The sequence below is a fragment of the Nonomuraea sp. B208 genome (assembly GCF_057536035.1).
The window spans coordinates 224,994-266,659 of the sequence record NZ_BAAJOU010000034.1 but is presented as its reverse complement, the minus strand read 5'-3'; the positions used below and the strand labels follow the sequence as shown (position 1 = coordinate 266,659).

The window sequence follows — 41,666 nt, the reverse complement described above, 5'->3', positions numbered from 1 at the left end:
TGCTCGTCGATCACCCGGGAGTCGCGCCGCGCCAGCCCGCCCCGCACGTACGCGCCCATCCTGCCGAGCACCGGCCGGCACTCGCGCCGCGGCCGCGAGCCGAGATGCACCTGGAGGTACGCCTGCCGCAACCCCTCACGCGCCCGGTAGGCGAGGGCGGCCACGCCGTTGGCCGACAGGCCGAGCAGCGGCGCGACCGCGGCGGGCCGGCACCGTTCGACCTCGACGTGCCAGAGCACGGCCCGCCACCGCTCGGGCAGCGACAGGTAGGCGCGGGCGACGATCGACCTCTCCAGCCCGACGAGCGCGGGATCGACGAAGGGCACGCCGGGGTCGTAGTCCTCGATCTCGCCACCGGCGAGCCCGCCGCTCTCGACGCGGGAGCGGTCGTGGACGGTGCGGCGTACGACGGTCAGTAAGTAGGTGCGGAAGCTCCACTCGGGGCCTCGGCCCCGGCCCACGAGGTCGAGGACCTTGGTGAACGCCTCGGCGACGACGTCCTCGGCCTCCGTGCCGCGGACGAGCTGGCGGGCCAGCGCCCTGGCCGCGGCCGCGTGCCGCCGGTAGAGCAGACCGTAGGCGGCGGCGTCGCCCTGTGCGGACGCCCGCAGGAGATCCGCGTCGCTGCGCGGCGGTTCGACACTCATGGTGACCTCGCGGTTACGTGGCGTTGCCTCGCGCATACATTCCGCAGTCCCCCTCTTGGCTAAACCGGGAGAACCGCTTTGGGCGCGAAGCCGTACCGGCGGGGTCCGGCCTGATCAGGACCCTAAGCTTGGAGGCATGACAGACCGCGACAATCTGCTGGCCGAGATCAAGAAGAAGGCCGTCGTCCACGGCAAGGTCACGCTCTCCTCGGGCATCGAGGCCGACTGGTATCTCGACCTGCGGCGGATCACGCTCGACGGCGTGGCCGCGCCCCTCGTCGGCAAGGTGATGCTCGACCTGACCGACGACCTCGGCTACGACGCCGTGGGCGGCCTCACCCTCGGGGCCGATCCGGTGGCGGCCGCCATGCTGCACGCGGCGGCGGCGCGCGGGCGCGCGCTCGACTCGTTCGTGGTGCGCAAAGCCACCAAGCAGCACGGGCTCCAGCGGCGCATCGAGGGGCCCGACGTGGCCGGGCGGCGGGTGCTGGCCGTGGAGGACACCTCGACCACCGGCGGGTCGGTGCTGACCGCCGTGGAGGCGCTGCGCGAGGCCGGGGCCGAGGTGGTGGCCGTGGCCACGATCGTCGACCGGGGGGCGCGCGAGCGGATCGTCGGCGAGGGGCTGGACTATCGCACCGCGTACACGCTGGACGACCTGGGGCTCTGACCGGCGCTCAGCCGGAGGCGCGCACCGTGAACGCCTGCCTGGCGCCCGGCTCGCCCTGCGGGCGGGGCAGGCCGTTCTCGGTGACGCGGACGGTGCCGCCGTCGCTCACCACGACGTCCAGCTCGTCCTCGAAGTAGTTGACCTCTTCGCCCCTGCTCATCTCGCGGTGCTGGAGCACGTCGCCGCCCGGCACGCGTACGGTGACGGTGGGGCACGTCTCCGCCAGGCACTCGATGCGCACGGTCGGCACCCGCGCGTCCGGCTCGCCCACGGGGGTGGCCGGCGCGGAGACCCGCTCGCGCTCGGCCTGTGACGGCGCGCTGAGCGTGCCGATCAGCGCCCGCGCGCCGATGACCAGGAGTGTCACCAGGGCGCCCGCCGCGACAACGGCCAGCGCCATGCGGGCGAGACCCATCGGATCCGACCTGTGGCGTCCCACACAGGGAGCGTAGCGCGTGGTGTGCGGCTCTTCCGGATCTTCTCCTGCTCAGGATCTCAGAAAGGGTCGCCGACGCGGTGGTGCTTGCCGTTGGGGGCGGGCAGCCGCTTGGCCTCGCGGCGCTTCTTGACCACCTCGACGAAGATCGGGATGAGCGAGATCAGGACGATGACGAACACGCCCGGCAGGATGTACTTGTCGATCTGCTTCGGGTCGACCTGGCCGCCGAGGAAGTGGCCGAGCAGGAGCAGGCTCTCGACCCAGACGACGCCGCCGATGACGTTCCAGACGAAGAAACGCCGGGGGTGCATCTCCAGGACGCCCGCGACGGGATTCATGAACGTACGGACGATCGGCACGAACCTGGCCAGGACGACCGCCTTGGCCGGACCGAACTTCTCGAAGAACTCCTCGGCCCGGAGCACGTGCTCCCTCTTGAACAACCGCGAATCGGGTTTGTCGAACATCCTCCGCCCGAAACGCGCCCCCAGGAAATGCCCGAGCTGGGCCCCGGCGACGGCGCACAGCGGGGTGCCGACCACCAGGAGGGGGAAGGAGAGCGGCTCGATGCCCATGCCCGCCGCGACGGACGCGGAGCTGAAAATCCCCGCGGCCACCAGCAACGAGTCTCCGGGCAGGAAGAACCCGAGCAGCAGACCCGTCTCTGCGAAGATGATGGCCAGCACGCCGATCGTGGCGAAAGTGCCGAGAATGGTCAGCCACCACGTCGGGTCGAGGAGATTCAAAAGCCAGTCCACGGGCAGAGCCTACCGTCAGCGGGCATGCGTGACGTGTTCCCCGCACGGGCGTTGTCTCTACCACGCCGGGTAGTGAGCCGGAATACTGGGCCCTGGCGCACAGCCGTTACTTCTCAGGGAGATGAATCATGCCTATCGCGACTCCAGAGGTCTACGCTGAGATGCTCGACCGGGCCAAGGCCGGCGGATTCGCCTACCCGGCGATCAACGTGACCTCATCGCAGACGTTGAACGCCGCCCTGCGGGGGTTCGCCGAGGCGGAGAGCGACGGCATCGTCCAGGTCTCCACGGGCGGCGCGGAGTTCCTGTCCGGCACGACGGTCAAGGACATGGTCACGGGCGCGACCGCGCTGGCCGAGTACGCCCGCGTCGTCGCCGACAAATACCCGGTCACCGTGGCCCTGCACACCGACCACTGCCCGAAGAACAAGCTCGACGGCTTCATGCGGCCGCTGATCGACATCTCGCTGGAGCGGGTGTCGAAGGGCCTCGACCCGCTCTTCCAGTCGCACATGTGGGACGGCTCCGCCGTGCCGCTGGAGGAGAACCTGGAGATCGCCCAGGAGCTCCTCGACAAGTGCGCGCGGGCCCGGATCATCATGGAGATGGAGATCGGGGTCGTCGGCGGCGAGGAGGACGGCGTCGTCGGCGAGATCAACGAGAAGCTCTACACCACCAGTGAGGACGCGCTCGCCACCGCCGAGGCGGTCGGCGTGGGCGACCGCGGCCGCTACATGCTGGCCGCGACCTTCGGCAACGTGCACGGCGTCTACAAGCCGGGCCACGTCAAGCTGCGTCCGGGCGTGCTGAAGGAGATCCAGGAGGCGGTCGGCGCCAAGTACGGCAAGGACAAGCCCTTCGACCTGGTCTTCCACGGCGGCTCCGGCTCGACCCTGGAGGAGATCCAGGAGGCCATCTCCTACGGCGTGGTGAAGATGAACATCGACACCGACACGCAATACGCCTTCACCCGCCCGATCGCCGACCACATGTTCCGCAACTACGACGGCGTGCTCAAGGTGGACGGCGAGGTCGGCAACAAGAAGACCTACGACCCGCGCTCGTACGGCAAGGCCGCCGAGACCGGCATGGCCGCCCGCGTCGTCGAGGCGTGCCAGCACCTCAAGAGCGCTGGGACGAAGATCTCGTAGCCACGCGCCTGGCCCGGCGGGTATGACTTGTCCTATGGATAACCTTCTCGCCGGGCCGCCCCCGACTCATCTGCCGGACCTGCCCGAGGCCAGGGAAGCGCTGGAGTCCGGCGCCAAGGCCTCCGACGTGGCCGCCCGCTACCCCGCCCACCCGGCGGCGTGGGCCGCGCTGGCGGAGGAGTACTTCGCCCAGGGGCACGCGGTCACCTCCTACGCCTTCGCGCGCACCGGCTACCACCGCGGCCTCGACCAGCTCCGCCGCAACGGCTGGAAGGGACACGGGCCCATCCCCTGGGAGCACGAGCCCAACCGCGGCTTCCTCCGCTGCCTGTACGCCCTGTCGAGGGCCGCCCAGGCGATCGGCGAGAAGGACGAGGCCGAGCGCTGCCTGCAGTTCCTCAAGGACAGCACGGAAACCGGCTACGAAGCCCTGGCGAAGGGGTAGCAGCGCACAGCCCCCTTGGGACGAAAGGACACGTTCGGGTAGTCTCTCTACGCAAGAGCCCCTGTCGCGCTTGCGCCAGGGGTTTCGTTTTGTGCTCGGGAGACTGAACCATGCCGGCTGCCGTTCTCGTTGGTGCCCAGTGGGGCGATGAGGGCAAGGGCAAGGCCACCGACTTGCTCGGTGGCGACGTCGATTACGTCGTCCGCTATCAGGGGGGCAACAACGCGGGCCACACGGTCGTCATCGGCGACCAGAAGTACGCGCTGCACCTGCTGCCGACGGGCATCCTGTCGCCGGAGGTCGTCCCCGTCATCGGCAACGGCGTGGTGATCGACCCCGGCGTGCTGCTCAGCGAGATCGACGGTCTCGCCGCGCGCGGGATCTCCGCCGAGCGGCTGCTGATCTCGGCGAACGCCCACCTGATCATGCCGCACCACAAGGCCCTGGACAAGGTCACCGAGCGCTACCTCGGCAAGGCCAAGATCGGGACGACCGGGCGCGGCATCGGGCCGGCGTACGGCGACAAGATCGCCCGGATGGGCGTGCGCGTGCAGGACCTGCTCGACCCCGGCATCCTGGCCAAGAAGATCGAGGTCGCGCTGACCGAGAAGAACCAGGTGCTCACCAAGGTCTACAACCGGCGCGGCATCGAGCCGCAGGCGGTGCTGGAGGAGTACCTCGGCTACGCCGAGCGGCTCAAGCCGCACATCGCCGACACCTCGCTGGTGCTGTCGAAGGCGCTGGACGAGGACAAGTTCGTGCTGCTGGAGGGCGGGCAGGGCACGCTGCTCGACATCGACCACGGCACGTACCCGTTCGTGACGTCGTCCTCGCCGACCTCGGGCGGCGCGTGCGCGGGGGCGGGCATCCCGCCGAACCGGCTCACGAAGATCATCGGCATTCTCAAGGCGTACACCACCCGCGTCGGCTCCGGCCCGTTCCCCACGGAGCTGACCGACGAGATGGGCGACTGGCTGCGCACGACCGGCGGCGAGTACGGCGTGACCACGGGCCGCAACCGCCGCTGCGGCTGGTTCGACGCGGTCATCGCCCGCTACGCCACCCGGATCAACGGCGTCACCGACTACTTCCTCACCAAGCTGGACGTGCTGTCCGGCCTGGAGCGCATCCCGGTCTGCGTGGCCTACGAGGTGGACGGCGTCCGCCACGACGAGATCCCGATGACGCAGACCGACTTCCACCATGCCAAGCCCATTTACGAGGAGTTCCCGGGCTGGCAGGAGGACATCACCGGCGCCAAGACCTTCGCCGACCTGCCGCCGAACGCGCAGGCGTACGTGCGGACGCTGGAGGAGATGAGCGGCGCCCCGATCAGCGCCATCGGCGTGGGCCCCGGCCGCGACCAGACCTTGGTGGTCCGCCCCCTGGTCTGACCCGTTCAGTCGGTGAGGACGGCGGCCGTCATCGGGGTGTGGAGGGTCCAGCCCAGGGTTTCGTAGAGGGCCTGGCCCTCGGCGGTGGCGACGAGGACGCCGGCGCGCGCTCCGCGGCGGGCGGCGTGGGTCGCGAGCGTGCGCATGACGGTGGAGCCGAGGCCGCGGCGGCGATGGTCCGGCGCGGTCTCCACCTGGTCCACGACGGCCGTCCCGCCGGCCACGGCGAACTGGCCGCGGGCGGCGACCTCCCCGGCCGGGGTCAGCAGGCGGGCGGCCGTGACGCCGGCCCGGGTGGTGACCGCCAGGGCGTAGCCGGCCGGGGGCTCGGGCGCCGCCACGCGGGCCAGGCCGGTCAGGCGGGCGGTCATCATGTACTCGTGGTCCTTGACCAGCCAGGGTCGCGGCAGCAGCGGGGCCATCGTGTCGGCGGGGGCGCAGAGCTTGAGCCAGGTGCCCGGCGTGGTGAGGGCGGCGGTCAGGTGGCGCACGGTCTCCGGCGTGGGGTCGGCGACGATGTGGCGGGCGACGTGGCCGGGGAGTCCGACGTCCACGCGCAGGCCCCACGGTACGCGTACCGGCTCCGGGGCGTTGCGGGAGATGACCCAGCCATCAACCCATGCCCGAACTATTGGGAAATGGGCAGGTTTAAGAACCTTTGCCATAGAGAACAGCCTATTGTCCCTTGAGCAGCACCCGACCGGGCGTAGCAGGATAAAAAGGACACGGCGTGGCACTGCCTCTGGACCCCCCGCTCCAGATAGGGTCCCGGTGTGCGCGTTGAGATTCATGGTCACCGGGGCGCCCGGGGCCTGTGGCCGGAGAACACCCTGCCGGGTATGAGCCGCACGATGGAGCTCGGCGTTCACGCGCTGGAGCTCGACGTGGCGCTCACCGCCGACCGGCGTCTCGTGCTCACGCACGACCTGACGGTCTCCGCGGTGACGAGCGCCGACCGGCGCCCGCTGCGCGACGGCGACCCGCTCCACCCCTACGTCGGCAAGCCGGTCAACGCCCTCACGCTGGCCCAGCTCCACACGCTCGACGTGGGCGTACGGCTGCCGAAGCACCCCGGCGACCCGTTCGCGCTCACCCAGGTCGCCATGCCGGAGACCAGGATGCCGACGCTCGGCGCGGTGCTCGGGCTGGTCAACGCCTACGACGCCGAGAGCGTGCGGCTGCACGTCGAGCTGAAGTCCGACCCCACGAGGCCGGAGCTGACGGCCGACCCCGGGATGTTCACCGAGCTCGTGGTGGACGAGCTCGACCGGCACGGCCGGCTCGGCAACGCCGCCGTGCTCAGCTTCGACTGGCGGATCATCCGGCACGCCGCGCGCCTCGCGCCCGGAGTGCGGCGCTTCGCGCTCATCGAGCCCGACACCCTGCACTGGCACGACGACCTCGGCTCCGACGTGCCCGCCGCGGCCCGCGCGGCCGGGGCCACCACGCTCTCGCCCGAGCACGTCATGGTGGACGAGAAGCTGATGGCGCAGGCCGCCGCCGCCGAGCTCGACGTCGCCGTGTGGACGGTCAACGACGTCGCGCTCGGGGCCAGGATGCTCGACCTCGGCGTGTCGGGCATCGTGACCGACTACCCCGACCGGATGCGCGAGCTGTGGCGCGAGCGTGGGCTGGAGCTGCCGCGGCCCGTCGCCCCGCTCAAGCCGGTCGGCGTCTGAGCTTCGACGACCCTGGTCAGAGCCAGCCGTTGCGGCGGAAGCCGCGGTGCAGCAGCACGCAGGCGGTGATCATCACGGCCAGCACCGCCGGATAGCCCCACACCTGCTTGGTCTCCGGCATGAAGTCGAAGTTCATCCCGTAGATGCCCGCGATCATGGTAGGCACCGCCAGGATGGCCACCCACGAGGAGATCTTGCGCATGTCCTCGTTGGCGAGGGCGTTCGAACGCGCGAGCGCGGCCTGCAATATCGAGCTGCACAGCTCGTTGGAGGACTCCACCTGCTCGCAGACCCTCGACAGGTGGTCGCCGACGTCGCGGAAGTACTCGCGCATCTCGGCCGGGATCACCCGCCGCTGCGGCAGCGCGGACAGCGGCGCCTGCAACGGCGTGACCCCCCGCTTCATCTCCAGCATCTCCCGCTTGAGCTGGTAGATCCGGTTGATGTCGCGGGAGCTGACGTCGGCGAAGACGGTGGCCTCGACCTCTTCGAGTTCGAGCTGCATGAGGTCGGCCACCTGGAGGTACTGGTCGACGACGTGGTCGGCGATGGCGTGCAGCACGCCGGCCGGGCCGCGGTTCATCAGCTTGGGCTTGTCCTCAAGGCGCTCGCGCACGATCGTGAGCGGGCAGTGCTCGCCGTGCCGCACCGTGATCACGAAGTCGGCGCCGAGGAAGACCATGATCTCGCCGGTGGCGATGATCTCGGTGTTGTCGCTCGACTGGTCGTGGTCGAGGTAGGCGATGGTCTTGAGGACCATGAACAACGAGTCGCCGTACCGCTCGACCTTGGGGCGCTGGTGGGCCTTGACGGCGTCCTCGACGGCCAGCGGGTGCAGGCCGAACACCTCAGACAGCCACTCGACCTCGGGGGACTCGGGCTCGTGCAGGCCGACCCAGACGAAGGCGTTGGCGCCGTCGGAGTCCTTGTTGTGCTCGCGTACGAGGTCGAGCGCCTCGGCGATGCCCGTGGCGGGGACCTTCTTGCCCCGCACGTACGCGCCGAACTCGACGACGGACCGCGTCGGCGGCACACAGGGAACGGCGGCGGGCTTCACGATCGGGTGAGCGGCCCGCTGCATTGGGTAACGGTTGATTCGACGGAAAAGCGTGGACGAGCGCATGGCAGTCCCTTTCCGCCCGACATGGCGCGCTCCACGCGACGAAAAAGTCACCTCACTGGCGTGGAGGCACGATCAGGCTGCCTGATTGGAGTGGTCGGGGGCATACGGGAAGTACGTGCATGAGTGGCACGTACTGCTGGGATCACCAGGATTCATCCCGGACCACCTCCAATCGCAAGAGACGCCGCAAAGCCGCCTTAACCTACCACAGGCGGTTGAACGTAAACGACGATACCGTTCCGGCGGCACACCGCTCAGGGAGAACCGCACGAAGTTCATCGGCGTTCATCGGCGTTCATCGGCTCTTCCGGCAATCGGCGCATCCGAGACCTGCACCGGCCAGCGGTCCCCCGGGCCTGCGACAATGGAGCCCGTGCGCGTTCTAGTCATTGGATCCGGAGGGCGTGAGCACGCCCTGTGCCGTTCGCTGAAGCTCGACCCGCAGGTCACCGAGCTGCATTGTGCCCCCGGCAACGCGGGCATCGAGCAGGTCGCGACCGTCCACGCGGTCGACCCGCTCGACCCCGGGCAGGTGGCCGAGCTGGCCACGCGGCTGCGGGCCGACCTCGTCGTGGTCGGGCCCGAGGCCCCGCTCGTGGCCGGCGTCTCCGACGCGGTGCGCGAGGCGGGCATCGCCTGCTTCGGGCCCTCGCGCGACGCGGCCATGATCGAGGGCTCCAAGGCGTTCGCCAAGGAGATCATGATGGCCGCCGACGTGCCCACCGCGCGGGCCCGCACCTGCTCCAACGAGCAGGAGGCCGCCGCGGCGCTCGACGAGTTCGGCGCCCCCTACGTCGTCAAGGACGACGGGCTCGCGGCCGGCAAGGGCGTCGTGGTCACCGACGACCGCGAAAAGGCGCTGGCGCACGCGCGGGCCTGCGAGCGGGTCGTGATCGAGGAATACCTCGACGGACCCGAGGTGTCGCTGTTCGCGCTCTGCGACGGCAGCACGGCCGTGCCCCTCCAGCTCGCCCAGGACTTCAAGCGCGCCTACGACGGCGACGAGGGCCCCAACACCGGCGGCATGGGCGCCTACACGCCGCTGCCCTGGGCCCCCGAAGGGCTGACCGACCAGGTCATGCGGGAGATCGTGCACCCCACGATGGCCGAGCTGTCCCGGCGCGGGCTGCCCTACCAGGGGGTCCTCTACGTCGGGCTGGCCCTGACGGCGAAGGGGCCGAAGGTCGTCGAGTTCAACGCGCGCTTCGGCGACCCCGAGACCGAGGTCCTGCTCGACCGGCTGGAGACGCCGCTCGGCGGGCTGCTCATGGCCTGCGCCACCGGCGAGCTGGGGCTCGACCCGGTGTTCAGGCCGGGCGCGGCCGTCACCGTGGTGATCGCGGCCGAGGGCTACCCCGAGGCGCCGGTCAAGGGCGACCCGATCACCGGGCTCGCCGACACCGAGCACGCTTATGTCCTGCACTCCGGCACCACGCGCGAGGGCGGCGAGGTCCGCTCCGCGGGCGGTCGCGTGCTGGCCGTGGTCGGCAACGGCCCCGACCAGGAGAGCGCCCGCGCCAACGCCTACGACCTGGTGGCCCGCATCGGGCTGCGCGGCTCCCACCACAGGACGGACATCGCCCGATGAAGCACGTGCACTCCGGCAAGGTACGCGACCTCTACGAGACCGACGACGGCCTGCTGCTCATGGTGGCCTCCGACCGGATCTCCGCCTTCGATTACGTGCTGCAGCCCGACATCCCCGACAAGGGGGCCATTCTCACGCAGCTCTCGCTGTGGTGGTTCGACCAGCTCAAGGACATCGTGCCCAACCACGTGGTGGCGCCCGGCGACGAGGCGCGCGGCGTGCTGTGCCGGCCGCTGCGGATGGTGCAGGTCGAGTGCGTGGCGCGCGGCTACCTCGCGGGCGGCGGGCTGAACGAATACCGCGCGAGCGGCGCGGTCTCCGGCGTGCCGCTGCCCGAGGGGCTGGAGGACGGCTCGCGGCTGCCCGAGCCGATCTTCACGCCGTCCACCAAGGCGCCGCAGGGCGAGCACGACGAGCCGATCCCGTACGAGCGGGTGGTGGCGGAGATCGGCGCGGAGACCGCCGAGGAGCTGCGCAGGATCACGCTGGCCGTCTACACGCGCGGCGCGCAGATCGCCGCCGAGCGCGGCATCATCCTCGCCGACACCAAGATCGAGCTGGGCTGGGACGCCGACGGCGTGCTGACGCTGGGCGACGAGGTGCTGACGCCCGACTCCTCACGGTTCTGGCCGGCCGACGAGTGGCGGCCGGGCCGGTCCCAGCCGTCTTTTGACAAGCAATATGTACGCGACTGGCTACTTTCGCCCGAATCCGGATGGGACAAATCCTCCGGAAACCCCCCACCTCGTCTTCCGGACCATGTCGTCGAGCGCACCCGGCAGCGATACCTAGAAGCATATGAGCGGCTCACGGGGGCTCCCTTTAGCGGATGATTCGGCTGGGTCATCTGGTGCGAGCGACTACTGTTGGCCCGATCGACCCTTCCCCGTGATTTCAAGGAGCCGCACGAAATGGTCCGTTACCGCGTGCGCGGTGGCAACGCACTGCGTGGAACCGCGTTCATCCAGGGCGCGAAGAACGCCGTGCTACCCATGATCGGTGCGGCCCTGCTCGCCGCCACGGGGCGCACCGTCCTGCGCAACGTGCCGATCATCGAGGACGTCCGGCGCGCGGTCGAGCTGGCCGAGGCCGTGGGCGCCTACGTCGAGCTGCACGAGTCCGAGCGCACGCTGGTCATCGACGCCTCCAGGGTGAGCAGCCCCGTGCTGCCCGCCGAGATCGCGCGGCGCTTCCGCGGCTCGGTGCTGTTCACCCCCGCGCTGCTGCACCGCCTCGGCGAGGCGATCGTCGAGGGGGTCGGCGGCTGCAACCTCGGCAGCCGCAACCTCGACTTCCACTACCTCGGCTACAAGCGCCTCGGCGCGATCGTGGACGAGGAGGAGACCGTCATCCACGTCAAGGCCAGCGGCCTGACCGGCGCGACGCTCTACCTCGACACCCCGTCCCACACCGGCACCGAGAACCTCATCATGGCCGCCTGCCTGGCCAAGGGCACGACCGTGATCGAGAACGCCGCGCTGGAGCCCGAGGTGCTCGACGTCATCGACATGCTCACCAAGATGGGCGCGCGCATCAGCGGCGGCGGCACCGGGTTCATCACCGTCGAGGGCGTGGAGGAGCTGCACGCGGTCGAGCACACCGTGATGCCCGACCGGCTCGACGCCGGCGTCTTCGCGATGGCCGCGGCGATCACCGGGGGCGAGCTCAACCTCGTCGGCACCGGCCTCGACCTCGGCGTCGTGCGCTACAAGCTGGAGCAGATGGGCGTCGAGTTCGCCCGCCAGGGCGCGGTGCTGCACGTGCGCTGCGAGGGCCCGCTGCGCCCGATCAACATCATCACCGACACCTATCCCGGTTTCGCCACTGACCTCCAGTCGCCGATGATGACGGTCGCGGCCCTGGCCGAGGGCACCAGCTACATCCACGAGCGCATCTTCGACGGCCGCTTCGCGCTGGCCGGCGAGCTCAACAAGATGGGCGCCAACGTCGAGGTGGACGGCAGCCGCGCGGTGGTGCGCGGGCGCACCCCGCTGACCGGCGCCCAGGTGACCGCGCACGACCTGCGCTCCGGGATCGCGCTGGTGCTCGCCGGCCTCGCGGCCGAGGGCGAGACCGTCATCGACTCGGGTTACCTCATCGACCGCGGCCACGCGCATCTCGCCGCGCGAATGCGCGCGCTCGGCGCGGACATTACACGAGAGATTTCCGAACGCTAAAAAACGGCGGAAAAACCTCGCTGAGCTGCTAGGACATACTGCCGGGCGGTCAACCAGAACGGCTTTCCGGAAAAGTCGGGCGTGACATTACGGCCCCCGCGAGCGATCGTTCCAAAAGAGAGCATTGCAACGGACGGCAGGATGGGACGAACATTGGTCGAGAGGGCCGAAGAAACTCCCCGAGTGTCACGCCCGGGCGCCATGACCCCGGACCTCACCATCGGCGTGGTCGGACCCCACGACCTGGTCGAGCGGGTCATGCTGATGGGTCACGCCGCTGCACCGCTGCCGTGTCGCCTTGTCGCCGCCGCTTATCGCGACGAGCAGGAGGCGCCCGACAAGGTGACGCGGCTGGGTCCAGGTGTCGACGCGTGTCTGTTCGCCAGCCCGGTCCCCTATGACCTGGCGCGGCGTTCCGGCGTGTTGACGATGCCCGCGACCTACGTACAACTCGGCGGAGCGGCATTGGTGGCGGCGCTGGCGAAGGCGGCGCTGGACACTCGGATCGACCCCCAGAGGGTCAGCATCGACGTGATAAGCCGGGCGGACGTCGAGGAGGCGTACACCGACCTCGGCATCCCGGCCACGGACGTGCACAGCCGCGACGAGCCGGGAGCGACCGGCACGATCGCGGCCTACCACGAACGCCTGGCCCGCCAGGGGGTCACCACGGGGGCGCTCACCTGCCTCCCCGCGGTGGCCGAACGCCTCAACGCGGCGGGGGTGCCGGCCATCAGGATCCGGCCCACCTCGGCGGCGGTGCGCACGGCGCTGCACACGGCGGCGCTGCTCGGCGCGCACCACCGGCTGGAGGAGTCGCAGCTCACCGTGGTGCTGGTGGAGGTGCCGACGCTGCGCGAACCCGTGCGCCGCGCCGCGCCCCGCTACTGGCGCGACGAGCTGCGGCTGTCGCTGCACCGGCTGCTGGTCCAGGAGGCGAACCGGATCAACGCCACCGTCTGGCCGATCGACGATCACAGCTACCTGGTCACCGCGACCAGGGGCTCGATCGCGGCGGCCACCGACGGGTTCCGGGTGTTGCCGTTCGCCGCCAGGATCCGCGACGAGCTGGGGCTGGCGGTCGAGGTGGGCGTGGGCATGGGGCGCACGACGCACGACGCGGAGTCGCACGCGCGGGCCGCGCTGGCCCGCACCCAGGCGGGCAAGCAGGCACAGGGCTTCGCCGTGGACCGCGAGGGGCGGGCGCTCATCCCGGCCCCGCGGATGCCACCGGCCGGGGCCACCGCGCTGAAGCCGAAGGGCGTGGAGGTGCTGGCCAGGCTGGCGGCGAAGCTGGAGGGCGGCGACACGGTGGTGGACGCGGAAGGAGCGGGCAAGATGCTGGGGGTCACCCCCCGGACGGCCCGGCGGTTGCTGCGCACGTTGGTTGACGAGGGACTCGCGTGGCCGCTACCGCCCAACCGCACCCCGCAGCCGGGCCGCCCCCGGCAGCTCTACCGGCTGATCGTGGAGAAGCTGGGCCCGAGGTGACCCGCTCCGGCGGGGTCGGTCCTGCACTGGGCAAGGGGTCGTGGTGACCGGCGTTTTGACCGACGCTGTCACCTTTGCGCACCTGCGTATTGACTCTTGCCGAGTTGTTGGTTGACCCGGCCGGATCCGGGTATGTTCTCGGACGCCCCCGATCGACACGATTCGGACGGGGGCGCCAACTTTTTCGGCCACCGGCCGCCAGAAGGCCGCTGCGCGGCGCTGTAGTGGCGCTGCGCAGCGACGCCGGGCCCGTGACGGGTTCCGGTCAGCAGCCGCAGGCGACGGCCTCCACCGGTGCCGTGAGCGCGTCGACCGGCCGGCGGCTGACGCCGGAGGCGGTCTCGACCGCGAAGCCCTCCCGCGCCCAATACTCGAAGCCGCCGATCATCTCCTTGACCTGATAGCCGAGCCGGGCGAACTCCAGGGCGGCGCGGGTCGCGCCGTTGCAGCCCGGCCCCCAGCAGTAGGTGACCACCCGGGCGTCCGGCGGCACGAGCCCGGCGGCCCGCGCGGCGATCTCGCGGGTGGGCAGGTGGACCGCACCCGGCAGGTGCCCCTGGTCCCAGCTCTCCCGGCTGCGGGAGTCGACGACCACGAGGCCGGGCAGGCCGGCGGCGAGGTCGGCGGCGACGTCGGAGACGTCGGTCTCGAACGTCAGGCGGGCGGCGAAGTGGGCGACGGCCTTGGCGTTTGCGGCGGACATGGGACTCCTCCCGGTACGGACTTCCGGACGCCGCGATCCTGGCAGTCCGTACAGGGCCCCCGACAGTGGCACGAATGCCCACTATCGCTCATATTTCGCCACCCGTCCCACAGTCCGATACCCGCGAGCGTTCTGTCGCACCCGCCCGGTAAAGTCATGAGCCATGACTGGCAACGCTGCTGACACCCCCCGCCCGCTGATGGTCTGGGGCGCGTTGGCCATCGTCTACGTGGTGTGGGGCTCGACCTACCTCGGCATCAAGTTCGCCATCGAGACCATGCCCCCGATGCTCAGCGGCTCACTCCGGTTCGTCGTGGCCGCGCTCCTGCTCGGCGCCTTCCTCCTGGTCAAGAACGGCACCGCGCCCTTCCGCATGTCGGGCCGCCAGCTCGGCGGGGCCGCGCTGGTCGGGCTGCTGCTGCTGACCGGCGGCAACGGCATGGTGGCCGTGGCCGAGCAGCACATCTCCACCGGCCTCGCCGCGCTGCTCGTCGCGTCGGTGCCGCTCTGGCTGGTGGTGTTCCGCATCGCGGCCCGCGACCGGCCCGCGCTGCTCACGCTGCTGGGCGTGCTGGTCGGCTTCGGCGGGGTCGCCGCGCTGTCGCTCAGCGGCGGCGGCGAGACGGCGAGCACCACCGGGATCGTGGTGATCCTGGTGGCCTCGCTGTCGTGGTCGATCGGGTCGTTCCTGTCGGCGCGCATCCCGATGCCGCCCAACGTGTGGGCGGCCAGCGCGGTCGAGATGGCGGCGGGCGGCCTCGGCCTGCTGGTGACCGGGCTGTCGTTCGGCGAGCGGCTCGACGTGGCGGCCGTCTCCGGGCGCTCGTGGGGCGGCCTCGTCTACCTGATCCTGGTGGGCTCGCTGGTGGGCTTCACCGCCTACACCTGGCTGCTCGGCAACGCGCCCATCTCGCTGGTGTCCACCTACGCCTACGTCAACCCGGCCGTCGCGGTCGTGCTCGGCGTGCTCGTGGTCAACGAGGTGGCCACGCCGCAGATGATCGCCGGTGGCGCGGTCATCCTGGTGGGCGTCGCCCTGGTGGTCTCCACCGAGCGACGCGCCAAGGTCAGGACGGCGGCCGCCGCCGAAGAGGTCAAGGTCTAGCGGGGAAGCTCTCCGCGGCGGCCAGGAAGGCGTCGTTCGCCTCGGGGTCGGCGATCGTCACCCGGCAGCCCTCCGGGTGGAACGGCCGCACCGCGACGCCCTCGGCCGCGCAGGCCGCGGCGAAGTCGGCGGTGCGCTCGCCGAGCCGCAGCCAGACGAAGTTGGCCTCGGAGTGCGGCACCGTCCAGCCCTGCGCGGCCAGCGCCTCGCTCACCCTGGTGCGCTCCTTGACCACCCGCTCGACCCGCTCCAGCAGCTCGTCCTCGGCCTGGAGCGAGGCCACGGCGGCGAGCTGGGCGAGGCTGTTGACGGCGAACGGCACGGTGGTCTTGCGCACCGCCGACGCCACCGGCTCGTGCCCGATGAGGTAGCCGACCCGCAGGCCCGCCAGCCCGTACGCCTTGGAGAACGTGCGCAGCACGCACACGTTGGGCCGGTCGCGGTAGAGCTCGACGCCGTCGGGGACGTCCTCGTCGCGGACGTACTCGCGGTAGGCCTCGTCCAGCACCACCAGCACGTCCTCGGGCACCCGGTCGAGGAAGGCCGTCAGCTCGCGGCGGCGGATCGCGGTGCCGGTCGGGTTGTTGGGGTTGCAGACGAAGATCAGGCTCGTCCGGTCGGTCACGGCCTCGGCCATGGCGTCGAGGTCGTGGTCCTCGCCCGCGAGCGGCACGCGTACGGACGTCACCCCGGCGAGGTCGGCCAGCAGCGGGTAGGCCTCGAACGAGCGCCAGGCGTAGACGACCTCCGCGCCGGGCTCGCCCACCGCCTCCAGAAGCTGCTGCGCCACTGTCACCGAGCCGGGCCCGGTGGCCACGTGCTCGGCCGGCACGCCGTAGCGCGCCGCGATCGCCTCGGTGAGCGCGACCGCGCCGGCGTCGGGATAGCGGTGGATCTGCCGCGCGCCCTCGGCGACCGCCTCCACCACGGACGGCAGCGGGTCGTAGGGCGACTCGTTGGAGGAGAGCTTGTAGGACCGCCCGTCGGGTGCGGCGACCGCCTTGCCCGGTTTGTACGGGGCCATGCTGTCCAGGATCTGGCGGAAACGAGGCATGCCCCTACCTTAGTTCCTGGCCTTCAGTTCCTGGCCGGCTCGTCCTTCAGCGAGCGCAGCATCGGGGGGTGCAGCAGCTCGGCCGGCCCGCGCCGGTAGAGCTTGGCCGGCCGGCCGCCGTCACGGGTGGTGGTGCCGCCGGTCTCGACGAGGAAGCCCTCGGCCTTGGTGACCTTGCGGTGGAAGTTGCGCGGGTCGAGCGTCCGGCCCCAGACGATCTCGTAGACCCGCCGCAGGTCCGCCACCGTGAACTCCGGCGCGCAGAAGGCCGCGCCCAGCGAGGTGTACTCCAGCTTGGCGCGGGCCCGCTCGACGCCGTCGAGCATGATGCGGCGGTGGTCGAAGGCCATGACCGTGAGCGCGTCGACCGGCTGCCAGCTCATGTGGGCCTGCTCCGAGGCGGGCAGGTCGGGGGCGAGGCCGAGGTAGGCGACGCTCAGCACGCGCTGGCGCGGGTCGCGGTCGGGGTAGCCGTAGGTCTGGAGCTGCTCCAGGTGCACCGGCGCGCCGGGCAGGCCGGCCCGCTCGGCCAGGATGCGCCTGGCGGCGTCGGGAAGGTCCTCGTCGAGCTGGATGAAACCGCCCGACAACGACCAGCGCCGCAGGAACGGCGGGTTGTCGCGGCGCCACACCAGGGCGCTCAGGGCGTTGTTGCGCACGGTGAGCACCACCAGGTCGACGCTGACCGGCACGCTCGGGACCATGAACGGCACGTTACACGCACCGGCGAGCGGGCCGCGAACGCCGCGTCAGGTCGTGATCCGCACGTGCAGGGGCTCGGTGGAGGTCAGACCCGCCGCCCCCTTGACGGTGATCCGTACCCATTCGCCGGCCGGCACCTGGGCCCAGTCGAACGGCACCCATGCCGTCACCATGCCCTCGGGCAGCTCATCCAGCGGGTTCTCGTCCAGCCAGCCGACCTCGGAGACGACCAGGTCGCGCACGCCGCCGGACCACTCGACGGAGACGGCGCCGTCCTTGAGGTTGTAGCCGCGCACCTCGACGCCGTCCTGGATGTCGCGCGAGGTCCTGATGGCGTCGACGGCGATCGGCCGCCGCCAGTCGGCGGTGATCTCCTTCTCCAGCGACGGCTCGCCGCAGGTCATGTAGTCGCTCCACATGTAGGAGACGACCTTCTGGACGTACCGGCCGGTCATGGTGACGGCCTGGTCCAGGCGTTTCTTGTCGGTCTTGCCGCGGGTGCCCTGCGGGGCGCACGGCTGATCGCCCGACGGCTCGAACGCCTCCACGTTCGCCCACAGGTCCACCTGGTAGCCGGCCTGGAGCATCTCCTCGCGGGCCAGCGACATCTCGCGGTAGTAGTCGCGGGTGGAGCCGTGGTAGGCGGTGCCGTACGTGGCCTCGCCGACCACCGGCCGCAGCCGCTCGTCCACCTCGGCGCCGCGCTCGTCCGGCCAGAACAGGCCGACCTTGCCGGTGCCGCGGCTGTCCTGCGGGGCGATGATGCCGACCCCGGTCTTGGCCAGCTCCTTGAACGCCTCGGCTACCTGCTTGGGCGTCTGGCCGAAGGCCTTGCGCTTGCGGGCGTCCATGTAGGGGCTGATGAGGATGGGCTTGCCGGGGAGCTCCTGCTCGACGATCGTGTGCTGGTCGGCGTAGACCTCCAGCGTCGGGTTCGAGGCCAGGGTGTCCGACATCTGCACCTCGAACGGCTGGTAGACGCCGCCGAGGGAGTCCCGGTCGGCGAAGCGGGCGCCGTAGTCCTGGAGGATGCGCCGGGTGAGGGTGGTCAGCGTGCCGAGGTGCTTCTTGTTGGCCCTGATCTCGGTGTTCGGGTCGCGGGGCGCGAGCGGCAGCGCGGGAAAGACGCGCATGCCGAACTGGTCGCCGAGGTCGAGGAGCTGGGTCAGGCTGTCGTTCTCGGCGCCGGCGACGAGGATCAGGTCGTAGGAGGCGCCCTTGCGGGAGAAGTCGCAGGTGGAGTCGTCCGAGCCGTCGGGCTGGGTGATGATGCGGAAGTAGGTGCGCTTGCCGGCCCGCACCGCGTGCTCCACCTCGGGGCAGCGGAACAGGTCGGGGCCGAACGACTCGTCGGTGCGGTAGACGTACGTGCGGCCGATGCGGTTGTCCGGGTGGGCCTTCATCAGGTCGCGCTCGGCGGCGTCGTGGCAGCTCATGCCGTCCTCGCGGCAGCCCTTGTAGAGGGAGTCCAGCTCGCCGTCCCTGGTCAGGATGTCGCCGGAGGACGAGACCGTACGGAACTGCAGGCCGTAGCCGATCCTGATGACGGTGTCGCCGCCGACGTCGTGGATCTCCTTCAGCTGGGTGCGCCAGGTGCAGGGGTTCGACTTCGGCATGATCCAGTAGCCGGTGACCGCGTAGGGGGCCTTCTCCCGGGTCTCGAACGTTCCACAGTCGTCGGTGAACTCGCTCACCTTGGGCGTGGGGGCCTCGGCGGACGGCGTCGGCTTGGCCGGGGTGGTCTTCACCACCGACGCGACCTTCTGCCCGGCACCCGGCTGGAGCACGATGACCACGGCGGCGACCGCGGCCAGGATCGCCACACCCAGGACGAGGAGGAGCCAGCGCACCTTCGACGACCCGCCGCCCGCTATGGCTTGACCCCCGCCCAGGCTTCGAGCTGGGCGACGAAGCGCTTGGCGGAATTGGGCCAGTGGTGGTTGGCGCGGGCCGCCGCGTAACCGCGCGCGCCCTGCGCCTTGCGCTCGCGTACGTCGTCGCGGAGCGTCAGCACGGCCTGGGCCACCGCCTTCGGGTCCTGCCAGGGCACGACCATGCCGCTGTCGTAGCGCTCGACGAGCTCCACGGCGCGCGGCGAGGGGGTGGTGATGACCGGGATGCCGTGCGCCATGTACTCGACGATCTTGGTGGGCATCGAGTGGCGGTAGTTGGGCTCGTCGTGCAGCAGCGACAGCCCGGCGAGCGCGCCGTCGAGCCGCTTCAGCGCCTCGTCGTTGGGCATGAAGTCGCGCCACTCCAGCAGGCCCTCGGTCACGGCCTGGTTGAGCACCGGACGGCTCTGCGGGTCGGCGTAGCCGATGAGCTCCACCGCCACGCGGTACGGCTGGAGCAGCTTGGCCACCTCGACCGCCTCGAGCACGCCACGGGCCCGCGACAGCCAGCCGAGGTAGACCACCCGGTCGTCACCGGGCGGGGTGACGGAGTCGGGCACCCAGGTCTCGTTGGGCACGATCGGATGGGCGTCCTTGAACCGGCCCGCGTACGCGGTCTCGGCCAGCAGGAGGTGCAGGTGACGCTCGGCGGTGCCTTCGAGCAGCCGCGCGAGGAAGCGCACCGGCGGACGCAGCGGCGAGGGCAGCCACGGCTTGAGCGAGAGCGTGGCCGGGGTGTCCTCGTGGACGTCCCACACCACCGGCGGCCGGTTGCGCACGCCCCACACCGCGAACAGCAGCTCGGGATCGTGGATCAGGACCAGGTCGACCTTGTCGCGCATGCGCTTGAACAACCGGCGGGCCGCCCAGACCGCCGCCACCCGCTTGCGCTGGGCGGCCCTGGGGAGGTCGACGCCGTTCACCCAGGGTCTCGGCACGACCCCGAAACCGGTGAAGGAGGCGGCATACGTGACCTCATGACCGGCATCCACGAGCGCGCGGATCTGCCGATGCAGGATCCTCGCGTCCTCGGGGTTATGCACCACCGTCATGACGAGCACGTGCACTGCGCGCAGCCCTCCGTCGCTACAGCCGCTCGACGCGTTCACCCTCGGCGAGCACGCCGCGGGTGTCGAGCACGAGCCTGGCCTTCGCCTCGACCATGTCGAGGTCGAACGCGGCATGCTGCTGAAGCAGCAGCGTGACGTCCGCGTCGACCACGGCCTCGGCCAGATCCTCTTCACGCGGCACCGGGGTGCCGTCCACCGACCACTCCTTGACGTACGGGTCCGCGAACGAGAGGTCGGCGCCCAGTTCGAGCAGCGCGCGGGCCACCGGCAGTGCCGGGGTCTCCCTCTCGTCGGCGATATCCGGTTTGTAGGTGACGCCGAGCATAACGACTTTCGCGCCGTTCACGGGCTTCTTATGCCGGTTGAGCAATCGCTGGACGCGCGCCACCACGTACGACGGCATCCGCTCGTTGATCTCCTGCGCCAGCTCCACGAACCGGAACGGGTAGCCGAGCTTGCGCACGGTGTAGGACAGGTAGGACGGGTCCACGGGGATGCAGTGGCCCCCGACGCCCGGTCCGGGCAGGAACTTCTGGAAGCCGAACGGCTTGGTCGCCGCCGCCTCTATCGACTCCCACAGGTTGACGCCGAGCTCGTCGCAGAAGATCGCCATCTCGTTGACGAGGGCGATGTTCACGTGCCGGTAGGTGTTCTCCAGCAGCTTGGCCATCTCGGCCTCGCGGGTGCCGCTGACCGGCACGACCTGCTCGATGAAGCGGCCGTAGAACGCCGTCGCGCGGTCCCGGCAGGTCGGGGTGTAGCCGCCGACGACCTTGGGGGTGTTGCGCAGGCCGAACTTGGGGTTGCCCGGGTCGATGCGCTCGGGCGAGAAGGCCAGGTGGAAGTCCTCGCCGGCGGTCAGCCCCGAGCCTTCGAGGAGGGGGCGGACCAGCTCGTCGGTGGTGCCGGGCCACGTGGTGGACTCCAGCACGACGAGGGTGCCCTTGGTGAGGTTGCGGGCGACGGCCTTGGAGGCGCCCTCGACGGCGGAGAGATCCGGTCGGTGGTCCTCGTCCAGGGGCGTCGGGACGCAGATGACGATGGTGTTGCTCCGGGCCAGCACGCTCTCGTCGAGCGTGGCGGTGAAACCGTTGGCCAGCATGTGCTCGAGATCGGCGTCGGTCAGGTCGTCGATGTAGGACTGTCCCGCGGTGAGCGCCTCGACCTTGCGGGGGTCGACGTCCACACCGACAACGCGCAGACCAGCGCCGACCGCCTCCTTGGCGAGCGGCATGCCGACGTAGCCCAGGCCGATGACAGCCAAGTCTATTTCTGTCACAGCTGTGCCTTTGGGAGCCGGATACAACACTTCATGGTGGCAAAGGTTATCTCAAGTCCACCTAGCTCACGCCTAATGCGACCGAAACCGTCACAACGTACAGCCAACACGAAGGTCAACTTTCGGTAAGCGACTGGTAAAGGGACCGGTAGGTCTCGGCAACGCGGCTCCAGGTCCGCTTGGCGGCCACCTCCGCGCGGCCGGCCTCGCCCATCTCGGCCCGCCTGGCAGGGTCCTCCCGCAGCCCGGCCACGGCCTCCGCCAGCGCCTCGGGGTCGCCCGGCGGCACCAGCAGGCCGGCGCCGTCGGAGCCGACCAGCTCCGACAGGGCGGGCAGGTCGCTGAGCACCACCGGCTTGCCGAGCGCCATGGCCTCGACCGGCTTCAGCGGCGTCACCAGCCGGCAGACCCGCAGGTCCTCGCGCGGGCAGGCGAAGATGTCGATGGCGTCCTGGGCCTGCAACGCCTCGTCGGGGCCGACCCGGCCGGGCAGGATCGCGTCCTTGAGCCCCAGCTCCTCGACCAGCGCCAGCAGGTTCTCCCGCTCGGCGCCGTCGCCCACGATGAGCACCCGCACCGGCGTGCCCGCGTCGCGCAGCAGCGCGCCGGCCCGCAGCAGGGTGGCGAAGCCCTCGTAGGCCACGATGCTCGACACCGAGCCGACGACGATCTCGCCGGGCTCGATGCCGTGGGCGGCGCGGAAGGAGGCGCCGTCGTAGCGGGCGGTGAGCAGGGAGTCGTCCACGGCGTTGGGCGCCAGGTGGATGCGCTCCCTGGGCACGCCGCGCTCGACGATCTCGGTGGCCATGGTCTCGGCCAGCGTGACCACCGCGTCGGCCTCGCGCATCAGGAACGCCTCGCGCTCGCGCTGGAGCACGTGCCGCTCGCTGCCGACCCGGATCGGGTCGCGGGAGGCCCAGGTCTCCTCCAGGAAGCCGCGCACCTCGTAGACGAACGGCGTGCCCGTACGGTCGCGCACGGCGTGGGCCACCGAGCCGTTGCGATGGTCGGTGGCGGCGTGCAGGACCTGCGGGCGCAGCTCGGTGACGAGCCTGGTGACCGAGTCGGCGCCCCTGACCATGCGGCCGCGCATCTCGAAGGGCACCTCGCCGTGCCCGTCCGGCAGGTGCCGGTAGTAGGGGATGCCGTCGATCTCCTCGTACGGCGGCGCGTCCGCGTGCCCCTGCATCATCGGCCAGCCCCAGCTCGTGACCACGTGCGGGTCGAGCCCCGCGGCCTTCTGCGAGGTGACGATGCGGTGGGTGCGCACGGTGTAGCCGGCCTGCGTGTACGGCAGCGCGTTGGTGACCAGGTGCAGGACCCGGCCCTTGACCCGCTCAAGGATGGCCACCTTGGGGCCGGGCGGGATCGGGTCGGGGCTGATGGCGGCCAGCTCACCGCGGTAGTAGGCGGCCCTGCGCTTGATGAACGGGTATTTCGTGTGGGCATCGAGCACGGCGGCGGCCTCGCTGACCCGGCCGGCGTCCCAGAGCGCCTTGGCCTCGTTCCACGGGCCCTTGAGCACCCGCATGCCGAACTTGCGCACCATGCGCCGGGCGCCCCGGGCCGCGGGCCAGGCCACGCTGCCCACGATGGGGCGCAGCCGGGGCGGGAGCGCGTCGGCGGCCGCCTGGGCGACGCGGACGGGGTCGGACTTGACCTTGGTCGCGACGACGCGGGAGACGATGATCGGGTGCTGGACGAAGCCCTTGAGAAGCCCGCCGACACCGGCGCGGGCGGACTTCGCGGAAACCCTGCCGGCGCTTTGGGAGGAGTCTTGACGACTGGCGTCGGATGCCACGCGGTGACCGTACCATAGGCAGCGTTTTTTCCCTTCCGCTATGAAAGGCGAGGTCATGAGGGAGAACCCCCTGGTCCTCCACGTATTGGGAGCTCGTCCCAATTTCGTGAAAGCGGCCCCGGTGGTGCGGGCACTCGGTGAGCTCGGCGTGCGGCAGGGCATCATCCACACCGGTCAGCACTACGACGCCCTGATGTCCGACGTGTTCTTCGCCGACCTCGGCCTGCCGGAGCCGGTGGCCAACCTCGGGGTCGGCTCGGGCAGTCACGCGAAGCAGACGGCGGCCCTGCTCGTCGGGCTGGAGGAGGTCGTCGAGGAGCACGACCCCGACCTGGTCGTGGTCTACGGCGACGTCAACTCGACCCTCGCCGCCATCCTCGTCTGCGCCAAGCTCGGCGTGCGGACGGCGCACGTGGAGGCGGGGCTGCGCTCGTTCGACCGGGGCATGCCCGAGGAGGTCAACCGGGTCGTCACCGACGCCCTCGCCGACCTGCTCTTCGCCACCTCGCCCGAGGCGCTCGCGTACCTGGCCGGCGAGGGCGTGCCGGCCTCCAAGGTGCACCTGGTGGGCAACCCCATGATCGACAGCCTGTACGCCGCCCTCCCCGCGCTGGACCCGGCCCCCGTGGTCGCGCGGCTCGGCATACCGGACCGGTATGCCGTCGCGACCCTGCACCGCCCGGCCAACGTGGACACCCCCGAGGCCGCCAAGGAGCTGGTGGACGCGGTGCTGGAGGTCTCCCGGCAGGTCCCGGTCGTGGTGCCGGTGCACCCGCGCGGCAAGGCCAGGCTGGCCGAGGCCGGTCTCGTGGACGGCGAAACGGTCAGGGTCGTCGATCCGCTCGGCTATGTGGACTTCCTCTCACTCGTCCGCGGTGCCGCCCTGGTCGTCACCGACTCCGGCGGCGTGCAGGAGGAGACGACCATGCTGGGCGTCCCCTGCCTCACCCTGCGGCCCAACACCGAGCGGCCGATCACGATCACGCACGGCACGAACCGCCTGGTCACCCCCGCCCTGCTGCCCGCGGCGGCGGAGAAGGCGCTGGCCGACGGCGCGGCCACCCCGGCCGGCGAGCTGCCGGTGCTGTGGGACGGCAAGGCCGGGCCGCGCATCGCCACGGTGATCGCCGGCTGGCTCAAGGGCGACAACCTGGCACCGGCTTCCCAGGCAAAACGCCCCGAATAGCCACCATCGGCGGCGTAACATGGCAAATCTCCCCTGAGCGTTAGGCGTCATCACCATGGCCGAAACCCCTGAGCCCCCCTCGTTCCAGCGACTCGGTCCCGTCAACTGGCTGCCCGAGGAGCGCAAGGTCGTCGAGCGTCACGAGGCGGAGCTCAGGGAGCTGCGGCGACGCCTGGAGATCGCCGAGGCCAAGGCCGCGTACGCGACGTGGAAGCTGGAGGCGACCCAGGCCAAGCGGACGTACAAGCTGGGCGAGGCCCTGGGCTCGAAGAGCCCGGGGAAGATCATGGACGCGGTCCGCTCGAAGGAGCGCGCGCCGAAGCCGCCGATGCCCGTCACCGAGGCCGTCGAGCTGGCGAACAACCGGCCCCCGCGGGTCGAGGTGCCGGCCGTGAAGTGGCCGGCCGGCCCGGTCAACCGGCCGGACCTCAAGGTCGCGGTGATCCTCGACGACTTCTCCCGCATGGCCTTCCGCTACGAGTGGGACCAGATCGAGTTCGGGCTCAAGGACTGGCCGGAGATCTTCGCCGACAAGCGGCCCGACCTGCTGTTCTGCGAGTCGGCCTGGCACGGCAACCAGGGCCGCTGGCGCTACCAGATGACCGGGACCAACGCGCCCAAGGAGCCGCTGCGCGAGCTGGTGGCCTGGTGCAGGAGCGAGGGCATCCCGACGGTCTTCTGGAACAAGGAGGACCCGCCGAACTTCGACTTCTTCATCGACACGGCCAAGCTGTTCGACTACGTGTTCACGTGCGACGGCGACATGCTGCCGAAGTATCGGGAAATTTTGGGACACGACCGGGTTGATGTGCTGCAGTTCGCCGCCCAGCCGCGCGTCCACAACCCGATCCAGCAGAAGCAGGGCCGCCTCCACGACGTGGTCTTCGCCGGGATGTACTTCCGCGACAAGCACCCCGAGCGCCGCGAGCAGATGGAGACCGTCCTCGACCCGGTGCGCGAGCTGGGCCTGCACATCTTCGCCCGCAACGGCGAGGTGGACGAGAAGTACGCCTGGCCGGAGAAGTACCGGCCGCACATCGTGGGCGAGCTGCCCTACGACCAGATGTTGTCGGCGTACCGGATGTACAAGGTCTTCCTCAACGTCAACTCCGTGCTCGACTCGCCGACCATGTGCGCGCGGCGGGTCTTCGAGCTGTCGGCGTGCGCGACCCCGGTCGTGACCGGCTGGTCACGGGCCATCGAGGAGACCTTCGGCGAGCTCATCCCCATCGCGCGCGAGCCGGTCGAGTCGTACAACCAGGTGCTGCACCTGATCAACAGCCCCGAGCTGCGCGCCAGGATGGGCCACCTCGCCATGCGCGAGGTCTTCGACAAGCACCTGTTCTCGCACCGCGTGGACCAGATCCTCCAGGACCTCGGCCACCACGTCGAGCCGCGCACCCGCTCGATCTCGGTCGTGCTGCCCACCAACCGCGCCTCCCAGATCGAGCACGCCATCTCGTCGGTGGCCAAGCAGCTCCACCGGCCGCTCCAGCTCGTCATGGTGCTGCACGGCCTCGACATCGACCCCGTCGTGGTGGCCGACAAGGCGCGCATGGCCGGGATCACCGACGTCGTGGTGCTGCCCGCCGCCGCCGAGCTGTCGCTCGGCGCGTGCATGAACCTCGGCATCTCGGCCGCCGAGGGCGACCTCATCGCCAAGATGGACGACGACAACCTCTACGGCGAGCACTACCTGTCGGACCTGGTGCGGGCCTTCGACTACTCCGACGCCGAGCTGGTCGGCAAGGGCGCGCACTACGCCTACTTCGAGGGCTCCAACACCACGATGCTGCGGCTGCCCGGCCTGGAGCACCGCTACTCGTTCCTGGTGCAGGGCGGGACGTTCCTCGGCAAGGCGGACATGTTCCGCTCCTACCGGTTCGCCGACATCACCCGGGGGGAGGACACCGAGCTGGTGCGGCGGCTCAAGGAGGACTCCGTCAAGATCTACTCGGCGGACCGCTTCAACTTCGTCTACTGGCGCAGCGCCGACGCCTCGATGCACACCTGGCAGGCCGACCACATCAAGCTGACCCGCAACGCGCAGTTCGCCTTCGTGGGCCGGCCGGACGACCACGTGCTCATCTGATCAGCGCTTGACCCTGGCGAGGTTCTGGTCGGCCAGCTTGGCCAGCTCGTAGAGGCCGTCCGGCTGCACCTGGCGGCCCACGACGAGCATGCTCATGATGAGGTTGCCCCGCCGGATCATCACCGAGCCGATCTCGGCGCTCTCCTTGGCGCCCGCGGCCGTGGTGAGGTAGGCGCGCGACTGGTCGCCCTTGGCCGGCATGGGCAGCATGCGGGTCCGGTAGACGACCTTGGCGCCGTCGACGTCGGCGGTGTAGGAGGCGCACTTCGCCGGCAGCGGCGCGGGGAAGGCGGCCGACGGCAGCGCGACCACGGCCTGGGTGATCGAGCCGCGCTCGGCGGCGAAGGCGATCACGGCGGCGGGGGCCTTGGCGACGTCGGGGCGCGCGGCGTCGAGCTGGGCCGCGCCGGCGCACTCCGGACGCTCCAGCCGGGCCTGGCGGACCGCGGCGAGGCCCTGCTGGGTGGATTTGAGCGAGCCGAACGCGCCCAGCTCCGGGCCGTACGAGATGTGCATCCCCTCGGGCACGGGCAGCAGCGCGGCCCGCAGCTTCGCGGCGTCGGCGGGCGGCGACCCGGCACCCTGGGCCGGCTCGACGGCCGCGTCGGCGGCGGCGGGCGGAGCCTGCGCCTCCGACGACGAGCATCCGGCGACGGCCATCATGCTCAGGAATATGCCGGAAACGGCCTTAAGCATGAGTTCTCCCATTCCATTGGCGGCATTCTCGTGAACGTTAGAGGAGTCGCGGGCCCGCCACCCCGGCAACGGCGCTATCTGCGGAATTCAGCGGGTTTGTCGCCGCTGGCCTGGCACCCACTCTCACCTGCGGATACGGACCCGCTACGGATCAAGGAGCCAAACCGGCATTCGCCGTAATAGGCCGCGCAAAATGTTTCTCTGGGCGCTGCGCGTCCCCGCACCCGGCCGTTCCGGGGCTGCCGATGATCGCGCCATGACTCTGACGCCACGGGACCTCGGGATGAACCTGTCCATTTCCCGCCGCGACTTCTTCGACGGCATCGCGGTGGGCGCCCTGGGGAGCATGGTCTCCGTGAGCCCGGCCGAGGCGGCTCCGTCGTCCCCGGCGGCCCCGGCGTTTGGGTTCGGCGGCGGCGCCCCCGAGGCCCTCAGCGTGCCGCACGCGCTCAGGGACGGCCGCTTCTGGCAGTACGCCGGCCCGCCCGAGCCCACCGGCGAGAGCTACGACCTCGTCGTGGTCGGCGGCGGGCTCAGCGGCGTCAGCGCGGCCGGCGAGTGGCTGCGCCGCCGGCCGGGCGCGAGTGTGCTGGTCATCGACAACCATGACGAGATCGGCGGGCAGGCGCGGCGGGTGATGTTCCACCGCCAGAGCGCACCCGGCCGGACCGGCGCCGGGCTGGTGGACGCGGTCATGTGCGACGAGGAGAGCTTCGGCGCCGACACGCTGGTCCGGCTCACCGGCGACTGGGTCGCGCGGCTGCCGATCGCCGCCCGCGCCAGGGACGACCTGCGCAGGCTCCGCCACGACCCGCCCGACTGGTTCCCCGGGCTGCCCGCCGAGGCCAAGCAGGAGCGGCTGGCCGGGCTGACGTACTCGGCGTTCCTGCTGGAGGCGTGCGGCGCGCACCCGGACGTGGAGCGCTTCTGCCGGAGCATGTCCTGCCCCGAGTGGGGCTACGACACCCGGGCGCTCGGCGCGATCGACGCCTGGGGCACCGGCTATCCGGGGTTCGGCGGGCTCGGGCTGGAGAAGGACAAGCCGTCGCGGTACAACTCGCCGACGGTCAGGAGGCAGTGGGGCGCCGGCGAGGTCCACCTCTTCCCCGAGGGGAACCAGGCGCTGGTGCGCACGATGGTCGCGCGCCTGCTGCCCGACCCCGGCTCCCCCGACCGGCCGGGCGACCGGGTGCGGTTCCGGCTGTCCAGCCCGGTCGTGTCGGTGCGCGACGGCGAGGGGGCGGCCGAGGTCGCCTACTTCGACGGGCACCGGGTCAGGAGCGTGGCGGCCGGGTCGGTCATCCTGGCCTGCTGGAGCGCGGTGATCCCCTACCTGGTGCCGGAGCTGCCCGACGAGCAGCGCCAGGCGCTGGGCGAGGCGGTACGGGTGCCGCTGCTGCACGCGAGCGTACGGGTGCGCGACTGGGACGCCTGGCGGCGGGCCGGGGTGCGCAGGGTGCGGTGGACGGGGGCGTACTGGTCGCTCGCCGAGCTGGAGACGCCCCGGCGGGCGGGCGGGCCGGCCGAGGTGCACCTGCTGGCCACGCCGTGCCGGGCGGAGCTGGGGCCGAAGGCGGGGGCGGCGGCGGGCCGGCGTGAGCTCATCAGGACGCCGTACGAGGTGCTGGAGCGTACGATCCGCGAGCAGCTGGCCCGGCTGCTCGGCCCGGCGGGCTTCGACCCCGCGCGGGACGTCGAGGGCATCACGGTCAACCGCTGGGGCCACGGGAACGCGCCGGAGTACTGCCGGCCCTGGCACGCCTTCTACCCGGACGGGCCGTACCCGGCGGAGGCGGCCCGCCGCCGGTTCGGGCGGATCGCGATCGCGGGCTCGGACGCGGCCCCCGCCGCCCGCGCCGACGCCGCCGTGACGGCGGCCTTCCGCGCGGTGGAGGAGCTGACGGGGTGAGATCCGCGCTGGTCGAGCCGGGGATGGGCGGCGACGGCCCGGCTCACGGCCCGCCACTACTGGGGGATCTTGTCCCAATAATCACGGTAATGAACGTGTTCCTCCCACTGCGCCGGAAGCGTAAACGGTGCTAGTCTCCTGTGCGATCTTCCGGAGGTGTATTTACACAAGGTGTGGAAATGCCCCCGACTCGAGGTTGGGACATGGGCTCGCGAAACCGGTCTATTCGGTTCAAGATCTTCTTATTGCTGCTGCTACCCCTCCTGTCTCTGAGCGCGCTCTGGGGTTTCGTCCTCAACCTCACCATGGGCGACGCCCAGTCACTGCTCCGCGGCGGCACGCTCTACCGGACCATCGGCGTCGCCACCTCCGACCTGGCAATTCAGCTCCAGGCCGAGCGCATGCGCACCGCCGAGGCGCTCACGACGCGTGAGCTCACCGAGGTGCTCGGCGCCCAGCGCGCCCGTACCGACCGCGCGGTCGAAGACCTCCGCATCGCCGTCGCCGAGGCCGGGGGCGGCGCCGCCGCCGACGTGCGCGGCCCGCTGAGCGCGCTCTGGCCCGCGCTCGACCGGCTCGGCCCCGTCAGGGCGGACATCGACGCCGGGCGCGGCTCCCGCCTGGGCGGGCTGACGGCGTACAACACCATCGTCGACGCGCTGTTCACCGTCTACTCCCAGCTGCTCACCGTCACCGACCTGGCCATCGTCCAGCAGGCCACCGCGATGCAGACCATGGGCCTGGCCAGGGAGTACATCGCCAGGGAGCAGGCGCTCGTCCTCGTGGGGATCGGCCGGCAGCGGCTCAGCGGGTCCGAGGTCTCCGCCTTCACCGAGTACGCCGCCTCGCGCCGCTTCCTGCACGCGCGCGGCCTCGCCGGTCTCGACGTGACGATGCGGCGGCCGTACGAGCAGCTCTTCGCCTCCGACACCTTCCAGACCTTCGTCGCGATGGAGGCGCGGATCGCCCAGACCGGCACGCCGCCCACGAACGGCACCGCCTGGACCGACACCCTCGACAAGCTCAGCGCCCAGCTCGACAAGGACGCCCGGACCGCCTCCGAGGCCCTGGCCGCCCGCACCTCCGAGGCCGCCACCGCCACCGTCGTCCAGATCGCCGTCGCGGGCGGCGTCGGGTTGATCGCGGTGCTCGCGTCGATCATCATCTCTGTACGCTTCGGTCGCCGCCTGGCCGGAGAGCTCGGCGGGCTGCGCGCGGCCGCGGTCGAGCTGTCGGAGCGCCGCCTGCCCGACCTCGTGGCCAGGCTGCGCAAGGGCGAGGACGTCGACGTGAAGAAGGAGGCCAAGGCGATCAAGGTCAGCGGATCCGCGGAGATCATCGACGTGGCCAGGGCCTTCGGCTCCGTGCAGCGCACCGCCGTCAACGCCGCCGTCGGCCAGGCCGCGCTGCGCCGCGGCGTCGGCCAGGTCTTCCTCAACCTCGCCCGGCGCAAGCAGGGCCTGCTGCACCGCCAGCTCGCGCTGCTCGACGGCATGCAGCGGCGCACCCACGACCCCGACAAGCTCGAAGAGCTCTTCCGCCTCGACCACCTGACCACCCGCATGCGGCGGCACGCCGAGAGCCTCATCGTGCTGTCCGGCTCCGCGCCCGGCCGCGCCTGGCGCAAGCCGGTGCCGGTGATCGACATCGTCCGGGCCGCCGTCGCCGAGGTCGAGGACTACACCCGGGTCGAGGTCCAGGCCATGCCGGTCAGCGCGTTCGACGGCGCCGCCGCCGCCGACCTCACCCACCTGGTCGCCGAGCTCATCGAGAACGCCACCATCTACTCGCCACCCGACACCGCCGTCCACGTACGCGGCGACCAGGTCAGCAACGGCTACGCGATCGAGATCGAGGACAAGGGCCTCGGCCTGTCCGCCACCGAGTACGCGGCCACCAACCGCATGCTCGCCAACCCGCCCGAGTTCGACCTGGCGGACAGCGACCGGCTCGGCCTGTTCGTGGTGGCGCGGCTGGCCGAACGGCACGGCATCAAGGTCATGCTGCGGCGCTCGCCGTTCGGCGGCACCACGGCCATCGTCCTGGTGCCGCGGTCCCTGGTGACCGAGCAGAGCGCGCTGACGGCCGGCAGCGGCGGCGAGGAGATGGCCGCGGTGCCGAGCCGTACGAGGAAGAAGGCGCTCGCGGTCGTGACCTCGGGCACCCACAAGGGGCTGCCCCGGCGCGTACGCCAGGCCGGCCTCTCGCCCAAGCTCGCGGAGGCGCCCCAGAGCCCGCCGCAGCCGCCCGCTGAGGAGAAGCCCGCCGAACGCTCTCCCGACGAGGTCCGCGACCTGTTCTCCGCCTTCCAGCGGGGAACCCAACGCGCCCGAGAAGAAGCCTCTGAGGAGGGGCCATGAGTAAGGGGGATGCATGAGTGTGCCGACCACCAACACCGGTGAGCTGAACTGGCTGCTTGACGACCTGACGTCGCGGGTCGCGGCGGTGCGCCAGGCGGTCATCCTGTCGACCGACGGGCTGGCGATCGGATACTCCAAGGGGCTCATCCGGGAGGACGCCGAGCACCTGTCGGCCGTGGCGGCCGGTTTCCAGAGCCTGGCCCGCGGCACCGGGCGCCACTTCGGCGGCGGCGACGTGCGCCAGACCATCGTGGAGATGGAGTCGGCGTTCCTGTTCGTGACCGCGGCGGGGCAGGGCACCTGCCTGGCCGTGATCGCCGAGGCGAACGTGGACGTCGGGCACATCGCGTACGAGATGGCCATGCTGGTCAAGCGGGTGGGCCAGCACATCACCACCAACCCGCGCGCCGGAGCGTCATGAGCGACAGCCCGCAGTGGTTCGATGAGGAGGCCGGACCCGTCGTCCGGCCCTATGCTCTCATCCGTGGCCGTACGCGTCCCTCCGGGGACGTGTTCGACCTCGTCGCGATCGTGCGCGCCGTCGGCGAGACGCCGACCGGCGAGCTCGGTCCCGAGCAGCGACTGATCCTGCGGGCTGCCCGGGCTCCGATCTCGGTGGCCGACCTGGCCGTCGAGCTGGACCTGCCCGTCGGTGTCGTCCGGGTGCTCCTGGGCGATCTGCGTGACCACGGCCTCATCTCGGTGTCGTCGCCCTCCGCCGGAGGCCCGCGCACGAACGAGCGCATTCTCAAGGAAGTGATCAATGGACTCCGTGCTCTCTGAGGATCCCGTCGCGCTGAAGATCCTCATCGCCGGCGGCTTCGGCGTCGGCAAGACCACCCTGGTCGGGTCGATCAGCGAGATCAAGCCGCTGCGCACGGAAGAGGTGCTCTCCGACCGCGGGGTCGGCGTGGACGACCTCGACGGCGTGGAGGCCAAGACCACCACGACCGTGGCGATGGACTTCGGCCGCATCACCATCCGCGACGGGCTCGTGGTCTACCTGTTCGGCACCCCCGGGCAGGAGCGGTTCTGGTTCATGTGGGACGAGCTGTCCTACGGCGCGTTAGGGGCCGTGGTGATCGCCGACACCCGGCGGCTCACCGACTGCTTCCCGTCGGTCGACTACTTCGAGCAGCGCGGCACGCCGTTCGTGGTGGCCGTCAACTGCTTCGACGGCGCCGACCGGCACAGCGTGGACGACGTGCGGATCGCACTCGACCTCGACGACGACGTCCCGGTGATGCTGTGCGACGTACGCCGGCGCACCTCGGCCAAGGAAGTGATGATCACCCTGGTCGAGCACTCCCTGAGGACACTCACCTCGGCGAACTGACGACGGCGTTCGCCGGGCTGGTGGGACGGCCCCATTGCCGAGTTCATCGGCGTGCGGGCCGTTCTTGAAATCTGGGACAGGCCATCACGTCGACATGAGTAGTTCGCGCACGCGCTCTGTCGCGGCATGCTCCGCGCCGTAGATCCGCTCAAGGTCGGACAGGAGTGCGGCGAGGGTGCGCCGAGCCCGATCCAGCAATCCGGCGCTGCGCTCCAGCTCGCCGATCTGGCGCCGCAGTTCCAAAGCCTGCGGATCATCCTCCGCCGGGACGTCGGCCACCAGTGCCGTCATGAGGTGCAGCGCCTGTTCGACGTCGCCGAGGTGAGCGTGGCAGGTGGCTTCCTGGAGCCGGTAGTAGAACGCCTGACCCGTCTTACTCGACGCCGCCAACTCGCCGTATATCTGGGCCGCTCGACGGTGGTCACCCGCCGCCATGAAGGCCTCGGCCAGCTCTTCCCGCAGTCCAGGCGCATCGGGCCCACGGGCGAGGGCCCGCTCCAGTGTCGAGGTCGCTTCGCTGTACCGGGACTCCCGAATCAGCGTCTGCGCGTGGCGGCGAGCACGGCGTACGTCACCCTGGCCGAACGCGTCGCCGGCTCCCCGCGCTTCTGCCGCTGACCTCGGCGGGTCCGTGACGGTGGTCCGGCTCAGCGCGCGGGCGTACAAGAGCAAGGGGCTCGCGCGGCGATCCGTCATGTCGCCCAGCGGCTCGGTGCCGTACAGGTAGGGGGTGAGCCGCTCGTACACCTCGCGAACGTTCGCGGGCCTGTCGGCAGGGTCCTTCTCCACCATCGCCATCAGCAGCTCATCCAGCCCACGTGGGATGTCGGGCCGGTGCCGCCCGGCCGGCATCGGTGGCGTCGTGATGTGCTGCGTCTTCACGCTGTGATCGTTGGGCCCGGTGAACAACGGGTGGCCGGTGGCCGCTTCGTAGAGTACGCACCCCAAGGAATAGATGTCGGCATGCACAGTGCCCCGCTTGCCTTCGACCTGCTCGGGAGACATGTACGCGGCGGTCCCGAGCTGCTGCCCGGTCTGGGTGAGCGTGGTCATGTCCGCGTCATGCATGAACGCCAAGCCGAAGTCCAGAACCCGGATCGAGCCGTCCCGGCAGAGCATGAGATTGGACGGTTTCAGATCCCGATGCAGAATGTCCTGCTCATGAGCAGCCTCCAGAACGGTCGCGATCTGTGCTCCGATGGACGCCACCCAGCCGATGGAGAGCGGCGCGTGCTCGGCGATGACGTCGTGCAGGCCGTTCCCCTCGATGTACTGCATGATCATGTAGTGGCGGCCGTCGACCGTCCCGAAGTCGTACAGCGCGGGAACGCCCGGGTGAGCCAAGCTGGACAGCGCCTTGGCCTCCCGGGCGAACCTCTGGTGCAGCTCCGCGTCCGGCAGAAGGACGAACTTGATCGCCACTTTCCGGGCGAGCACGATGTCGTGGGCGCCCCACACCTCGCCCATCCCGCCACGACCGAGCCGATAGGGGTCAAGCTGGTAACGACCGAGAAAGTGGGACACCAAGCCTCCCGGGGGTCACTCCGGGGTCAGACTCCCGTCAAGAAGCCCGTCGAGCCCGGCAACCACAAGATTATCGCTGATCTCGCGCAGCGCTCTGGCCGTATCCTCGAACACGAGAAGCTGAGCGAAGGCCTTTCCATACCGGCGCTGTTCCTCGATCGGCAGTCGGGGCAGCGACGCCCGCCGTGGATCCCTCCTGACGGTCGAACCGTGACGGCTCGCGGCGGTGCTCTCAGCCCGTAGACAGCCGGCAAGGAAGTAGGGATCGAGCCGCTCCGGATCGGTCCGGAAGAGCAGCAGCTGCGATCCGAGCACAGCCCCTGCCCGGCTCATCACCCGTGGCGACGCGCCGCTGGAATGGAGCAGAGAGGCGATCACGTCGCCTTCCTCGATACGGACGAGTCCTGGAGCGTCACCAGTACGGCCAGTGGGCTCTCTGTTGAGCAGGAGATCCTTGGCCGTGAGCACGGGAAGGTCACCGTCTTCCTGGAGCTTGAGCGGACCTTGCATGATGGTGACGGCCCCTGCCCGGGCAAGCTCACCGAGGTTGGTCATCGCAAGATCTCGACGAGGTGTCGCGACGATTCGGGGAAGTCGCAGCTCCTTCAGGATGGATGAGAGGCCATCACTCATCACGAGATATCCGGAAGTGGGCTCCTGCGTCGCCACCCGATGGCTCGTCGTCAGATCGATCTCCTCATCGAGAAGATCGATGATGCGAACCACCCGGCTGTTCTCCGGCAGCTCCGCTTTCTCTCGGTAGGCTCGCCACGCCGTCTCGGCCAGGACCAGGTCCTCGCCCGCGTTGACCATCAACACGTCCGACGGCGGCTCATCCCGTTGGGCGGGTTTGCGGAGCACCCACAGGTCGGGTGGTCCGCTGGAGGCGGGAGCGGCGCCAGGGAAGAGGCTGATGATGGCTCGCAGGGCGCCGGCTCTTAGGAGATTGCCGCGTATTCGCCTGCCCGGACGGCGACCGGCGGCCACACTCGGCATCATGATCACCACAAGCCCGCCTGGTTTCACGTGCGCCAGGCAATGCTGTACCCAGGCAAGTTCGGACTCACCGCGCGGTGGCAGACCGAACTCCCAGCGCGGGTCGCTGGTCAGCTCCTCATATCCCCAGCCGCGCTCGTTGAACGGCGGATTGCAGACCACGGCGTCGAACTGCGTGCCGGCGAAGGCGTCGTCACGCAGCGAATCGCCGGCTTCGATCTGCGCCGCATAACCATGAAGGCGTAGCCGGACACTGGTCAGCCTGGCGGCGTTCTCGTTCAGCTCCTGGCCCGATATGTGGATGCCGTGGCTTTCCAGCAATATGGTGCCGATTCCACAGGCCGGGTCGAGAACGGTGCCGCCCTCAGTGCTGCCGATCGCGGTCATCAGTCTCGCCACCGCTGGTGGAGTAGCAAGCAGGCGGCGAGAATGTAGATCGACATAGCGCTCACATATCCCGTCGAATGCGGCGCTCACGCCCTCCGCCTGCCCAATGTCCCTGATCTCCCTGGTCAGAGCATCATCAAGCCTGGCGCTCTCCCCCAGCAGAACCGCGCCGACCTCGGCCACCACCTCGCCCAACCGCAGATCGTCAGTGCTGCTGCGCAGCCGCTGCCAGAGTCGTTCCAGTGGCGACACCTCGACATAACGGCCGTGGTCCCGGAGCCACTGCTCCACTTCGCTCAGCGAGAAGGCAGGACTTGAGGCGGTGCCGCCCACAGGCTGGGGAAAGTCGTCGAAGCGCTTGCGCCAGTTACTCACCGCGGCCCGGCCGACGTCGGCCATCCGCGCGATGTCAACGGCATTGACCAGGACGTCGTCTTGCATCAGAGCCCCTCCTCCGGCAACCACAGCTCGTTTCCGGCATGGCGGAGCCGCCCGCGATAGTCCTCATGCCCTGGCAGCGCCCCCTCGACGGTGCTCCAGAACTCGGCCCCGTGATCGGGCCTGCGGATGTGGGCCAGCTCGTGAACGAGCACGTAGTCGATCAGGCTGGGGGGCAGTTGCATGGTGGCCCAGTGGATGTTGACCTGTCCGTCCCTCGAACACGATCCCCATCGGTAACCGAGCGGCCGGACTCGTAGTCCGTTGACCTCGACGCCGAGCCGGGTCGCCCAGGGGCGCACCCGCTTGGACAGCCAGGGGTGGCCGACCCGGCGATACCAGCCGACGAGTTCCTTGGCAGGTGGGGCGTCGCCCAGCTCCCGCTTCTCCGCGAGCTTGCCGTACAGCCAGGGTCTTTTGGCCTCCACCACCTTGGTCAGCTCGGACTTCGACAGCTGGGGTGGAACGACCGCGGTAATGGAGGCGTCCCGTTCGACGGTCAGGCGTACGTTCTTGCGCCGATCGCTCACCGAGACGGCGACCTCCAGGTCACCGACTCGCAGGACTCCTGGTATTTCACTCACGGTCACCAGCATGCCAGGGTCACGCTTTGGGGATCGTCGCGTGGTTGTTCTTGACGGCGTCCCGGGCCTTGTCCGCCACCTGCTCCAGCTGATCGACGTCACCGAGGTCGGCTGTCACGAGGATCTCGAAGATCTCGTCGCGGAAGTCGGCGACGTCGGGGCGCTTGTCCCAGAAGCCGTGCCGCGGCAACGTCAACTTCGCCACGTGGTGGCCTCTCTTGATCGGTCGGTGTGCGTCAGGGGCCCAGTTTCCCAGCGACGGAGGGTCTGCGCAGTTTCTTCACGCTGTAGAGAGCGAACGGCTTTGTTGACAGCACTCTAGGAACGACTTACTACTGTCGTCAACACCAAATGCTATAGCTGTGTACTAGGATCACAAGGCAGGCTCAGGTTCCCCCGGAGGTCAGATGAGCACGCTCGATCGGAACGCGGTGATCGCTGAGGAACAGCTGGCCGTCGATCACATCTACGACTGCGTCGACCAGGACCGGAAGGCTGTCGAGAACTTTCGATCCAGCAGCCTGGGAGATTGCCCGGACGCCGGGCTGTCGTCTCATCCGGACCTTCCGAAGGAGTACGGACGCCGCGAGGATCTCGGCCGACAGCCCCTGGTGATCGCTCGGATCGACCTCCTTGAGGACCCCGATGACAAGCTCACCTGGTACATCGGCCGGGCCACCGTACGAGACCGCCAAGGCGACCTGGCGTTGGTGAAGTGGACGTCCAAGGCGGCGACCGCCTGGCGCCTGGCCACTCCCGACGAGCCCGCGGATGTGCGGCGGCAGCGTCAGCTCCGCTGCGACGGCCCCAAGGTTGTCGACTACAGCGACACCGAGATCCAGGTGATCAACGCCCAGGGGGAAACCATCGCGGCTCCGGTCACCGACGACGAGCCCGACCTGTTCCTCCTCGCCGACCTGGACCTTGCCCGCGACGGCGTCATGCGTGACATCGTCGAGACGATCCAGCGCCACCAGCTCAGGCTGGTCGCCGACGAACGGAAGGGCGTGCTCGTCATCCAGGGCGGGCCGGGCACCGGCAAGACGGCGGTCGGGCTGCACCGTGTGACTTGGTTGCTCGACAATGAGCACTTCACCCCTGATCAGGTGCTCGTCATCGGCCCACACAAAGCGTTCCTTCAGTACGTTCGTGATGTCCTTCCCCGTATGGGCAGCCGAGGTGTGGCGACCGTGGACATCGCGGAACTCTGGACGGGCGACGTCCGGGGAACCGATCCGGTCGCTGCCCGGCTGGTCAAGTCGGACGACCGAATGGCCAGGGTGCTGCACAACGCGGTCGAGAACCTCATCCGGGAGGATCTCGCCACCGAAGAGGGCTTCAACTTCCGCGGCGCGCGGCTGGACATCGACAAGGCCGAGCTTGTCCGGCTTGTCACAGCGGCTCGCGAGGCCAAGGGTCCCTACCTCGTACGGCGTCGCCGCTTCGTCGACACCGTCATCGACGGGTTGCTGACCCAGTACGCCGAGGCAACCCGAATCAAGAAGTCCGACGGCGCGCTCCGTGGCAACTTGGAGAAGGCTCCGGCCGTATCCACGCTCATCAACCGGATCTGGCCGTCAACCACCGCCGAGCAGATTTATCGGCAACTGCTCGCGGACAAGGACGCCCTTGCCGCTGCCGCCTTCGGCGTGCTCACCCTCGACGAGCAGGCCGCGCTCGTCCGCCCGCCGGCCAGACGAGTCGCGGACGAGCCCTGGTCGGCCGAAGACCTCGTCTGCCTGGAGGAGCTCCGGTGGCTCCTGACCGGTGAGAACGAACGGCGCTACCAGCACCTGGTCATCGACGAAGCCCAGGACCTGACGCCCATGCAGGCCAAGTCGCTGGCCCGCTGGTGCCCGTCCGGCTCGATGACCATCCTCGGAGACCTGGCGCAGAGCACGGGCATCCGCCAGTACGACGTCTGGGAACGCCTGGCCGACATCCTGGCCGGCGCCGAAGGCTGGCACATCGCCGAACTGGGCGTCGGCTACCGAGTGCCGACGGAAGTCATGAAGTTCGCCGCGATGCTGGGGACGGAGATCTCGCCGTCCACGGCGATCCCGGCTTCCGTTCGCCCGTCCTCGCCGGACACTCTGGCGATCGTTCCGGTCCCCCGGCAGCGCATCATCACCGAGACGGTCACCAGGGCCCAGCGGTTGGCCATGCAAGACGGCGACCAGGCACGTTCCGTCGCGGTCCTGACTCCCGCGCAGGACGAGCTCCATACCGAACTCGCCCGACAGATCGCCGCCGCCCAGGAGTCCGCGTTGCCGGGAATGGGACAGCGGGTCGCCGTCATGCCCGCGCACATGGCGAAGGGTCTGGAGTTCGACCACGTCGTGGTGGTAGAACCGCACCTGTTCGCCGAACAGAGTTCGACGGGGCTTCGCCAGCTTTACGTCGCTCTGACGCGGTGCACGCAGTCCCTGACGGTGCTCCATTCGTCCCCTCTGCCTGCCGAGCTGGGCGGGCCTGTCAAGGTGCCTGTGGCTGAGATCAAGAAGACTGATGCTGTCCCTTCGTCCCAGAGTGAGCGGTTCGCCGACTGGGATGAGTTTCGAGCTTTCCTCAAGGAGCAGGCGGCGGCCAGCCGGAAGCAACCGGCACACGCCCGCCTCAAGCACATGCTCGCCGCCGAGTTGTACGGCAACGAACGCGAGCCCGTGCTGGACACCGAGTACGCCGACATCCTCTGTGAGGACGAGCGCGGGCTCGGGTTCTACATGATCTCAGCGCAGAGCGTCGACACCTACGCCGAGCTTCGCGCCATGGCACCTCGGCTCCTGGAAGCCGAATGGGCCAGCGGCAAGCACAAGGAGATCGACCGGCTCTTCCTCCTCTTCCTCGTCCTGCCGAAGGCGCCTCAGGACCTGTGGGCGGTCGACATCATCAAGGCGCTCTTCGACGTCTCGATCATCTGGAAGACCGAGACCGGCTGGGACGGCCCGTTCGTGGAGGCCGCTCTGGGGCAGTGACGGCAGGACCGCACGGCCACGATGTCGGCTCCCCGCGAAGCTGCGAACGCCGGCGCCGAACGCCTCCATATCATGCGGTTCATGACTGCCGGGCCCGATCGGGCCGCCCTCCAGACGAACCTGCGTCAGAGCCTGGCCTGGGCTCTGATGCCGGTCTGCTGCTGCGGCGGGTTACCAATCCCCTTCATGATCGGCTATGCCGCCTATCGGCTCCGCAACACGACATTGTGGATCTTCGCGGCGGCCTATCTCGCGGTCGAGGGAGCGGTGTAAGCCTGGCCAGGACCGGTGGCGCCCAGCCCGGCCCCTGCACCGGCACAGGCATGGATCGGTCCGTACGCACTCCTCACCAAAATAGGCGAAGGAGGTCAGGGACAGGTCTATCTGGCTCGTTCTCCGGACGGCGGGCAGGTCGCCATCAAGCTGTTGCACGCACGAGTGGCCTTCACGGAGCGGGACGGCTTCCTCGCCGAGGCCAGTGCGGCCCGCCGGGTGCCAGGGTTCGCAACCGCCCGGGTGATCGACGTCGGCGTCGACGATGGGAGACCGTACATCGTCAGCGAGTACATCCAGGGTCCCTCTCTCGATCAGCTCATTCGTCTCGAGGGTCCGCGTTCCCCGGACAGCATGGTCCGGCTGGCCATCGCGACAGCCGCCGCCCTCAACGGAATCCACCAGGCGGGCATCGTCCATCGGGACTTCAAGCCGGCCAACGTCCTGCTCGCCACCGACGGCCCACGAGTGATCGACTTCGGGATCGCACGCGCCGTCGAGCGGCTCACCATTTCGGGAGGCGCCAAGGGCACTCCGGCCTTCAAGTCGCCCGAACAGGTCGAAGGCCGTCCGATCAGTCCCGCCTCAGACGTCTTCAGCTGGGGCGCGACCATGTACTTCGCGGCCACCGGTCGCCTGGCCTTCGATGGTCCGTCCGTCTGGGCAGTCGAGAACCAGATCATCCACTCCGACCCGGATTTCCGCATGGTGCCCGTTCCTTTTCGCGACCTCCTTCGGCAGGCCATGCACAAGAGCCCGCATGAACGTCCGTCGGCATGGCAACTCCTCCTACTGCTGTCACGCTGAACTTGCTTGCATACTCAGTTCACAGCCTCTAGTCTTTGTTCGACGAGAGAGGCGGGGTCTGTGATGCGTACTCTGCGAGCCGGACGAGCCATCCACTTACTGGACATCGAGAACCTGACCGCGTCACCGTCGCCCACCGCGGCGGAGATCGCACACACCATGTCCGACTACCTGCAACGGGTGCCGGTCGGGCCTTTGGATCAGTTCGTCGTCGGCGTCAACCCGCGATCGCTCGTCGAGGTGGGCCGAGTGATCCATGGCGCTCAGATCCTCACCCGTTCGGGTCCGGACGGAGCCGACAGCGTGCTCGCCGAGATGGCCGTGAGCGACCGCGTCGACCTCCGCTTCGAACGGGTCGTCATCGGGTCCGGAGACGGCTACTTCGCCGACTTGGCCGTCTGGCTCGCCGCTCGTGGCGCGCGGGTCACGGTGGTGACCCGCACCGGCCTGCTCAGCTGGCGCCTCTACGTCGCGGTCCGCGACATCACCTACCTCGACGCGGCTTTGGCCGCCTGATCCCAAGGACTCACCATGACGTACCAACCCCCTGTGCCGCCTCCCGCACGCCGGGGAATTCCCGGCCCGGCGGTCGCCCTGATCGCCGTTCTCGCCCTGGGCGCGGGTTGCGTCGGCGGTGTGGCCGTGGGAAGTGCCGGCAGCACGCCGACCACGGCCACGGCCCCCACCTGGGCGGCCTCCGCGGAGGCGTCGCAGGACACCGCTCTTCCTCCCGCCGAGAAGGAGAAGGACCGTCTCGTGAAGCTGCCCGACTTCAAGGGGCAGAACGCCGCGATCGCCCAGCAGTGGCTGGTCGATCGGGGATGGGACGAGTTCAGCGACATCAAGCTCGGCTCGCAGGACCGCTACGACACGATGGTCCTCCTGCCGGAGAACTGGACGGTGACCAAGCAGTCCCACAAGGCCGGCACCAAGGT

At 69.9% G+C, this 41,666-nt stretch carries 39 protein-coding genes (1 of these 39 only partly in view); 22 read left to right on the top strand and 17 right to left on the bottom strand.

Going from position 1 to position 41,666, the window contains the following annotated elements; translation table 11 throughout:
• Window positions 1-647 (bottom strand): RNA polymerase sigma factor (locus AC27IY_RS48475; RefSeq protein ID WP_487182046.1); only part of this gene is annotated, 647 nt, incomplete at its 3' end.
• Window positions 648-783: 136 nt separating this feature from the next.
• Between AC27IY_RS48475 and pyrE the strand changes: the two genes are divergently transcribed.
• On the top strand, window positions 784-1,317 hold the full coding sequence (gene pyrE, locus AC27IY_RS48470; RefSeq protein WP_423477979.1) for an orotate phosphoribosyltransferase: 534 nt from the start codon (window positions 784-786) through the stop codon (window positions 1,315-1,317).
• Between the two features lie 7 nt (window positions 1,318-1,324).
• Here the strand turns inward: pyrE and AC27IY_RS48465 are convergent, their stop codons facing one another.
• Window positions 1,325-1,756, bottom strand: coding sequence for a hypothetical protein (locus AC27IY_RS48465; protein WP_423451446.1), 432 nt, complete (start codon window positions 1,754-1,756; stop codon window positions 1,325-1,327).
• A 56-nt stretch (window positions 1,757-1,812) separates the two neighbouring features.
• A complete protein-coding gene (locus AC27IY_RS48460; RefSeq protein ID WP_423451447.1) occupies window positions 1,813-2,514 on the bottom strand; it encodes a DedA family protein in 702 nt (233 codons plus the stop codon).
• 128 nt (window positions 2,515-2,642) lie between these two features.
• Here AC27IY_RS48460 and fbaA point away from each other — a divergent pair, with 128 nt between their 5' ends.
• The 3 genes from fbaA (at window position 2,643) to AC27IY_RS48445 (ending at window position 5,504) form a co-directional block, all read left to right on the top strand.
• Window positions 2,643-3,665 carry a class II fructose-bisphosphate aldolase gene (gene fbaA, locus AC27IY_RS48455; RefSeq protein ID WP_423451448.1) on the top strand — a complete coding sequence of 341 codons (1,023 nt, stop codon included), beginning with the start codon at window positions 2,643-2,645 and terminating at the stop codon, window positions 3,663-3,665.
• Window positions 3,666-3,699: 34 nt separating this feature from the next.
• Window positions 3,700-4,110 carry a DUF3151 domain-containing protein gene (locus AC27IY_RS48450; RefSeq protein ID WP_344208571.1) on the top strand — a complete coding sequence of 137 codons (411 nt, stop codon included), beginning with the start codon at window positions 3,700-3,702 and terminating at the stop codon, window positions 4,108-4,110.
• A 110-nt stretch (window positions 4,111-4,220) separates the two neighbouring features.
• A complete protein-coding gene (locus tag AC27IY_RS48445) occupies window positions 4,221-5,504 on the top strand; it encodes an adenylosuccinate synthase (protein ID WP_344208573.1) in 1,284 nt (427 codons plus the stop codon).
• A gap of 5 nt (window positions 5,505-5,509) precedes the next feature.
• Here AC27IY_RS48445 and AC27IY_RS48440 read toward each other — a convergent pair whose 3' ends face one another.
• Window positions 5,510-6,058: a GNAT family N-acetyltransferase gene (locus tag AC27IY_RS48440; protein WP_487182045.1), complete on the bottom strand. Its 549-nt coding sequence runs from the start codon at window positions 6,056-6,058 to the stop codon at window positions 5,510-5,512.
• Window positions 6,059-6,277: 219 nt separating this feature from the next.
• Here AC27IY_RS48440 and AC27IY_RS48435 point away from each other — a divergent pair, with 219 nt between their 5' ends.
• Window positions 6,278-7,183 carry a glycerophosphodiester phosphodiesterase family protein gene (locus AC27IY_RS48435; protein WP_364456864.1) on the top strand — a complete coding sequence of 302 codons (906 nt, stop codon included), beginning with the start codon at window positions 6,278-6,280 and terminating at the stop codon, window positions 7,181-7,183.
• A gap of 16 nt (window positions 7,184-7,199) precedes the next feature.
• Here the strand turns inward: AC27IY_RS48435 and corA are convergent, their stop codons facing one another.
• Window positions 7,200-8,264, bottom strand: coding sequence for a magnesium/cobalt transporter CorA (gene corA, locus AC27IY_RS48430; protein WP_344208579.1), 1,065 nt, complete (start codon window positions 8,262-8,264; stop codon window positions 7,200-7,202).
• A gap of 415 nt (window positions 8,265-8,679) precedes the next feature.
• Here corA and purD point away from each other — a divergent pair, with 415 nt between their 5' ends.
• From purD to AC27IY_RS48410, 4 genes are all read left to right on the top strand, one after another.
• Complete coding sequence (purD, locus tag AC27IY_RS48425; RefSeq protein WP_423477977.1) at window positions 8,680-9,894, top strand: phosphoribosylamine--glycine ligase; 1,215 nt, start codon at window positions 8,680-8,682, stop codon at window positions 9,892-9,894.
• Window positions 9,891-10,727: a phosphoribosylaminoimidazolesuccinocarboxamide synthase gene (locus AC27IY_RS48420; protein WP_487182044.1), complete on the top strand. Its 837-nt coding sequence runs from the start codon at window positions 9,891-9,893 to the stop codon at window positions 10,725-10,727. The genes purD and AC27IY_RS48420 overlap by 4 nt, the downstream gene beginning before the upstream one ends.
• A 78-nt stretch (window positions 10,728-10,805) precedes the next feature.
• Window positions 10,806-12,071 (top strand): UDP-N-acetylglucosamine 1-carboxyvinyltransferase, encoded by a 1,266-nt coding sequence (murA, locus tag AC27IY_RS48415; RefSeq protein WP_344208585.1) that lies wholly within the window; start codon window positions 10,806-10,808, stop codon window positions 12,069-12,071.
• Window positions 12,072-12,272: 201 nt separating this feature from the next.
• Complete coding sequence (locus tag AC27IY_RS48410) at window positions 12,273-13,562, top strand: GTP cyclohydrolase IIa (RefSeq protein WP_329592708.1); 1,290 nt, start codon at window positions 12,273-12,275, stop codon at window positions 13,560-13,562.
• A 265-nt stretch (window positions 13,563-13,827) separates the two neighbouring features.
• Here the strand turns inward: AC27IY_RS48410 and AC27IY_RS48405 are convergent, their stop codons facing one another.
• Window positions 13,828-14,265, bottom strand: a complete 438-nt coding sequence (locus tag AC27IY_RS48405) for a rhodanese-like domain-containing protein (protein WP_487182043.1) — start codon at window positions 14,263-14,265, stop codon at window positions 13,828-13,830.
• 163 nt (window positions 14,266-14,428) lie between these two features.
• On the opposite strand from AC27IY_RS48405, the gene AC27IY_RS48400 reads away from it, so the two are divergent.
• On the top strand, window positions 14,429-15,370 hold the full coding sequence (locus tag AC27IY_RS48400; RefSeq protein WP_364456873.1) for an EamA family transporter: 942 nt from the start codon (window positions 14,429-14,431) through the stop codon (window positions 15,368-15,370).
• Here AC27IY_RS48400 and hisC read toward each other — a convergent pair.
• The 6 genes from hisC to AC27IY_RS48370 form a co-directional block, all read right to left on the bottom strand.
• A complete protein-coding gene (gene hisC / locus AC27IY_RS48395) occupies window positions 15,360-16,424 on the bottom strand; it encodes a histidinol-phosphate transaminase (RefSeq protein ID WP_487182042.1) in 1,065 nt (354 codons plus the stop codon). The two genes, AC27IY_RS48400 and hisC, sit on opposite strands and share 11 nt — an antisense overlap.
• A 23-nt stretch (window positions 16,425-16,447) precedes the next feature.
• Complete coding sequence (locus tag AC27IY_RS48390) at window positions 16,448-17,128, bottom strand: NUDIX hydrolase (protein WP_364456877.1); 681 nt, start codon at window positions 17,126-17,128, stop codon at window positions 16,448-16,450.
• A 45-nt stretch (window positions 17,129-17,173) separates the two neighbouring features.
• Entirely contained in the window at window positions 17,174-18,976 is a 1,803-nt protein-coding gene (locus tag AC27IY_RS48385; protein WP_487182040.1) for a DUF4434 domain-containing protein, read from the bottom strand.
• A 20-nt stretch (window positions 18,977-18,996) separates the two neighbouring features.
• Window positions 18,997-20,085: a glycosyltransferase gene (locus AC27IY_RS48380; RefSeq protein ID WP_344208598.1), complete on the bottom strand. Its 1,089-nt coding sequence runs from the start codon at window positions 20,083-20,085 to the stop codon at window positions 18,997-18,999.
• A gap of 19 nt (window positions 20,086-20,104) precedes the next feature.
• On the bottom strand, window positions 20,105-21,352 hold the full coding sequence (locus tag AC27IY_RS48375) for a nucleotide sugar dehydrogenase (protein ID WP_487182039.1): 1,248 nt from the start codon (window positions 21,350-21,352) through the stop codon (window positions 20,105-20,107).
• A 130-nt stretch (window positions 21,353-21,482) separates the two neighbouring features.
• Complete coding sequence (locus tag AC27IY_RS48370; protein WP_487182038.1) at window positions 21,483-23,168, bottom strand: glycosyltransferase family 4 protein; 1,686 nt, start codon at window positions 23,166-23,168, stop codon at window positions 21,483-21,485.
• A 55-nt stretch (window positions 23,169-23,223) separates the two neighbouring features.
• On the opposite strand from AC27IY_RS48370, the gene wecB reads away from it, so the two are divergent.
• Window positions 23,224-24,354: a non-hydrolyzing UDP-N-acetylglucosamine 2-epimerase gene (wecB, locus tag AC27IY_RS48365; RefSeq protein WP_487182037.1), complete on the top strand. Its 1,131-nt coding sequence runs from the start codon at window positions 23,224-23,226 to the stop codon at window positions 24,352-24,354.
• Between the two features lie 55 nt (window positions 24,355-24,409).
• The gene (locus AC27IY_RS48360) at window positions 24,410-26,446 is read left to right on the top strand and encodes a glycosyltransferase family protein (RefSeq protein ID WP_487182036.1); all 2,037 of its coding nucleotides are present in this window, start codon (window positions 24,410-24,412) and stop codon (window positions 26,444-26,446) included.
• Here the strand turns inward: AC27IY_RS48360 and AC27IY_RS48355 are convergent, their stop codons facing one another.
• Window positions 26,447-27,109: a hypothetical protein gene (locus AC27IY_RS48355; protein ID WP_487182035.1), complete on the bottom strand. Its 663-nt coding sequence runs from the start codon at window positions 27,107-27,109 to the stop codon at window positions 26,447-26,449.
• Window positions 27,110-27,398: 289 nt separating this feature from the next.
• Between AC27IY_RS48355 and AC27IY_RS48350 the strand changes: the two genes are divergently transcribed.
• From AC27IY_RS48350 to AC27IY_RS48330, 5 genes are all read left to right on the top strand, one after another.
• Window positions 27,399-29,051: an FAD-dependent oxidoreductase gene (locus tag AC27IY_RS48350; protein WP_487182034.1), complete on the top strand. Its 1,653-nt coding sequence runs from the start codon at window positions 27,399-27,401 to the stop codon at window positions 29,049-29,051.
• Between the two features lie 245 nt (window positions 29,052-29,296).
• Complete coding sequence (locus AC27IY_RS48345; protein ID WP_487182033.1) at window positions 29,297-31,411, top strand: sensor histidine kinase; 2,115 nt, start codon at window positions 29,297-29,299, stop codon at window positions 31,409-31,411.
• 13 nt (window positions 31,412-31,424) lie between these two features.
• Window positions 31,425-31,832, top strand: coding sequence for a roadblock/LC7 domain-containing protein (locus AC27IY_RS48340; protein ID WP_329587382.1), 408 nt, complete (start codon window positions 31,425-31,427; stop codon window positions 31,830-31,832).
• Complete coding sequence (locus tag AC27IY_RS48335; RefSeq protein WP_344208615.1) at window positions 31,829-32,194, top strand: DUF742 domain-containing protein; 366 nt, start codon at window positions 31,829-31,831, stop codon at window positions 32,192-32,194. Before AC27IY_RS48340 ends, AC27IY_RS48335 begins: the two co-directional genes overlap by 4 nt.
• Complete coding sequence (locus tag AC27IY_RS48330) at window positions 32,175-32,747, top strand: GTP-binding protein (RefSeq protein ID WP_344208617.1); 573 nt, start codon at window positions 32,175-32,177, stop codon at window positions 32,745-32,747. The genes AC27IY_RS48335 and AC27IY_RS48330 overlap by 20 nt, the downstream gene beginning before the upstream one ends.
• Before the next feature lie 84 nt (window positions 32,748-32,831).
• Here the strand turns inward: AC27IY_RS48330 and AC27IY_RS48325 are convergent, their stop codons facing one another.
• From AC27IY_RS48325 to AC27IY_RS48310, 4 genes are read right to left on the bottom strand one after another with little or no spacing between them, the layout of a single operon-like run.
• A complete protein-coding gene (locus AC27IY_RS48325) occupies window positions 32,832-34,271 on the bottom strand; it encodes a protein kinase domain-containing protein (protein WP_487182032.1) in 1,440 nt (479 codons plus the stop codon).
• A 15-nt stretch (window positions 34,272-34,286) separates the two neighbouring features.
• A complete protein-coding gene (locus AC27IY_RS48320) occupies window positions 34,287-36,095 on the bottom strand; it encodes an N-6 DNA methylase (RefSeq protein WP_487182031.1) in 1,809 nt (602 codons plus the stop codon).
• Window positions 36,095-36,676: a M48 family metallopeptidase gene (locus AC27IY_RS48315; RefSeq protein WP_487182030.1), complete on the bottom strand. Its 582-nt coding sequence runs from the start codon at window positions 36,674-36,676 to the stop codon at window positions 36,095-36,097. Before AC27IY_RS48315 ends, AC27IY_RS48320 begins: the two co-directional genes overlap by 1 nt.
• A 19-nt stretch (window positions 36,677-36,695) precedes the next feature.
• On the bottom strand, window positions 36,696-36,881 hold the full coding sequence (locus AC27IY_RS48310; protein ID WP_344208625.1) for a hypothetical protein: 186 nt from the start codon (window positions 36,879-36,881) through the stop codon (window positions 36,696-36,698).
• A 202-nt stretch (window positions 36,882-37,083) separates the two neighbouring features.
• Here AC27IY_RS48310 and AC27IY_RS48305 point away from each other — a divergent pair, with 202 nt between their 5' ends.
• The 5 genes from AC27IY_RS48305 to AC27IY_RS48285 all read left to right on the top strand — a co-directional run.
• Complete coding sequence (locus tag AC27IY_RS48305) at window positions 37,084-39,651, top strand: HelD family protein (RefSeq protein WP_487182029.1); 2,568 nt, start codon at window positions 37,084-37,086, stop codon at window positions 39,649-39,651.
• Window positions 39,652-39,732: 81 nt separating this feature from the next.
• The gene (locus AC27IY_RS48300) at window positions 39,733-39,924 is read left to right on the top strand and encodes a hypothetical protein (RefSeq protein WP_371250950.1); all 192 of its coding nucleotides are present in this window, start codon (window positions 39,733-39,735) and stop codon (window positions 39,922-39,924) included.
• A gap of 15 nt (window positions 39,925-39,939) precedes the next feature.
• The gene (locus AC27IY_RS48295) at window positions 39,940-40,731 is read left to right on the top strand and encodes a serine/threonine-protein kinase (protein WP_487182028.1); all 792 of its coding nucleotides are present in this window, start codon (window positions 39,940-39,942) and stop codon (window positions 40,729-40,731) included.
• 159 nt (window positions 40,732-40,890) lie between these two features.
• Entirely contained in the window at window positions 40,891-41,247 is a 357-nt protein-coding gene (locus tag AC27IY_RS48290) for a hypothetical protein (RefSeq protein WP_487182027.1), read from the top strand.
• A 15-nt stretch (window positions 41,248-41,262) separates the two neighbouring features.
• On the top strand, window positions 41,263-41,666 hold the 5' portion of the coding sequence (locus AC27IY_RS48285; RefSeq protein WP_344208632.1) for a PASTA domain-containing protein. The gene runs 46 nt beyond the window's last position; only the first 404 of its 450 coding nucleotides appear in the window; the start codon lies at window positions 41,263-41,265; the stop codon falls past the right edge of the window.

Bases quoted from the DNA above. Each gene is read 5' to 3' on its own strand.
- AC27IY_RS48320 (WP_487182031.1), bottom strand. From the start codon at position 36,095: ATGCAAGACGACGTCCTGGTCAATGCCGTTGACATCGCGCGGATGGCC.
- AC27IY_RS48390 (WP_364456877.1), bottom strand. From the start codon at position 17,128: ATGGTCCCGAGCGTGCCGGTCAGCGTCGACCTGGTGGTGCTCACCGTG.
- fbaA (WP_423451448.1), top strand. From the start codon at position 2,643: ATGCCTATCGCGACTCCAGAGGTCTACGCTGAGATGCTCGACCGGGCC.
- AC27IY_RS48340 (WP_329587382.1), top strand. From the start codon at position 31,425: ATGAGTGTGCCGACCACCAACACCGGTGAGCTGAACTGGCTGCTTGAC.
- AC27IY_RS48360 (WP_487182036.1), top strand. From the start codon at position 24,410: ATGGCCGAAACCCCTGAGCCCCCCTCGTTCCAGCGACTCGGTCCCGTC.
- AC27IY_RS48410 (WP_329592708.1), top strand. From the start codon at position 12,273: ATGACCCCGGACCTCACCATCGGCGTGGTCGGACCCCACGACCTGGTC.
- hisC (WP_487182042.1), bottom strand. From the start codon at position 16,424: ATGCCTCGTTTCCGCCAGATCCTGGACAGCATGGCCCCGTACAAACCG.
- AC27IY_RS48335 (WP_344208615.1), top strand. From the start codon at position 31,829: ATGAGCGACAGCCCGCAGTGGTTCGATGAGGAGGCCGGACCCGTCGTC.
- AC27IY_RS48400 (WP_364456873.1), top strand. From the start codon at position 14,429: ATGACTGGCAACGCTGCTGACACCCCCCGCCCGCTGATGGTCTGGGGC.
- AC27IY_RS48405 (WP_487182043.1), bottom strand. From the start codon at position 14,265: ATGTCCGCCGCAAACGCCAAGGCCGTCGCCCACTTCGCCGCCCGCCTG.
- pyrE (WP_423477979.1), top strand. From the start codon at position 784: ATGACAGACCGCGACAATCTGCTGGCCGAGATCAAGAAGAAGGCCGTC.
- murA (WP_344208585.1), top strand. From the start codon at position 10,806: ATGGTCCGTTACCGCGTGCGCGGTGGCAACGCACTGCGTGGAACCGCG.
- wecB (WP_487182037.1), top strand. From the start codon at position 23,224: ATGAGGGAGAACCCCCTGGTCCTCCACGTATTGGGAGCTCGTCCCAAT.
- AC27IY_RS48300 (WP_371250950.1), top strand. From the start codon at position 39,733: ATGACTGCCGGGCCCGATCGGGCCGCCCTCCAGACGAACCTGCGTCAG.
- AC27IY_RS48450 (WP_344208571.1), top strand. From the start codon at position 3,700: ATGGATAACCTTCTCGCCGGGCCGCCCCCGACTCATCTGCCGGACCTG.
- AC27IY_RS48420 (WP_487182044.1), top strand. From the start codon at position 9,891: ATGAAGCACGTGCACTCCGGCAAGGTACGCGACCTCTACGAGACCGAC.
- AC27IY_RS48290 (WP_487182027.1), top strand. From the start codon at position 40,891: ATGTCCGACTACCTGCAACGGGTGCCGGTCGGGCCTTTGGATCAGTTC.
- AC27IY_RS48350 (WP_487182034.1), top strand. From the start codon at position 27,399: ATGACTCTGACGCCACGGGACCTCGGGATGAACCTGTCCATTTCCCGC.
- AC27IY_RS48445 (WP_344208573.1), top strand. From the start codon at position 4,221: ATGCCGGCTGCCGTTCTCGTTGGTGCCCAGTGGGGCGATGAGGGCAAG.
- AC27IY_RS48330 (WP_344208617.1), top strand. From the start codon at position 32,175: ATGGACTCCGTGCTCTCTGAGGATCCCGTCGCGCTGAAGATCCTCATC.
- corA (WP_344208579.1), bottom strand. From the start codon at position 8,264: ATGCAGCGGGCCGCTCACCCGATCGTGAAGCCCGCCGCCGTTCCCTGT.
- AC27IY_RS48355 (WP_487182035.1), bottom strand. From the start codon at position 27,109: ATGATGGCCGTCGCCGGATGCTCGTCGTCGGAGGCGCAGGCTCCGCCC.
- AC27IY_RS48305 (WP_487182029.1), top strand. From the start codon at position 37,084: ATGAGCACGCTCGATCGGAACGCGGTGATCGCTGAGGAACAGCTGGCC.